We start from the raw sequence: 57,366 nt of genomic DNA, 5'->3' as shown, positions 1-57,366 counted from the left end.
ACCAGGAGATCATCCTCGACCACTACCGCCACCCCCGACACCGTGGGCTGCGGGAGCCATACGACGCCGAGGCGCACCACGTGAACCCCACCTGCGGCGATGAGGTGACGGTCCGGGTACGACTGGCCGACGGGGTGGTCGAGGACGTCTCCTACGAGGGCGAGGGCTGCTCGATCAGCCAGGCGAGCGAGTCGGTGATGAGTGAGCTGCTCCGGGGGCGCCAGCTCGAGGACGCCCTCGCCGTCCAGGAGGAGTTCCTCGGGCTCATGCACGGCACGGTCGCGGCGGACGAGGACCGGCTGGACGACGCCGTCGCCTTCTCCGGCGTTGCGAAGTTCCCCGCGCGCGTCAAGTGTGCGCTGCTCGGCTGGATGGCGTTCAGGGACGCGGCGCTGCGCGCCGCTGGACGGGAGGCACTGTCATGACCGCGGGCACCGGTGCGAGCACCGTCGAGGACGTCACGGAGGCGATGCGCGACGTCGTCGATCCCGAGCTCGGCATCAACGTCGTCGACCTGGGCCTCGTCTATGGGATCACCATCGACCAGAACAACGTCGCCGTGCTGGACATGACCCTGACGTCCGCGGCGTGCCCGCTCACCGACGTCATCGAGGACCAGACCAGCGCCGCGCTGGACGGGCTCGTGGACGGGGTGCGTATCAACTGGGTCTGGATGCCGCCGTGGGGACCCGACAAGATCACCGACGAGGGCCGCGAACAGCTGCGCGCCCTCGGCTTCAACGTCTGAGCGGCTGACCGCCCGGCCTACACTGGGCGTGCCGAACCGCGCCCACCCCCCTTCACCCCTCTCACCCGCGAAGGTCGCCCCGTGATCACCGCCGTCGGGGTCGAGCTGCGCGCCGGGGCCCGCATCCTGCTGGAGCAGGCGAGCTTTCGGGTCGCACCAGGCGACCGCGTCGGCCTGGTCGGGCGCAACGGAGCCGGCAAGACCACGCTCATGCGGGCCCTGGCGGGTGAGACTCAGCCGGCCGCCGGGACCGTGACCCGCTCCGGGGAGGTGGGCTATCTGCCGCAGGACCCCCGGACCGGGGACCTCGAGGTGCTCGCGAGGGACCGGATCCTCGGCGCTCGCGACCTCGACCTGGTGACCCGCCAGCTGCGCGACGCCGAGGGGCGGATGGCGAGTGCCGACGAGGCGACCCGCGACCAGGCCATGCGCCGCTACGCCCGCCTGCAGGAGGAGTTCACCACCCGCGGCGGGTACGCCGCCGAGGCGGAGGCGGCGTCCATCGCCGCGAGTGTCGGCCTCCCGGAACGGGTGCTGGAGCAGCGCCTGGGCACGCTGTCGGGCGGTCAGCGCCGGAGGGTCGAGCTCGCGCGGATCCTCTTCAGCGGCGCCGAGACCCTGCTGCTCGACGAGCCGACCAACCATCTCGACGCGGACTCCATCGCGTGGCTGCGCGAGTTCCTCCGCGGCCACAAGGGCGGGATCGTGGTGATCTCCCACGACGTCGCGATCGTCGAGGCGACGGTCAACCGAGTGTTCCACCTCGATGCCAACCGGGCCGAGCTGGACGTCTACAACGTGGGCTGGACCGCCTACCTCGAGCAGCGCGAGACCGACGAGCGACGCCGCCGCAGGGAGCGGAGCAACGCCGAGAAGCAGGCCGCCCAGCTCAAGGCGCAGGCCGACCGCATGCGGGCGAAGGCGACCAAGGCCAAGGCGGCGCAGAACATGGAGCGCCGGGCCGAGCGACTCCTCGGCGGCCTCGCGGAGGTCCGGCGAGCGGACCGGGTGGCGAAGCTGCGCTTCCCGTCGCCCGCCCCCTGCGGGCGTACGCCGCTGCGCGCCACCGGCCTGTCGAAGTCCTACGGTTCCCTCGAGATCTTCACGGACGTGGACCTGGCCGTCGACCGGGGGTCGCGCGTCGTCGTCCTCGGCCTCAACGGGGCCGGCAAGACGACGCTGCTTCGGCTGCTGTCCGGGCTGGAACCGGCGGACACGGGGGAGGTCGAGCCGGGCCACGGACTGCGGCTCGGCTACTACGCGCAGGAGCACGAGACCCTCGATACCGCCCGTAGCGTGCTGGAGAACATGCTCTCCGCGGCGCCTGAGCTGTCCGCGCTGGAGGCACGACGGGTCCTCGGGTCCTTCCTGTTCTCCGGCGACGACGTCGACAAGCCCGCTGGAGTGCTCTCGGGCGGGGAGAAGACCCGGCTCGCCCTGGCCATGCTCGTGGTCTCCAGCGCCAACGTGCTGCTCCTGGACGAACCGACCAACAACCTGGATCCCGCCAGCCGCGAGGAGGTCCTGCACGCGCTGCGCTCGTACTCCGGTGCCGTGGTCCTCGTCACCCACGACGAGGGGGCCGTCGAGGCGCTCCAGCCGGAGCGCGTGCTGCTCCTTCCGGACGGAGTGGAGGACCACTGGAGCGCCGACTACACCGACCTGGTCGCTCTCGCCTGAGCGGAGTGACTAGCGACGCCTGGCGAGTAGGGTGATCATGGACGGAGAGGGCCGCCGTCGGCGTCTCGAGAGGCTGTGAGGAGGAGGCATCGTGGCCGACCTGACCAAGGGCCGCAGGGTGACGGGCGGCGATCGCACCAAGCTTGCGGCCGACCTGCGCAAGCGCTATGAGTCCGGCGCCAGCATCCGTGAGCTCGCCGCGGAGACGGGACGCTCGTACGGCTTCGTGCACCGGATCCTGAGCGAGTCCGGGGCGACGCTTCGAGGACGCGGCGGCGCCACGCGCAGCCGGTCGAAGAAGTAGCCGGTAGCCGGTCGGCGGGGGAGCCGGTCCCTGACCGAGGCCGGTCCTGACTGAGCGGTCCCTGACGTCGCCGGGAACACCGGCTCGCGCCCCGGCGTTGTGGGCAACTGGCCCACCGGGGCCGCGAGGAGGAGATGAACTGGTGAGTTCCGGCCACCCGTGGGCGACGCTGCACTCCTTCCGCCGGGACCCCTCGGTCACGGACAAGCAGCTCCCGCCCGGCACGGTTCGCCGGGTCTCCGGCTACGCGCGGCCCTACTGGCGCTCGATCGCCACCTTCCTGGTCCTCGTCGTCGTCGACGCCATGCTGGTGGTGGCGGCCCCGTTGCTGTTCCGCTCGATCATCGACAACGGGGTGGCGAACGGCGACCGGTCCCTCGTCATCCGCTTGTCACTGCTCGTCGCCGTCATCGCCGTCGTCGACTCCCTCATCGGCCTGGTGATGCGCTGGTTCTCCGCGCGCATCGGCGAGGGCCTGATCTACGACATGCGGACCGAGGTCTTCGGTCACGTGCAGCGCATGCCGCTCGCGTTCTTCACGCGCACCCAGACGGGAGCGCTGATCTCACGGCTCAACAACGACGTCATCGGGGCGCAGCAGGCGTTCACCTCGACTCTGTCCGGCGTCGTCTCCAATGTCGTCAGCCTCGTCTTCGTGGCTGCCGCGATGTTCGCGTTGTCCTGGCAGATCACCCTCGCGTCGCTGCTGATGCTGCCGGTCTTCCTCATCCCGGCCCGCCGGGTCGGTCGCACCCTGCAGGGCCTCACCCGGCAGTCGATGCAGACCAACGCCGAGATGAGCACGATGATGACCGAGCGGTTCAACGTCTCGGGCGCCCTGCTGGCCAAGCTCTTCGGCCGCCCCGAGGACGAGGACCAGGCGTTCTCGGCCAAGGCGGGACGGGTGCGCGACATCGGCGTACGGATCGCGATGTCCAACCGGGTCTTCTTCACGGCGCTGACCCTCGTCGCGTCGCTCGCGACGGCGCTGGTCTACGGCGCGGGCGGCCTGCTGGTCATCGCCGGGACCCTCACGACCGGGACTCTGGTGGCGCTCGCCGGGCTGCTCGGCCGACTCTACGGGCCGCTCACGGCTCTCTCCAACGTGCGGGTCGACATCATGACCGCCCTGGTGTCCTTCGACCGGGTCTTCGAGGTCCTCGACCTGCCGCCGATGATCACGGAGAAGCCAGACGCGGCAGTGCTGCGGCCGGGGCCGACCGCCGTGGAGTTCGTGAACGTCGGCTTCCGCTACCCGCAGGCCGAGGAGGTCTCGCTCGCGTCGCTGGAGACGGTGACGGCCCTCGAGCACGCCCCCAACCAGCGGGTGCTCGACGACGTCAGCTTCCGCATCGAACCGGGGCAGATGGTCGCCCTCGTGGGTCCGTCCGGAGCCGGCAAGACCACGATCACCTCCCTCGTCGCGCGGCTGTACGACGCCACGGCCGGCTCGGTCCGCGTCGGCGGGCACGACGTCCGAGACGTCACCCTCGCCTCGCTGCGCGACGTCGTCGGCGTGGTCACCCAGGACGCGCACATGTTCCACGAGACCATCCGCGCCAACCTGCTGTACGCCCGCCCGGATGCCGACGACCACCAGCTCGAGGCCGCCTGCCGGGACGCCCAGATCTGGGACCTGGTCCGCTCCCTCCCGGACGGCCTGGACACCGTGGTGGGCGATCGCGGCTATCGGCTCTCGGGCGGGGAGAAGCAGCGCCTGGCGATCGCCCGGCTGCTGCTCAAGGCCCCCTCGGTGGTCGTCCTCGACGAGGCCACCGCCCACCTCGACAGCGAGTCCGAGGTCGCCGTCCAGGAGGCCCTGTCCCGAGCGCTCGAGGGCCGCACCTCACTGGTCATCGCGCACCGGCTGTCCACCGTCCGCGACGCCGACGTCATCCTGCTCGTCAGCGACGGCCGGGTCGCGGAGCGGGGTCGTCACGAGGAGCTGCTTCGCGCGAACGGCGCGTACGCCGACCTGTACCGGACCCAGTTCGCTCCGCAGGGAGACGCGGCATCGGCGACGAGCCCGCCCCGGTCGCTGACGGCGTAGCCGCGGCTCGCGCCATCGCCACCTCCCGGCGGCCGAGGATCACCCAGCCCCCGACGGCGAGCCCCACGAACATGAACCACTGGATCGCGTAGGCCAGGTGCGGGGGCTTCCACCAGCCCCCGGGGTCCTCCTGGTCCGGCGTCAGCAGGGGAGTCGGCGCGTTCGCGGCCGGCGGGGACTCGCTCACGAGGTTGACGAACCCGCCGTACGTCGGTCGCCCGGTCAGCTGGGCCATCTCCGCCGGCACGATGCGCTGGATCTGGCCGGCTGGGACCCCCGCCTCGTCGGCCGGGTGCTCCGGCGGCCTGATCCGGCCGACCACGCTCACCGTCCCCGCCGGGACGGAGGGGATCGAGGACGGCGCCCGCGCGGTCGGCCCGGAGGGGATCCAGCCCCGGTCGACGAGCAGATCCACTCCCGTCGTCGTCCGCAGCGGCACGATCACCTCGTAGCCGTTGTCGCCCTCCAGGACCCGGTTGCGCACGAGGAGCTGGTGGGCCGCGTCGTAGGTGCCCGTCGCGCTGACCCGGCGCCAGAGCACCTTGCCGGTGGGGCGCTCACCCGGCGCGAGCAGCTGGGCGGCCGGCACGGGAGGCAGCTCCTGGGAGGCGCGCAGCTGCGCGTCCACCCGGTTCTGGTGCGTCCGTCGGTGCAGCTGCCAGACGCCCAGCTCGTAGAAGGCGACGCTGGCCAGCACGACGCACAGGGTGAACACCACCCACGAAGGGCGCCGGAAGAGTCCGAGGAAGGCACGCATGTCGCCAACGACGGTACGCCGCCGTAGAAAGCGAGATGCCGGACGGCCACGGGGGAAGCCGTCCGGCATCTCAAGTGCGCCGCAACCGGGGGACCGCAGCGCGCGCTCATCATTACATGGATCGATGTCAACGTCCAGAGTCCTGGCCGGGTGTCGTCGGGGTCTCGATCTGGGGTCGGTCCGGGCGCAGGAAGACCTCCGGCAGGGGGGTGCCGGTGCGCTCGCGACCGGCGTTCGCGAACACCACCGACACATAGGGGAGCACCACCGCGGCCGCGACCAGGACCCAGCGGATCGGGCCCTCGACGAAGACGGCGAGGACGAAGCAGGCCGTCCGGATCCCCATCGAGATCAGGTAGCGGACCATCCGCTGGTGGGTCTCCTCGAAATGGGAGCGGCGGACTCCGGTGATCCGGTAGACCGGCTCGGTCCCCGGCCGGGGTGGGCGGTCGGGCCGTCCTCGGCTCCCGGGCGGGAGGGCTTCTGGCGGCACCGCACCACGGTACGACGATTCGCCGGGTTCGGCTCCCCGGAGCTCGGTGCGAAGTTCCGCCGCGCTCAGCTCGCCTGGCTGACGCTGGACATGTTGAACCCGCCCACCCGAACGGCCGGCATCTGCGTGCGGGTGAAGTAGTCGCTCCACTCCCGCGCCAGGCAGCGCGAGGAGGCGCTCGCCGCCTCGACGCGGCCCAGCAGGTCGATCGGGCTTTCGTTGAAGCGGAAGTTGGTCACCGTCCCCACCACCTCGCCGTGCTCGACGAGGTGGACCCCGTCGCGCGTCAGGCCGGTCAGCAGCAGGGTCTGCGGGTCCACCTCGCGGATGTACCACAGGCAGGTCAGCAGCAGGCCCCGATCCGTCGTCGCGACGAGGTCGTCCACCGAGCCGGTGCCGTCGGCGTCCTCGAGCACGAGGTTGTCCACGGCCGGAGTCACCGGGAGGCCGGTCTGCTGCGCGGAGTGTCGGGTCTGCAGCAGCGCGCGCAGCTCTCCGTCCCGGACCCACTCGGTAGGTCCCAGCGGCAGCCCGGCGTCGAACACCGAGGAAGCCGACGAGGACGCCATGTCGGCGACGAACGGCCGGCACTGGATGCCCGGGCGGGCCGGGTCGGAGAGCATGGTCAGCCGGCGCGAGGCGAGCCGCTCCCCGACCCGGGTTCCCCCGCCGGGCCGGCTGAAGACCGTACGCCCGTCGTCGGCGTCGCGTGCCGCGGCCGACCAGTAGGCATAGATCATCAGGTCCGCCATGGCGCCGGGAGGCAGGATCGTGTCGTAGCGACCCGCGTCGAGCTCGATGCGGCGTTCGAACCACCCCAGCCGGCGCCGGATCTCGGCGTCCAGGCCCGCGACGTCGACGTCGGTGAAGTCGCGCGTCCCGACGCCGACCCACGTCGAGCGGGTGCGCTCGTGGGACTTGCCGGTGATCTCCACCTTGCCCGTGGGCTGGACGTGCCGCAGCCGCAGGCCGGCCGAGCTCGCCAGGTAGGTCGTCGTGAGGTCGTGCTCGGCGAAGCCGAACAGCTCCCGACCCTCGGCCCGGGCCGAGCGCAGCGACTCGCCGAGCTGCTCGGCGAAGGCCGCGAAGACGTCGGTCGACGTCTCCGGTGCCGGCTCGGCGAAGTCCGGGCTCGCCGGGACGTCGCTGACCAACGGCTGGGCGTCCTCCATCGGGCCGGACTCGCGGGCGGCCCGCTCGGCCCGGCGCACGACCTCGACCACCTGATCGGCGTCGACGTGGCTGGTGGAGACCACGCCAGCGGCGGTGCCCTCGGCGGAGCCGACCGTCGCGACCACGGTGAGCGAGCGGCTGCGCATCAGCCCGTTGGTGGTCAGCGTGTTGCCGGCCCACCGCAGGTTGGCCTCGCTGGTCTCGTCGACGCGCACGACGCAGCCGTCGGCGGTGCACGCCTCGAGCGCGCGTTCGGCGACCTCCTGGGGGGTGGGTGCGCTCACCGGCCCGCCTCCTGAACGGTGTTGAGGATCTTCACGCCGGCGAAGACCGCTGACGGCGAGCCGTGGCTGACCGCTGCCACCTGTCCCGGTTGCGCCTTGCCGCAGTTGAAGGCACCGCACAGCAGGTACGTCTGCGGCCCGCCCAGGGCCACCAGCGACCCCCAGAAGTCGGTCGTGGTCGCCTGGTAGGCGACGTCCTTGACCTGGCCGGTCAGCCGCCCCGACTCGATGCGGAAGAAGCGCTGCCCGGTGAACTGGAAGTTGTAGCGCTGCATGTCGATCGACCAGGACTTGTTGCCGACGATGAACAGCCCGTGCTCGACCCCGGCGATCAGCGTCTCGGTCGACGGGCCGTCGGCCGCTGGCTGCAGGGACACGTTGGCCATCCGCTGGATGGGCACGTGACCCGCGGAGTCGGCGTAGGCGCAGCCGTTGGAGCGCTCGAAGCCCTTGAGGGCGGCCATCGACCGGTCCAGCTGGTAGCCCACCAGGACACCGTCGCGGACCAGGTCCCACTGCTGCCCGGCCACACCGTCGTCGTCCCATCCGACGCTCGCGAGGCCGTGCTCCACGACCCGATCGCCGGTGACGTGCATCAGCTCGGAGCCGTACTGCAGGGTCCCCAGCTTGTCCCAGGTCGCGAAGGAGGTCCCGGCGTAGTTGGCCTCGTAGCCGAGCGCGCGGTCCAGCTCGGTCGCGTGCCCGACCGACTCGTGGATCGTCAGCCACAGGTTGGTGGGGTCGATGACGAGGTCGTAGGTCCCCGGCTCGATGCTCGGCGCCGAGAGCTTCTCCCGCAGCAGCCCCGGGAGCTGCTCGAGCTCCTCGTCCCAGTCCCACCCGGTCCCGGTCATGTACTCCCACCCACGACCGACCGGCGGGGCCGTCGCCGACATCGTCTCGAAGGCGCCGGACTCCTTGTCCACGGTGACCGCGAGCAGGTCCGGGTTGAGCCGGACCCGCTGCTGGGTGGTCACCGTGCCGGCCGTGTCGGCGTAGTGCTTGATCTCCTTCACGCTGTACACGCTCGCGTCGACGTGGGCGACGCCGTCCTTGCCGAGGACCCGCTCGCTGAAGTCGGCCAGCAGCGCGACCTTGTCCGCGTCCGGGACGTCGAAGGGATCGACCTCGTAGGAGGAGACGTGCACGCCGTCCGCGTGCACCGGCTCGGCGGCCAGCCGCACGCGCTCCGTGGACAGGGGGCGGCTCACCTCCGCGAGCCGCACGGCTTGCTCGGCGGCTCGCGCGGCCGCCGCAGGGGTCAGCTCCCCGGTGGCCGCGAACCCCCAGGCGCCGTCGTGCACGACGCGCACGCCGAGGCCGACGTCGTCGGCGTCGTTGAGCCCCTCCAGCCGGCCGTCGTGCAGCCGCACCGACTGACCGCGGGACTGCTCGACGCGGATGTCGGCGTGCTCGACGCCGAGGTCACGGGCTCGTTGGAGGGCGGCGTCCGTGAGGGCGCCCAGCGGCAGGGCCAGGAATGCCTCGTCGACGCGGCGTGGTGAGGTGGGCACCCGAGGACCCTATCGAGGCGCTAGCGTCAGGGCCCGGACGAAGCGGAGGGCGGAGGCGTGGGACGGGTAGCGCTGGTCACCGGCGGGAACCGGGGGATCGGGCTGGCAGTCGCCCGGGCGCTCGCGGCAGACGGGCACCGGGTGGCCGTCACCTCGCGCTCGGGGGACGGCCCCGCGGACCTGCGGTGCTTCGCCTGCGACGTGACCGACGGCGCCTCCGTCGACGCGGCCTTCGACGCGATCGAGGCCGACCTCGGTCCGGTCGAGATCCTCGTCGCCAACGCCGGCATCACGCGGGACACCCTGCTGCTGCGCATGTCCGAGGAGGACTTCGACGCGGTCCTGGAGACCAACCTCGTCGGGTCGTTCCGCGTGGCGAAGCGGGCCGCCCGGTCCATGCTGCGCGCGCGCTACGGTCGACTCATCTTCATCTCCTCCGTCGTCGGCCTCACCGGCTCCGCCGGGCAGGCGAACTACGCGGCGTCCAAGGCCGGGCTGGTCGGCTTCGCCCGCACCCTCGCCCGCGAGCTCGGGTCGAGGGGCATCACGGCGAACGTCGTCGCGCCGGGCTTCGTCGACACCGCGATGACCGCCGAGCTCACCGAGGAGCGGCGCAAGGAGATCCTCGCCCAGGTCCCGCTGGGGCGTTACGCGGCGCCCGAGGAGGTCGGGGCCGTCGTGGCCTTCCTCGCCGGCGACGGCGCCGCGTACGTCACCGGCGCGGTGATCCCGGTCGACGGCGGGCTCGGCATGGGCCACTGACCGCCGGACGGCACAGGCGCGTACCGGCCAGCGAGGGAGAGGACAGGGATGGGACTGCTCGACGGAAAGCGGCTGCTCGTCACCGGCGTGCTCACCGACGCCTCGATCGCCTTCTCCGTGGCCCGGCTGGCCCAGGAGGAGGGGGCCACCGTCGTGCTCACCGGCTACGGTCGGCTCTCGCTGGTACAGCGGATCGCCCAACGGCTGCCCAGCCCGCCACCGGTCGTCGAGCTCGACGTCACCGACGACGAGCACCTCTCCTCGCTCTCCGACCGGGTCCGGGAGCACGTCGACTCCCTCGACGGGGTCCTGCACGCCATCGCCTTCGCGCCCACCTCCGCGCTCGGCGGCAACTTCCTGCACACCCCGTGGGACGACGTGGCCACGGCGGTCCACGTGTCGGCGTACTCGCTGAAGTCCCTCACCACCGCGGTGCTGCCCCTCGCCGGATCCGGCGGCCTGTCGGTCGTGGGGCTGGACTTCGACGCCACGGTCGCGTGGCCGACATATGACTGGATGGGCGTCGCGAAGGCTGCTCTCGAGTCCACCGCCCGCTACCTCGCCCGTGATCTCGGACCAGCCGGGGTCCGGGTGAACCTCGTCGCGGCCGGGCCGATCCGCACCATGGCGGCGAAGTCGATCCCCGGCTTCGAGTCCTTCGAGCAGGTGTGGTCTGAGCGGGCCCCCCTCGGCTGGGACCTCGCCGACCCGGAGCCGGCCGCGCGGGCCTGCGTGGCCCTGCTCTCCGACTGGTTCCCGCGCACCACCGGCGAGATCGTCCACGTCGACGGCGGCGTGCATGCCATCGGCGCCTGACGACGCCCGCGCACGCTCCTGGTTGGGCATGATGGTCTCGTGAGTGATCCGCTTCATAGTTCCGGCGGCCGCCACCGACTCGTCGTGCTGAGGCACGCGAAGTCAGGCTGGCCGCCCGGTGTGCCCGACGACGAGCGCCCGCTGTCCGGCCGCGGCCGACGCGACGCCCTCGCGGCGGGAGAGTGGCTCGCCGCGCAGGGCCTTCTCCCCGACGTCGTCCTCTGCTCCCCGGCGGCGCGGACCAGGGAGACGTGGTCGCGGGTGGCCAAGGGGCTGGCCGGCACAGGCTCGGTCCCCGAGGCCAGCTTCGACGAGGCGATCTACGACGCGAGCCTGCCCACCCTTCGCGGCGTCGTGCGCAGCATCGACGAGGGCTGTCGCACGGCCCTGCTCATCGGCCACAACCCCGGCATGCACGACCTGGTCGTCGACCTCGCCGATCACGAGCAGGAGACCGCGCGAGCCCTCGCGGGCGCCTCCTTCCCCACGTCGGGCATCGCCGTGCTGGAGATCGGCTGCGCCTGGGCGGATGTGTCCACCGGGCGCGCCGCGCTGCTCGAGTTCGCGGTCCCACGCGGCTGAGCCGCGTCAGTCCAGCGGCGGCGCGGGCGTCGGGGTCCCCTCGGCCGCGTCGGCCTCCTCGACCTCCTCGCGGCTGATGCCGAGCAGGTAGAGGACCGCGTCGAGGTAGGGCACCGTGACGCTGGCGTCGGCGGCGTCGCGGACGACCGGCTTGGCGTTGAAGGCGATCCCCATCCCGGAGCGCGCCAGCATGTCGAGGTCGTTCGCGCCGTCGCCGATCGCGACTGTCTGGGACAGGGGCACGCCCGCGGCCGCGGCGAAGCGCTCCAGGGCGTTGGCCTTGCCGCGGCGGTCGACGATGGCCCCGACCAACCCGCCGGTGAGCACCCCGTCCACCACCTCCAGGGTGTTCGCCGCACTGTGGTCGATGCCCAGCTCGCGGACCAGATGCTCGATCACCTGGGTGAACCCGCCGCTCACGACCGCCACCTCGTAGCCGAGGCGTTTGAGCGTTCGGACCAGCGTCCGCGCACCGGGCGAGAGCAGCACCTCCCGCCGTACGTCGTCGAGCGCCGACTCGGGCACCCCACGCAGCAGCGCCACGCGCGCGCGAAGCGACGCGGCGAAGTCGAGCTCGCCGCGCATGGCCGCCTCGGTGACCGCGGCGACCTGCTCCAGGCAGCCCGCCCGGGCGGCGAGCATCTCGATGACCTCACCCTGGATGAGGGTGGAGTCCACGTCCATCACGACGAGCCGCTTCGCGCGGCGGTACAGGCCGGACGGCTCGACGGCGACGTCCACGGCCTGGGTGGCCGCTTCGGCGGCGAGGGCGGAGCGCAGGTCCTCCGGGTCGGCCCCCGACACCTCGAACTCGATGCTCGTCACGGGATAGCGCGACAGTCGCTGGATCCGGTCGATGTTGGCGCCGAGGTCTGCGATGCGCCCGGCCAGGGCCGCGACGACCCCGGGGCGCAGCGGTCTGCCGAGGACGGTGACGTGGACGCGGCCGACCCGCCGGGGGTCGGCCTCCTCGGCGCCCGCGGCGACCGTGACGCTCATGCCGACCCGGTCAGCGACCTCGTGCGCCGCGCGACGTACGGCCAGCAGGTCATCCGCGCCGGACACCGGTCCCAGCAGGACGCCGAGAACGAGCTGGCCACGGATGACCACCTGCTCGACATCGAGCACGTCGGCCGGTACGGCGGCTCCCAGCGCGGCGAACAGCTGCGTGGTCACCCCCGGACGGTCGGGTCCGGACAGCGTGACGAGGGCGGTCCCGAGGTCTGCCATGGCGCGGCGAACGATACCCGTGGGCCTGTTCAGTGCTCCTGATGCGCGCCCGCGCCAGTGCTCCTGATGCGCGCCCGCGCTAGTGCTCCTGATGCGCGCCCGCGCTGAAGGCGGCGCAGATGGCGCGCCGGGCGGCCCGGTCGAGGGGCGCCAGCGCCTCGCGACGCCGGGTCGCCTCACCTGCGCTGAGCGCGCCGCCGTCGTCGGCTCGCGCGAGAGTCACGATCGCGGCGAGGCGACGGCCGCGGACGGCGACCTCGTCGGCTCGTGGGGGGAGGCCGGGCGGCAGCCGGGGCCCGTCGAAGGCCCCTCCGCGCAGAGCGGCGAGGAGGTCCGCGGACTCGGGGCCGAGACGTGCGATGTCGAGCGAGGTCAGCAGGTCGGTCGCCTCGCGCATCGCCCCCGCCAGCTCGCGCTCGGCCTCGGTCAGGGACGGCGGGCCGTCCGAACGATGCGCCACGGGCGAGGCTGTCCAGCTCACGCGGACCGCATCGGGGGTGCCTGTGAGCGTGGGCACCGCGCCCAGCGGGCGGGCCGAGGTCACCAGGACCGCCTCACCCGCCTCGAGGGCGGCGGCGTTGAACGCGGGCGGTCCGGGCAGCCCCGACACGTCCCCCGCCACGGGGAGGACCAGCCGGAAACCCCGCGCTCCCTCACGCGCGAGCACCTGCAGGGCCACGGGCAGCGTGACCCGGTCCTGGGACAGACCCATGACCTCGTGCGACTCGTCACGGCCACGGATGGCCGCGCTGGCGGTGTCGGGGTCGACGTCGCCAGCCAGGAAGGCGTTGCCCCAGGCCACGAACAGGGCTGCCCGGCGCGGCGGGAGGTCGACCACCTGCACAGCCTAGGCAGCGCGCTGCCGTAGGTTTCGGCACGTGACGGCGTCGGTGCTCGACCTGCGAGGGGTCACCGTCACGCGTGGCGGCAAGCCGATCCTCGCCGACGTCGACTGGGCGGTCGAGGACGGCGACCGCTGGGTCGTGCTCGGCCCGAACGGTGCCGGCAAGACCACGCTGCTGCAGGTCGCCTCGACGTACCTGTATCCAACACGGGGTGTCGTGCACGTGCTCGGTGAGCGGCTCGGCCAGGTCGACGTCTTCGAGGTACGTCCCCGGGTGGGGCTGGCCTCGGCCGCCCTGGCCGACCGGCTGCCGCCGGAGGAGAAGGTCCGCGACGTCGTGCTCACTGGGGCGTGGGCGATCACCGGCCGCTGGCGCGAGCAGTACGAGGGCTTCGACGTGGGTCGCGCGGACACCCTCCTCGCCCAGCTCGGCGTGGTGGACCTGGCCGGCCGCCGGTTCGCGACGCTGTCCGAGGGGGAGCGCAAACGGGTGCAGATCGCGCGCTCGCTCATGGCCGACCCGGAGCTGCTCCTCCTCGACGAGCCGGCCGCGGGCCTCGACCTGGGGGGCCGGGAGGACCTGGTACGCCGTCTCGGCGAGCTCGCGGTCGACCCGCTCGCCCCGGCGCTCGTGCTGGTGACCCACCATGTGGAGGAGGTCCCGCGCGGCTTCACGCACGGGCTGCTGCTGCGCGGCGGGCGGGTGGTCGCCGCCGGCCCCTTGGAGGAGGTGCTGGCCGCGGACCCGCTGTCCGCGACCTTCGGGATGGCGCTGCGCGTCGAGCACCGCGCGGGACGCTGGTCGGCCCGGGCGGCCTGAACGCCCCGCCGGACCCGCGCCCTCGGCCGACGATCGGGGGCGTGCGTCGCGACTAGGATCGTGACGTGTCGGTCCTCGGGTGGGTGATCGCGGCGGTCGTGCTGATCGGCCTCGAGTTGCTGTCGCTGGACCTCATCCTGCTCATGCTCGCCGGGGGTGCGGTCGCGGCGGCCTTCGCCGCGGCGTTCGGCGCGCCCTTCATGATCCAGGTCGTGGTGGCCGCCGTCGTGTCGGTCGTCCTGCTCGGCTTCGTACGGCCGGTCGCCTTGCGCCACCTGCAGGTCCCGCGCCACACGAGGACGGGCGTCGAGGCGCTGGTGGGCACGACCGGTTTCGTGCTCGAGCGGGTGGACCGGCGCGACGGGCGCGTCAAGCTCGGCGGCGAGGTGTGGTCCGCGCGCACCGCCGACGCGAGCGTGGTGTACGAGCCTGGGCTCACCGTCCACGTCGTGCGGATCGACGGCGCCACTGCAGTCGTGGCGGCCGAGCAGCGCGAGCCCCAGACACCTAGCCCAGGAGGCTGACCCCGTGAGCCAGACCGAGACCGTGTCGCTGGTCATCGGCGCGATCCTTTTCGTGTTCGTGCTGATCGTGCTGGCCCGTACGGTGCGGATCGTCCCGCAGGCACGGGCCGGCGTCGTGGAGCGGCTGGGCCGCTATCACCGGACGCTGAACGCGGGCCTGTCGATCCTGGTGCCCTTCGTCGACAAGTTGCGCCCGCTGGTCGACCTGCGCGAGCAGGTGGTCAGCTTCCCGCCCCAGCCGGTGATCACCGAGGACAACCTGGTCGTCAACATCGACTCGGTCATCTACTTCCAGGTCACCGATCCCAAGGCGGCCACCTACGAGATCGCCAACTACATCCAGGCGATCGAGCAGCTGACCGTCACCACGCTGCGCAACGTCGTCGGCGGGCTCGACCTCGAGCGGGTGCTCACCTCGCGCGATGCCATCAACGGTGCCCTACGGGGCGTCCTCGACGAGGCCACCGGCAAGTGGGGCGTGCGCGTCAACCGGGTGGAGATCAAGGCGATCGACCCGCCGGCCTCGGTGCAGGAGGCCATGGAGAAGCAGATGCGCGCCGAGCGGGAGAAGCGCGCCACCATCCTCACCGCCGAGGGGTTCAAGCAGAGCCAGATCCTCACCGCGGAAGGGGAGCGGCAGTCCGCGATCCTGCGGGCCGAGGGAGACAAGCAGTCCGCGATCCTGCGGGCCGAGGGCGAGGCGAAGGCCATCTCGACGGTGTTCGACGCGATCCACGTCGGCGACCCCGACCCCAAGCTGCTCGCCTACACCTATCTGCAGGCGCTGCCGCAGATCGCCAACGGGCAGGCCAGCAAGGTGTGGGTCATCCCCGCGGAGCTCTCCCGCTCGGTCGCCGCGCTCGGCGACGCCTTCGCCGGCCAGCTGTCTGCGTGGACGTCGCCGGAGCCGGCCGCGGCGGAGCCGCCGGAGGGTCAGCCCACCGGGGCGTAGGGCGGCGGAGCCGGGGCGCCGTACCGCTGGGCGATCTTCGCGGCGACCGTGAGGACCAGGTCGACGTACCAGTCGGCGTGGTTGTAGCGGAAGATCGCGCCGCGCAGGCCGTCGGCGCTTCGGCCCGCGTGGTTGGCGCACAGGTACGCCGCCGCGGTGTAGATGGCGTCCGCCGGGTCACGGATGTCCGTGACGCCGTCGTGGTCGCCGTCGACGGCGTAGGCCGCGAAGGTCGACGGCAGGAACTGCATCGGGCCCTCGGCGCCGGCCGAGGAGGTGTTGGTGTCCGCGCCGTGCCCACTCTCGACCTGGCCGATCGCGGCGAGGACCACCCAGGGCAGCCCGGGGCAGGTCAGGGCGGCCGCCTGGTACAGGGCGAGGTAGGTCGCGGGGATCCCGCTCGCGCGTGCTCGGCCGGCCGCCGCCATCCGCGCCGCGTCTGCGGCCGCCTTCTGGGCGTTGAGCGCCTTGATGAGCGCCTGCACGTCGGCGAGCTGGCGGGCGGTCGCGTCCAGCTCGGTGAGCCTCGACTCGGCCTCGTCGAGGAGCGCCTGCACGTCATCGTAGCGCTGCTGGACGGCGTCGACGGTCGCCACGACCGAGTCCGCCTGCCGGCTCAGGCCCACCGCCGTCGTGATCGCCCGCTGCTGCTCCCGGGTCGCCAGCACCACCGCACGACGGTCGGACTCGACCAGCCGCGAGACGTAGTCGGCGCCGTCGGCCGCCGCGACGGGGCCGGCCGAGAGGGTCAGGCCGAGCTGGCTCGTCCCGGCCGACAGGTAGACCTGCTCGAGGTGCAACCGCTGGGCCTGGATCGCCGCCCGGGCGCGCAGCGTCGCCTGGTCGGCGACCTGCTGGGCTTGGACCTGCGTGGTCACGGCGTCGGACAGGCCGGAGAGCGAGACCTGATACGCCGCTTCGGCCGCGTCGACCTTGACCTGCAGGGCACGGACCTCGCGCTCGGCGGCGCGGGCCTGGGCCCGGGCATGGGCGACCGGGTCGTCGCCCCGGGCGGGCGACGCGGTGACGGCGAGCGTCATCGTGAGGGACCCGACCAGGGCAGCGCGAAGCCACCGAGACGTCACCCGTGGAGCATCGGCGCCCCAGCACGCCGGCTTGACCGGCCCACCGACACGCTGACGAGTGACCGCACTGACCCCCCGCGGCTGCGCCTTCGCGACCTCGCCGCCCGGTCGCGGTCATCGACCTGGACCGGTTCAAGAAGGTCGACGACTCCCTGGGCCACCCAACGGGGACGAGCTGCTGGTCCGGCTCGGTCAGTGCCTGGCCGACGCGGTCCGACCGGGGGACGCCGTCGCCCTCGTCTACCGTGACGGGGTGGCGCAGCCGCGGGAGCCCATCGCGGTCACCTCGGCCGACGACTCGAGGCTGGCCGACTACCGCGACCTCACCGACGTGGCGCTGCGGCGGGTGCGGGAGCCGGCCGAGGGCCTGTTCCTCGCCGAGGGCGTCTCGGTCGTCGAACGCGCGCTGCGTGCCGGCTACCGGCCGCGCTCGCTGCTGCTGCTCGACGCCCGGCTGGCCCGCGAGGACGTACGCCGTGTCGTCGCCGACGGCCTCGCCGCCGGCGCCCCCGCTTACGTCGCCGATGCGACGACCCTCGCCGTCCTCACCGGCTACCACGTCCACCGCGGGGTGCTCGCGGCCTTCCACCGTGGGCCGCCGCGCGAGGTGGCCGCCGTGGTCCGGGGCGGTCGACGCGTCGCGGTCCTGGAGGACGTCGTCGACCACACCAACGTCGGCGCGGCGTTTCGCAGCGCGGCCGCGCTCGGCCTGGACGCGGTGCTGGTGACGCCGCGCTGCGCGGACCCGCTGTACCGGCGAGCGGTCCGCGTCTCGATGGGCACCGTGCTCGACCTGCCCTGGGCCCGGCTGGCGTCGTGGCCCGACACCGAGGTGCTGCGTGAGGCCGGGTACGTCGTCGCCGCCCTGACCCTCGACCCGGACGCGATGACCCTCGACGAGCTGGCGGCCCGGCGCGATGAGCGGCTCGCCCTGGTGCTCGGCACCGAGGGCGACGGCCTGCGGCCGGCGACGGTGGCGGCGGCGGACCTCTCGGTGCGCATCCCGATGGCGCGCGGTGTCGACTCGCTCAACGTGGCTGCAGCTGCGGCGGTCGCCTTCTATGCCACCCGGCCGGCCGCTATTCCACCGACCGGCTGACCACCTGCGGCTCGCTCAGGTCGACGTCGACCAGCCCGGGCTCGCCGCTCTCGTGCAGTGGCGAGGGCTCCACGAACATGATCCTGGCCAGCCATCCGGGCAGCCACCAGTTCCACCGCCCGAACAGCACGACCAACGACGGTACGAGCACCGCGCGCACGATCGTCGCGTCGAGCAAGATGCCGACACCCAGGCAGGTCGCGAAGACCTTGATGTCTGTGCTCGGTGCAGAGGCCAGGGCGGCGAAGGCGAAGAAGAGGATCAGTGCGGCCGAGGTGACCAACCGTCCGGTCCGTCCGATGCCGCGGACGACCGCTGCCTGGGTGGATCCGCTCCGGTCGTACTCCTCGCGCATGCGAGTGAGGATGAACACCTCGTAGTCCATCGATAGGCCGAACAGGAACGCGAAGATCAGCGGCGGGAGCCAGAAGGTCATCGCACCGGTGGCCTCGATCCCGAACACGGCCTTGGACCCGTTGCCCTCCTGCCAGAACCACGTCGCGAGGCCCAGGACGGCGGCCAGGCTGACCAGGTTGAGGACGACCGCCTTGAGCGGCAGCAGGATCGAGCGGAAGGTCCTCATCAACAGCAGGAAGGTGATGATCGCGATCAGCGCGATGACGTACGGGAAGTTGTCGTAGACCGCGTGCCGGTAGTCGACGATCGTCGCGCCGAGCCCGGCCGCCCCGATGTAGCCCGGCAGGTCCTTCGTCGCGGCCACCACCGCGTCGACGACCTTGACCGAGTTCGAGTTCACCGTCTCGTCGTGCGGGACGACGTCGATGGCCGTCCGCCCGTCCGAGCCGGGCGCGTAGGGCACCGACAACCGGATCCCGTCGACCTTCGCGGCGGCAGCGGCGATGGCGGCGGCGTCCTCCTTGTTGTCCGCGAGCAGCACGATGGGCGTCGTCACCCCGGTGCCCACCCCACCGTCGATGAGGGTCTGCAGGGTCTGGTACGCCGGGCTCGAGGTCCCCTGCGAGGCCGTGCTGGACTGCCCGAACTGGATGTGCCGGATCGGCGCGATGAAGATCGCCAGCACGATGAGGGCGGCGCCCCCGAACAGCCACGGCCGCTTCACGATCATCCTGGCCCACGCCGACCAGCCCCGCGAGGGTGCGGCCTCCTTGCGGATCTTGGGGATGTCGACCCGCGGCCCGACGGAGGCCAGCAGAGCCGGCAGCAGGGTGAGGACGACGGCCACGCTGCACAGCGGGATGAGCATGCCGCCGAAACCCATGCTCCTGAGCAGAGGTACCGGGATCACGACGAGCGCGATCAGGCTGATGGCGACGGTGACCCCTGACGCGAACACGGCGTGCCCGGCGGTTCGTACCGAGATTCGGACGGCTTCCTCGTTGTCGTTGCCGTGGGCGATCTCCTCCCGCCACCGGGACACGACGAGCAACGAGTAGTCGATCGCCACGCCCAGCCCGACCAGGGCGATGAGGAACTGCACCACGAAGCTGACGTCGGCGAAGGTCGTGAGCAGCAGCACGATGAGGAACGTGGTGAGGATGGAGACGGCAGCGATGAGCAGCGGCACGAGGGCGAGGAGCGAGGCGAACACGAAGGCGAGCACGGCAAGGGCACCGAGCGCGCCGAGCAGGGTCTCCTCGAGCACACTGGGGCCGTTGTTGTCCCCTCCGCCGGAAGACAGCTGCTCGTAGCCGGTGATGCCGCCGGTGAGGCCGTGCTGCTTGAGCGCAGCGTCGAAGGTCTCCTGGACCTTCTGCTGGTTCGGGTCGACGAAACCGTTCGGCTGGGGCTCGTAGATCAGGCCGAACGTGGTCCGGCCGTCGCTGGTGATGAACCCCTTGTCCTTGGTCTGCGAGTAGTCGACGACACGCAGCGTCGGGATCTGGCGCAGCGCGTCGTAGACGGCCTGGACGTCCGAGGCCGAGCCGGTGACCGTCTGTCCTGCCGGAACGGTGACGACCGGGATGTAGGCCACTTGGGCGTTGGCGCCACCGTAGGACTCGATGATCTTCTTCTCGGTCTCGTAGCCCTGCTGCCCAGGCAGCGAGAAGTCGTAGCTCAGCCGACTCGGGACCGCACCCGCCGCGGCGATGCCCGCCACGAACATGACCAGCCAGAACGCGAAGACCCACCGGCGGTGGGCGAGCACGAACGACGAGAGCCGGTCCATTGGACTCCTCGGGCGACAGGGGGTGAGCCGGGCTTGCGAGCCTAGCGAGCATCACCGACTGGCACATGTCGAGCGGCAACCGACCGTGCGACGGGTGCCCGGACGGTAGCGTCGCCTCTGTCGGCCGAAGGGCTCGATGAGGCGTACGCGGGCGCACGCAGTGGAGGCAGCCATGCAGCTGGGCATGATCGGGCTGGGTCGGATGGGCGCCAACATGGTGCGGCGGCTGATGCGGGCGGGCCACGAGTGCGTCGTGTTCGACGTGTCACCGGACGCCGTGTCCGGGCTGGCCGCTGAGGGCGCGGTCGGTGCCGAGAGTCTCGCCGACTTCGTCAAGCGGCTTGACACGCCGCGAGCCGTGTGGCTGATGGTCCCGGCTGCGTTCGTGGACGCGGAGATCGCCGCCATCACTCCGCTGCTCGATCCGGGCGACGTGCTCATCGACGGTGGCAACAGCCACTACCACGACGACATCCGGCGCGCCGGCGAGCTCGCACCGCGAGGGATCCACTACCTCGACGTCGGCACGAGCGGCGGCGTGTGGGGCTTGGACCGTGGCTACTGCCTGATGATCGGCGGGCCCGACGAGGCGGTGTCGGTCCTCACCCCCGTCTTCGAGTCCCTCGCGCCCGGCGAGCAGGCGGCACCGCCGACCCCCGGCCGGGGGGAGCGCCCCGGGGCGACCGCCCAGCGCGGTTGGCTGCATTGCGGCCCCAGCGGGTCGGGGCACTTCGTCAAGATGGTGCACAACGGCATCGAGTACGGCGTCATGGCCGCCTATGCCGAGGGGCTGAACATCCTCAAGAAGGCCGACGTCGGACTGGCCGGGCAGACCCACGACGCCGAGACCACGCCGCTGTCAAATCCCGAGTGGTACCAGTACTCCCTCGACCTGGGCGAGATCACCGAGGTCTGGCGACGGGGCAGCGTCGTCCAGTCCTGGCTACTGGACCTCACCGCGCAGGCCTTCGTCGAGGACCCTGAGCTCGCGCAGTTCTCGGGTCGCGTGTCGGACTCCGGTGAGGGCCGCTGGACCATCCTGGCCGCGATCGACGAGGCAGTCCCCGCCCACGTCCTGACCGCCGCGCTCTACGAGCGGTTCAGCAGCCGTGGGGAGGCGGTCTTCGCGGACAAGATCACCTCGGCGATGCGCAAGCAGTTCGGCGGCCACTCCGAGAAGAGGGGCTGACCGGGCATGGCCGGCGCCTTCCCCCGGGAGGAGCTGCCGCAATGGAGGGCGCTGGCGGAGCACGTACGCACGCTGTCGCAGACCTCGCTCCGTGAACTCTTCGCCGCCGACGAGGGCCGCGGTGGCCGGTTCTGCGGCGAGGGCGGCGGCTGGTTCGCCGACTGGAGCAAGCAGCGGGTCACCGACGAGACCGTGCGGCTGCTGGTGGACCTCGCCGAGGCGGTGGACCTGCGCGGACGCATCGACGCGATGTTCTCCGGCGAGCGGATAAACGTCACCGAGAACCGGGCCGTCCTGCACGTCGCGCTGCGTGCCCCGAGAGACGCTTCGATCCTCGTCGACGGCCACGACGTGGTCCCCGACGTCCACGAGGTCCTCGACCGGATGTCGGTGTTCGCCGACTCCGTACGGGACGGATCCTGGCGCGGCCACACCGGCAAGCCAGTGACCGCGGTCGTCAACGTCGGCATCGGCGGGTCCGACCTCGGCCCGGTCATGGCCTCGGAGGCACTCGCGCACTACGCGCGGCGCGACATCAGGCTGCGGTTCGTCTCCAACGTCGACGGCACGGACTTCGCCGAGAAGACGCGAGACCTCGACCCGGCGGAGACGCTGTTCGTCATCTCCTCCAAGACCTTCACCACCCAGGAGACGATGACCAACGCGAGGACGGCCCGCGACTGGCTGCTCGCCGGGCTCGGCGGCGAGAAGTCGGCGGTCGCCAAGCACTTCGTGGCCGTCTCCACCAACGCGGCGGAGGTGGAGCGGTTCGGTATCGACACGGCCAACATGTTCGGCTTCTGGGACTGGGTCGGCGGACGGTACTCCTTCGACTCCGCGATCGGGCTCTCCCTGATGATCGGCGTGGGGCCGGATGCCTTCCGCTCCCTGCTGTCGGGCTTCCACGCCATGGACGAGCACTTCCGGACGGCGCCCTTCGAGCAGAACCTGCCGGTCGTCCTCGGCCTCATCGGCGTGCTGAACCGCGGCTTCTACGGGTGGCAGGCCCATGCCGTGCTGCCGTACGACCAGTACCTGCACCGGTTCGCCGCCTACCTGCAGCAGCTCGACATGGAGAGCAACGGCAAGCGCGTCACCTGGACCGGGGAGGCGGTCTCCTACGACACCGGGCCAGTGGTCTGGGGCGAGCCCGGGACCAACGGGCAGCACGCCTTCTACCAGCTCCTGCACCAGGGAACGACCCCGGTGCCCGCCGACTTCATCGGGTTCCTGCACTCCCTGAACCCGCTGGGCAACCATCACGACCTGTTGACGGCGAACCTGTTCGCCCAGACCGAGGCCCTGGCGTTCGGCAAGACCGCGGCGGAGGTACGTGCCGAAGGCGTCGAGGAGCGGCTCGTCGCGCACAAGACGTTCCCGGGCAACCGTCCGACCACGACTTTGCTCGCCGACCGGCTCGCCCCGGCGACCCTCGGTGCGCTGGTCGCGCTCTACGAGCACCAGGTGTTCGTCGCGGGCACGGTGTGGGGGATCAACTCCTTCGACCAGTGGGGCGTCGAGCTCGGCAAGGTGCTCGCCGTGCGGATCATTCCCGAGCTCGTGGAGCCCGGGCACGAGCCGGCCCACGACTCCTCCACCAACGCGCTCATCCGCCGCTACCGCGCCGCCCACGGCCGCTGAGCCGCGCGGCGCGCGCCCCGTCCACGGGCGTTTCGCCACTCTTGGCATGGGGCCCGAGCGAGCTTCGGTGCGAAATCGCTGTCGCACGGGCCATCGATCGGCCAGGGTGAGCACCGAGGGCGGGAGGTGGTTCGCTTGCGGTCGAGATCTCGCAGCGTGCTCGTCCCCGCCATGCCTCAGGCCGTCTGGACCGTTCTCACCGACCCCGCGCTGACGCGGTCCTGCCTGCTCGGGCTCGCCGTGGACTCGACCTTCGACGTCGGCTCGCCGATCCGCTTCCACGGGCCGGCGGGAACGGTCGTCGGCGGCCGGGTGCTGGCCCACGAGCCGGGGCGCCTGCTGGCCCACTCCATCGGTGACCTCTCCTGCGACCTGGTCGCCTCGGGGCTCGACGAGCACGACCCGACGTGCTGGGTCAGCTGGCTGGTCGAGGTCGAGAACCACGAGCCGCCCCGATCGCGCGTCACCCTCACGGTCGATGAGTTCGACGAGGACGACGACGCCTTCGCCGCCTGGTGCGGCGCGCTGCGCGCCCTCGAGCGGGTCCTGGCGGCCCCTCCGTCCGAGTCGTCCGAGTAGGGTCGAGGCATGGACGACAAGGAGATCCGTCAGACCATCGCCGATCTCGTCGCCGAGGAGCATCGACTGCGCGGCCAGGGCCAGGGACTCGACGCCGCGGGGAGGACCCGGCTCGCCGAGCTGGAGATCGCGCTCGACCAGGCCTGGGACCTGCTGCGGCAGCGCGATGGCGCCCGTGACCGCGGTGTCGACCCCGACTCCGTGCACGCCCGCCCGCCGGGCGAGGTGGAGTCCTACCTGCAGTGACGGCCGCGACCGGCCGCGATCCCTCGTCGGTCCGCACCGTCCTCATCACCCTCGGGGCCGCCCAGTTCCTCATGGCCCTCGACAGCTCGGTCATGAACGTGTCGATCGCGACCGTTGCCAAGGATCTCGGCACCACGGTCACGGGCGTCCAGACCGCCATCACGCTCTACACCCTCGTCATGGCGATGGCCATGGTGACGGGCGGCAAGGTCGGCTCGATCATCGGGCGCCGTCGCGCGTTCACGATCGGCTCGGTCGTGTACGGCGCCGGCTCGTTGACGACCGCGATCGCCCCGAACCTCGGGGTGCTGATCCTCGGCTGGTCGGTGCTCGAGGGGCTCGGCGCCGCGCTGATCCTGCCGGCGATCGTCGCGCTGGTCGCGGGCAACGTCCCTCCGGCCGGGCGGCCCCGTGCCTACGGTCTGGTCATGGCGGCCGGGGCGGTCGCCATCGCGGTCGGTCCCCTGGTGGGCGGCTTCGCGACGACGTACTTCTCCTGGCGCTGGGTGTTCGCCGGCGAGGTGGTCCTGGTCGTGGGGATCCTGTTCCTGGCGCGCCGCATCGTCGACGCCGCGCCCGAGGCGCGGCCGAGCATCGACTGGCCGGGCGTCGTGCTCTCGGCCGTCGGGATCGGCGCGGTGGTCTTCGGGGTGCTCCGCTCCTCGGAGTGGGGGTGGGTGACTCCCAAGCCGGACGGTCCCGCGCTGCTGAACCTGTCCCCGGTGGTGTGGCTCGTCCTCGGGGGCGGGGTGCTGCTGTGGCTGCTCATGGCGTGGGAGTCGAGGCTCGAGCGGCGCGGTGACCAGCCGCTCATCCGACCGTCGACCCTGGCCGACCGCCAGCTGAGCGGCGGCCTGCTCATGTTCTTCTTCCAGTACCTCGTCCAGATGGGCCTGTTCTTCACCATCCCGCTGTTCCTGTCGGTGGCTCTGGGCCTGTCGGCGCTCGAGACGGGCGCACGCATCGTGCCCCTGTCCATCACGCTGCTGCTCGCGGCGGCCGGGGTGCCCAGGTTCTTCCCGACCGCCTCGCCGAGACGGGTCGTGCGGGTGGGAGTCCTCGCGATGTTCGCGGGGATCGTCGTGCTCATCGCCGCGCTCGACTCCGACGCGACCGCCTCAGTGGTGACCGTCCCGCTGCTGCTCGCCGGGCTCGGGATCGGCGCGCTCGCGTCCCAGCTCGGCGCGGTCACGGTCTCCGCCGTACCCGACGACCGCAGCCCCGAGGTCGGCGGCCTGCAGAACACCGCGACCAACCTGGGCGCCTCCGTCGGTACGGCGCTCGCCGGGTCCATCCTCATCGCCGCGCTGACCAGCAGCTTCTTGACCGGGGTCCAGGCGAACTCGAACATCCCCGACTCGGTCAAGCAGCAGGCCAACGTGCAGCTGGCTGCCGGCGTGCCCTTCCTGTCCGACGCGGACCTGCGCACTGCTCTCGACGATGCTGGTGTCAGTCCCACGGTCAGCGACGAGGTCGTGGCGATCAACGCCGACGCGCGGCTGAAGGGACTGCGGTCGGCTCTGTTCGTGCTGGCGATCGTCGCCCTCGCGTCGCTCTTCTGGACCGGACGCATCCCCGACGTCGCGCCGGGTGCGGCGAGCGTGGTCGCGACGGCCGCGGTCAATCCTCGGTCGGCCGAGGCTTGACCCACATCGCCCCGGTCAGCCTCTGAAACTCACTGACGGCGTCGTCCAACGTCGGGTAGAAGTGCGCCGGGTCGATGGTCCGCGTGAGCCCGTACCGCTCGACCTTCTCCCGGACCGGGTCCTTCATCTCCGCGAACACCAGGCTGATGCCCTCGGCGTTGAGGGCGTTGTCGAGGTCCTCGAGCATGTCGGCCGCCGTGGTGTCCACGTCCGTGATCGGTTCCGCGGCTACGACGATCCAGCGCGGGGTCGGTTCGGTCCTCGCGATCTCACGGACGTGCTCGCGGAACGCCCTCGTGTTCGCGAAGAACAGCGGTGCGTCGAAGCGCAGGATGACGCATCCGGGCAGCTGCTCGGCGTCGGGGAAGCTGCGCAGGTCGTGGTAGCCGTGCCGGTCCGTCGTCCGTCCCAGCACGGTCTGGTAGGGCCACCAGGCTCGACGGAACACGTTGCCGATCGACAGCGCCACCGCCACGGCGATCCCGGCCAGGACCCCGACGAGGGTCACACCGACGAACGCGGCCATGCACAGCCAGAACTCGGTCCTGCGCTGGCGGTACAGACGCGCGGTGGCCGGGAGGTCGGCCAGCGTGACCGACGCCGCGATGACCACGGCCGCGAGCGTGGGCTGGGGCAGGTTTCGCAGCAGACCCGGGGCGAGGAGGAGCAGCAGCGTGATCGCCCCCGCGCCCACGACGCCGGTGACCTGGGTCCGCGCCCCCGACTGCTCGGCCACGGCGGTGCGTGACCCGCTGGTGCTCACGGGGAAGCCCTGGAACAGACCCGCCCCGAGGTTGGCTGCTCCGATGCCGATCATCTCTCGGCTGCCGTCGATCTCCTGGCCGGTTCGCGCAGCGAAGGAGCCGGCGGTCGAGATCGTGTCGGCGAGGGACACGAGCGCGATCCCCAGTGCGCCGCCGACGAGCAGGGTGAGGTCGCTGACGCCGACGTGGGGGACGGTCAACGGGGGGAAGCCGCGAGGAAGCTCTCCCACCAGGGCGACGCCGTGCTCAGCGAGGTCGAGGACCCTGGCCAGGAGGATCGACACGACGACGGCCACCAGGACGGCCGGGATCCTCGGCCACAGACGCTGGAGGACCACGATGACGAGGAGTCCCAGCAGCCCGACAGCCAGGGCGGCCGGGACCGTGTCGCCGTCGGCGACCCCAGTGACGAACTGGCCGAGCTCCTGGAGGAACTTGTCGGCGTCGACGGAGAAGCCGAAGAGCTTGGGCAGCTGGCCGACCAGGATCGTCAGCGCCAGGCCGTTCATGTAGCCGATCATCGTGGGCTTGGACAGCAGGTCCGCGACGAAGCCGAGCTTGGCCACGCCGGCGAGGACCATGAACGTGCCCACGATGAGCGACAGCGCCGAGGCGAGGGCGACGGCACGGGCGGGATCACCCCCGGCGCCGGCGAGGGGGAGGACCGTCGCGGCGATCATCGGTCCGAGCGAGGAGTCGGGGCCCAGGACGAGGATCCTCGACGGCCCGAAGACGGCGTACCCGAGCAGGCACAGGATGGACGTGTAGAGCCCGGTGATCGCCGGCAGGCCCGCCAGCTCCGCGTAGGCCATCCCCTGCGGAACCAGGAGCGCGGTCAGGACGAGGCCGGCGACGACATCCTTGGCCAGCCACTGGCGGCGATAGGTCCGCAGGAGCGTCACGCCCGGGACGGCGTACGCCATGGACCCTCCTGCGCTGGTTCCGACGACCGCCCATGATGGCGGTTGTCAGGGCAGGAAGCGGTACCCCATGCCGGCCTCGGTGACCAGATGTCGAGGGCGGGCCGGGTCCTCCTCGAGCTTGGTTCGCAGCCGCGCCATGTACTGGCGCAGGTAGTGGGTCTCCGCCACGTTCCCGGGTCCCCACACGGTGCGCAGGAGCTCGCGTTGCGACACGAGCCGGCCCGGGGTCCGCGCAAGAGCACCGAGCAGCTCCCACTCGGTCGGTGTGAGTCTCACGTCCGGCATCGTCGCGTCCGTGCAGCTCACCGTGCGGGAGGCGAAGTCGACGCGATAGTGGCCGATCTCGACGGGGGCGAGCCCCTCCTCGGGGCGGGGTCGCCGCCGCGTCACTGCTCGGATGCGGGCCAGCAGCTCATCGACGCTGAACGGCTTCGTCACGTAGTCGTCGGCTCCGGCGTCGAGCGCGTCCACCTTGTCGTGGCTCGTGGCGCGGCCGGAGAGGACGACGATCGGCACGGCGCTGCGGGTCCGGAGTCTGCGGATCAGGTCGACACCGTCCAGGTCCGGGAGACCGAGGTCGAGGACGACCAGGTCGTGCTGCGAACGGGACGCAGCGCTCAGCGCGGAGGAGCCGTCGGTGGCGACCGACACGTCGTAGCGGCGCGCCTGCAGCGTGATGCGCAACGCGCGCAGGATCTGCGGCTCGTCCTCGACCAGCAGCACCCTGGTCATCGGGGGTTCCGGTGGTCGTGCCAGTGGTCCAGCCGTTCGAGGATCACCGGGCTGGCGTCCTGGGCCTCGACCGGGACCTCCTCGTCGAGCTCGTCCGGTACCTGCGCCGCCCGAAGGCGCAAGGTCATGGTCAGGCCGCCGCCCGGGGTCTGGTCCGGGGTGAGGCTGCCTCCCATCGCCTCGGCCAGGCCGCGGGAGAGCGCGAGTCCCAGGCCCACGCCCGTGTCGTTGTCGCGGTCCCCGAGGCGCTGGAAGGGCAGGAACACGCGGTCCCAGTCGGCCACCGGGATCCCCGGTCCGTGGTCGATGATCCGCGTCTCGACGTGCCCCGCGTGGCTGCTGACCATGATCAACGGAGGGTGGCCCGAGGGGCTGTACTGCAGGGCGTTCGCCAGCAGGTTGACCAGGATCCGCTCCACGAGCGCCGGGTCGCCACGGACCTCGGGGAGGCCGGCGGGGATGTCGACCTCCGCCCTGCGCGCGGCGGCCCCGAGGTCGTCCAGGGCCGCGGACACCGCTTCCGCCACGCTCATCGGCTGGGCTGACACCCCCAGGACGCCGGCTTGCAACCGGCTCATGTCGAGCAGGTTCTCGACGAGCCGGCTCAGCCGGTCGAGGGAGTCCTCGACCGTCTCCAGCAGGGCCGCCCGGTCCTCGTCGCTGAACTCGACATCGCTGCTGCGCAGCCCTCCCACGGCGATCTTCGCCGACGCGAGCGGCGTCCGGAGGTCGTGGCTGACCGCGCTGAGCAGCGCCGTGCGCAGCTGGTCGACCTGGGACAGCGTGTCCGCCGTGGCTGCCACCTCGGCGAGACGTTCCTGCCGGCGGGCGACCGCGGCCTGCGCCGCGGAGGCTTCGAGGACCCGCCGGTCGCGCGCGGCCGGCTGGTGCCCGGTCAGGACGAGGCAGAACTCGTCGTCGACCCGGATGTCGGCGTCCCCATCGGCCGGCGTCGCGCTGGGACGGTTGCCGACGGCGGCTGCCACGTTCCAGGCCTCCGTGCTGTGCATGAGGTCCGGTCCGGCCACCGACCCGGGGCGGCGCTCGAGGAGGGTCACCCCGGTGAACCCGAACGCCTCGCGCAGCTGGTCCAGCAGCGCCGGCAGCGGACGTGAGCCCCGCAGGACGCTGCCGGCCAAGGTGGACAGGGTCTCCGCCTCGGCGCTCGCGAGCGCCGCCTCCTTGGTGCGCCGAGCGGCCCGGTCGACGGCGAGGCTCACCACCGCCCCGACCGCCAGGAAGACGCCGAGGGCGAGCACGTTGTCATGCTCGGCGATGGTGAACTGGTACAGCGGCGGGGTGAAGTAGTAGTTGAGGAGCAGGGAGGCGATGACCGCGGCGGCAAGGGCCGGGTACAGCCCGCCGACCAGCGCCACGACGACGACCATCGCCAGATAGAGCAGGATGTCGCTGGCGAGGGAGAGCTGGTCGCGGGCGTTCGCGAGGACCACCGTCAGGAGCGGCAGTCCCACGGCGGCGACGAGGAAGCCGACCGCCTGTCGACGCCAGCCGCTGGCTCCCGCGCTGATCCCGTGCAAGCCGCCACGCCCGGCCTCCTCGTGGGTGACCAGATGCACGTCGATGGGTCCGGAGAGGCTGGTCGTGGTCAGCCCGACCCCGGGTGAGAAGAGGCGCCGCAACGCCGACCGTCGACTGGTCCCCAGGACGAGCTGGGTGGCGTTGACGCCCCGCGCGAAGTCCAGCAGGGCGGTGGGAACGTCGTCGCCAACCACCTGGTGATAGGTACCGCCGATGTCCTCCACGAGGGTGCGCTGCCTGGCGAGGTGCGCAGGGCTGGCTCCGGACAGCCCGTCGCCACGTGCGACGTGCACGGCCAGGAGGTCGGCGCCCTTGGTCCGCGCAGCGATGCGTGCCGCACGCCGGATCAGGGTGTCGCCCTCGGGGCCACCCGTCAGCCCGAGGACGACCCGTTCCCTCGTCTCCCACGGCCGGGAGATCTGGTGCTCGGCGCGATAGCGGTCGAGCTGGTCGTCGACCTTGTCGGCCAGCCACAGCAGGGCCAGCTCGCGCAGCGCGGTCAGGTTCCCGACGCGGAAGTAGTTGGAGAGCGCGGCGTCGACCTTCTCCGGTGGGTAGACGTTCCCGTGCGCCATCCGTCGGCGCAGCGCCTCCGGGGTCATGTCCACGAGCTCGATCTGCTCGGCAGCGCGGACGATCTCGTCTGGCACGGTCTCGCGCTGGGGGACACCGGTGATGTCCAGCACGACGTCGTTGATGGACTCCAGGTGCTGGATGTTCACCGTGGTGATGACCGTGAGGCCCGCCTCGACGAGCTGCTCGACGTCCTGCCAGCGCTTCGCGTTGCGCGACCCCGGTACGTTCGTGTGCGCGAGCTCGTCGACGAGGACGACCTCCGGGCGACGGGCGATGACGGCGTCGACGTCCATCTCGGTGAACGACGCGCCTCGGTAGTTGATCGTCCGCCTGGGGACCACCTCCAGCCCGTCGACGAGGGCCGAAGTCTGCTTGCGACCGTGCGACTCCACGAAACCGACGACGACGTCGGTCCCCCGGTCCCTGCGACGATGGCCCTCCTCGAGCATCTTGTACGTCTTGCCGACGCCGGGCGCCGCGCCGAGGTAGACCCTCAGCCGTCCCTTGGACATGCGCGGCTCCGTCGTCTGTCAGTGCTTGCTGGATCAGTGGTGGTAGGGGTAGGTCTGGTCGAGCGCGATGTTGAGCGCGAGCACGTCCACGACCGGCTCGCCCAGGAAGCCAAGCGCGCGTCCCTTCTCGTGTTGGCGCACGAGAGCGGCGACCTGCTCGACCGTGACCCCGCGCGCCTTCGCAACGCGGGGGATCTGCAGGTCCGCGTAGGCCAGGCTGATGTTCGGGTCGAGGCCGCTCCCGCTCGCGGTCACGGCGTCCGCCGGCACGGCGGGATGCGCCGGAGCGTCTCCGCGGATCGGCGTGATGACGGCCTTCGAGTAGTCCTGGCCGTAGCGGGCGCACTCGACGCGGACCCCCCGGTAGGTGGCGAGGAACGGCACCGCCGGGCACTCCTGGTTGAGGCTTACGACACGCGTGACCGGCCCGGTGTCGCCGTCACGGAAGAACACGCCGAGGACCGCGCCGACTCCGCTGTCCGTGCAGTACGGCCGTCGGCCGTCCACATCCTCCAGGGCACCGATGGCCTTGCTCCGGCTGCACACCTGCGTGAGCAGGCTCTGCTTCCCGGTGTCGCTCGCGTCCGCGGGGTTCGCGAGGGTGTCGACGATGTTCTCCGGCCCCAGGTTGGACGCGGAGGTGGCGTCGGGGTCGTAGCCGGCTCCCGCGGCAGAAGGACGGGACTGGAAGTACTGGACCAGCGGGTTGCCCTTGGCATCGGTGTACGCCTGCCCGATCAACGCGCTGCCCACCGTCTTGCCGTCCACCGTCACCAGCGATCCGGCCGCGTGGTGCCGCAGTCCCGGCAGCTGGGCGACCGCGAGGACCGCCAGCGGGTAGATGAAGCCGCACACGACGGTGAGCACGAGCAGTACCCGGAAGGCCGCCCATACCCTCGTGGCGACAGTGCGGGCGCTCATGATGAGATCCCTGGGATGTACTGGACGATCAGGTCGATGGCCTTGATCCCGATGAACGGAACGATGATCCCGCCGAGGCCGTACACGAGCAGGTTGCGTCGCAACATCGCCGCCGCGCTGCTCGGTGTGTAGCGGACCCCCCTCAGCGCCAGCGGGATGAGCGCGACGATGACCAGGGCGTTGAAGATGACCGCCGACAGGATCGCCGACGTCGGACTGTGCAAGTGCATGATGTTGAGCCTGTCGAGACCTGGGTAGATGGCGGCGAACATCGCCGGGATGATCGCGAAGTACTTCGCGATGTCGTTCGCGATCGAGAAGGTCGTCAGCGCGCCGCGCGTGATGAGCAGCTGCTTGCCGATCTCCACGACCTCGATCAGCTTGGTCGGGTCCGAGTCGAGGTCGACCATGTTGCCGGCCTCCTTGGCGGCCGACGTACCGGTGTTCATCGCGACCCCGACGTCGGCCTGTGCCAGCGCGGGTGCGTCGTTCGTCCCGTCGCCGGTCATCGCGACGAGCTTCCCGCCCTCCTGCTCCCGACGGATCAGGGCGAGCTTGTCCTCGGGCGTCGCCTCGGCGAGGAAGTCGTCGACGCCCGCTTCCTCCGCAATCGCGCGCGCGGTGAGCGGGTTGTCGCCGGTGATCATCACCGTGCGGATGCCCATGCGGCGCATCTCGTCGAAGCGCTGCCGCATGCCGGCCTTCACGACGTCCTTGAGGTGGATGACGCCCAGGACGCGGGCCCCGTCCGCGGTGCGCTCACCGACGACCAGGGGGGTGCCGCCGGAGGCCGAGATCCCATCGACGACCTGACCGGTCTCAGCGGGTACGTCGCCACCGCTCGAGCGCACCCACTCGGCGACCGCGGAAGCGGCTCCCTTGCGCAGCTCCCGGGCCGGCACTCCGTCGTCGGCCAGGTCGACCCCGGACATCCGGGTCTGCGCCGTGAAGGGCACCCAGGTGGCGTGAGCCAGCTCCCCGGGGTGGCGCTCCCTCAGTGCGTACTGCTGCTTGGCGTAGACCACGATCGAGCGGCCCTCCGGCGTCTCGTCCGCGAGGCTCGACAGCTGTGCGGCGTCGGCCAGGTCCGCCTCGTCGACCTCCCCGACGGGGATGAACTCCGACGCCTGCCGGTTCCCGAGCGTGATGGTGCCGGTCTTGTCGAGCAGGAGGGTGTTGACGTCTCCCGCGGCCTCGACGGCGCGGCCGCTCATCGCGAGCACGTTGCGCTGCACGAGGCGGTCCATGCCGGCGATGCCGATGGCCGAGAGGAGCGCTCCGATCGTCGTCGGGATGAGGCAGACGAGCAGCGACACCATGACGATCCCGGTGATGCCGTTCGAGTTCAGCGCCTGCGTGTTCGGAGCGAAGGCCTGCACGCCCTTGGAGTAGATCGCGAGCGGCTGGAGGGTCACGACGGCCAGCAGGAAGATGATGGTCAATGCGGCCAACAGGATGTTGAGTGCGATCTCGTTCGGGGTCTTCTGCCGGTTCGCTCCCTCGACCAGGGCGATCATCCGGTCCATGAAGCTCTGCCCAGGCTCCTGGGTGATCTTCACGACGATCCGGTCGGAGAGCACCTTGGTGCCACCCGTGACCGCGCTGCGGTCGCCACCGGACTCGCGGATGACCGGGGCCGACTCGCCCGTGATCGCCGACTCGTCCACGCTCGCGATGCCCTCGACGACGTCGCCGTCGCCGGGGATGACCTGTCCCGCCTCGACGACGACCACGTCGCCGAGCTGGAGCTGGCCGGCAGCCACCGAGGTCTCGACGAGCTCCTCCGGTCGAGCCCCCGGGCGCCAGCCGGTGACCCGGCGCGCCATCGTGTCCCGCTTGGCGCGCCGCAAGGTGTCCGCCTGTGCCTTGCCCCGCCCCTCGGCGACGGCTTCGGCGAGGTTGGCGAAGATGACCGTGAGCCAGAGCCAGATCGTGGTGAGCCAGGCGAAGACGGTCGGTTCCGAGATCGCCAGCACGGTGGTGAACACCGAGCCGATCTCCACGATGAGCATGACCGGGTTGCGCCACAGTGTGAACGGGTTGAGCTTCCTCGCGGCGGCCGGTGTCGAGCGCAGCAGCATCGTGGGGTCGAGCAGACCCCCGCCGACGCGGCGCGTCTCGGAGCCGGGCTGGAGGGTCGGGCTGGAGGTGCTCATCAGTGCACGCCTTCCGCGAGCGGGCCGAGGGCGAGTGCGGGCAGGTACGTCAAAGCGATGAGGATCAGCGTCACTCCGACGAGCATCCCGACGAAGAGGGGGCCGTGGGTCGGCAACGTCCCGTCGGACGCGGGGACCTTGCGCTGCCTGGCCAGCGAGCCGGCCAGACCCAGGGCGAAGAGGATGGGCAAGAAGCGGCCGATCCCCATCGCGAGACCGAGGGCGACGTTGTAGAAGTCCGTGTTCCCGGTGAGCCCGGCGAAGGCCGAACCGTTGTTGTTGCCGGCCGAGGTGAAGGCGTACAGCACCTCCGACAGGCCGTGCGCCCCGGGGTTGAGCATGGACGCCCGTGCCTTCGGGATGGCCATCGCCACCCCGGTGCCGATCAACACGACGGCAGGCGTGGTGAGGAAGTACAGGGAGGCGAACTTCATCTCCCGCGAGCCGATCTTCTTGCCGAGGTACTCGGGCGTCCGGCCGACCATGAGGCCGGCGACGAAGACCGTGACCACGGCCAGGACGAGCATGCCGTACAGACCCGATCCCGTCCCACCCGGTGCGACCTCGCCAAGCATCATGTTCGCGATCGGGACGCCGCCTCCGAGCGCGGTGTAGGAGTCGTGGAAGGAGTCCACCGCCCCGGTCGACGTCAGCGTCGTTGCGCTGGCGAAGGTCGCGGACTGCAGGACGCCGAACCGCGTCTCCACACCCTCGTAGGAGGCGCCGATCGACTGCGGCGCAGTTCCGGCGTGGGCGCCCTGGAGGACGTTGATCGTGATCACGCTGCCGAGCGCCATGATCGCCATCGCGCTGACGATGGCGTAGCCCTGCCGGTTGTCGTCGACCATCCGTCCGAAGGTGCGGGGGAGCGAGAAGGAGATGACCAGCAGGAAGAACACCTCCAGCCAGTTCGTCCAGGCGGTGGGGTTCTCGAACGGGTGCGCGCTGTTGACGTTGTAGAAGCCGCCACCGTTGGTCCCGAGCTCCTTGATCATCTCCTGGCTGGCGACCGGGCCGCCCGTGATGTGCTGCGTGGCACCGGCGAGGGTGTGCACGTCGGTACCTGAGGACAGGTTCTGCACCATGCCAGCGGCGACGAAGACGATGGCACCGACGAAGGCGATCGGCAGCAGGATGCGCAGGACGATCCGCACGAGGTCGACCCAGAAGCTGCCCAGTCGGTCGGTGTGCTTGCGGGCGAAGCCGCGCACGAGCGCCACCGCCACCGCGATCCCGACGGCGGCCGAGACGAAGTTCTGGACCGCCAGCCCGGCCATCTGGACCAGGTGGCCCATCGTCGACTCGCCGGAGTAGTTCTGCCAGTTCGTGTTGGTGATGAAGCTGATGGCGGTGTTCCACGCCAGCGGACCTGGCACCGCGGGGAATCCCAACGACAGCCACAGGTGGTTCTGGACGCGTTCGAAGCCGTACAGGAAGAGGACCGAGAGGGCCGAGAAGACCACGACACTTCGCGCGTACGTCCCCCAGGCCATCTCGCCGTCCGCGTCGACGCCCACGAGCCGATAGATGAGCCGCTCGACGCGCAGATGACGTTTCGAACTGATCACGCGGTACATGTAGTCGCCCAGCGGTCGATAGGCGAGGGCCAGCGCGAGCACGAGCGTGCCGATGAAGAGCACTCCCGCCCAGGTGTCGGACATCAGAACCTCTCGGGGAACAGCAGGGCGTAGACGAGGAAGGCGAGGACGAGGGCCGAGATGACCAGCCCGACGACGTTGGCGGCGCTCACAACCGCTCCAGTGCCTTGATCAGCAGCGCCATCGCGGCGAACAGCACGACGGTCAGGACCACGAACACGACGTCACTCACCGGACTCCTCCTCGAGAGGTTCTGTCTCATCGGCCCAACGCCCTCCGCTGGCCCACCAGCCGGTTGCGGCCGCGACGAAGAAGGCCACCACTCGCAGCGCGTCAGCGCAACCGTGCCATTGGAGGTTCCCATAGCGGTCGACGAGGAATCCATCGGCCACGAGGAATGCCAGGCACGCGCTGGCCGCAATGGGTCGCCAGTCGTTCGCCCACCAGGCGAAGACCCCTACCGCGAGGGCGAGCACCAGGGTCCGGGTGACCGCCTCGGCGTGGGGGACGGTCGACGCGACCAGGGCACCCGCGATCACGGCCAGGGCCCCGATGGACAGCTCGATCTCCGCGGGCATGGGTCCGCGTCGGCTCAGGCGCCGTGAGGCCTCGTTCGTGGTTGACACAACCGCTCCTCGTCGATGGCCGCCGGCTGGCGGCACGACCATTCGACTACCGGAGCCGGACCCCGCCCCTCGAATTCACGCCCCCTTCACGACCCGGGGGGTGATCCTGACGAGTTTCTAACGCCGAGCGTCCCGTCGGTGTGCTCGGAGGAGCGTCATGAGCCGGGCCTCATCCCAGGCGCTCGATCAGGTGGTCTCCGACGCGAAGCGCGTTGGCGATGGCGGTGAGGGCCGGGTTCACCGCGCCGATGCTCGGGAAGAAGCTGGTGTCGACCGCATACAGGTTGTCGAGCTCGTGCGCCTTGCAGTTGACGTCCAGGACCGAGGTGGCCGGATCCGTGCCGAACCGGGCCGTCCCCGCCTGATGCGCGCAGCCGGCCACCGGGATGTCGTTCTTCATATAGACGTCGCGCGGGACGAGATGGTCAGGATGCATGCCGAGGTGGTCGAGGCGGCTCTTCACGCGGCGGTAGAGCTGTTCCAGCGGCTCTCTGTTGTTGGGGGTGTACGCGAGGACGATGTCGCCGTCCTCGTTGAGCGTCACCCGGTTGTCCGGGAGGGGGAGGTCCTCCGCGGAGAGCCAGAAGTCCACGGCGTGCTCGGCGACGTCTTCCAGGGCGAACATCGGTGCCAGGTGCGCCTCAACCGGCTTCTCGCCCCGGTACATGGGAGCCGAGGACTTGCCCACCATCTGGATGTTCCCCATGGGCCAGTCGAACTCGTCGTCCCCGAAGTAGAAGTCGTTCACGCCCAGCGTCTTCTGGAAACGCGTGTCGTTCTTCTCCTTGGAGATGGCGAGGAACGCCCTGCTGTTGTGGAAGACGTAGTTGCGCCCGACCTGGTCGGAGCCGTTCGCCAGCCCGTGAGGGTGCTTGTCGTCGGCGCTGGCGAGAAGGATCTTCGCCGTGTTCGCAGCGCCGGCCGAGAGCACGACGATGGAAGCGCTGAACCGTTGCTCCTCCCCGTCGACGCTCGCGACGACCTCGGTGACCGTATGCCCCGAGGAGTCGGCGATCAGCCGATGGACATGGGCGTTGCGAAGCAGGGTCACATTCGGGTGGCGAAGCGCCGGGCGCACCGCGATGACGTCAGAGTCCGCCTTGGCGTGGACGAGGCACGGGAAGCCATCGCAGGTGGCACAGCGGATACAGGGGCTCATCGCCATGTCCGCCTCGTCGAGCATGATGCCCGAAGGCGAGTGGAACGGGTGCAGCCCGGCCTTGGTCATGTCGTCGAAGAGCTGCTGGATCCGCGGTTCGTGCGACACGGGCGGGAACGGGTACGGTCCGCTGGCGGGCGGCTCCGTGGGGTCGGCCCCGCGGTCCCCGTGGACCTGGTAGAGCGCCTCGGCCTGGGTGTAGTAGGGCTCGAACACGTCGTATCCGACGGGCCACGCGGGGGAGGTGCCCCCGTGGTGGACCAGCTCGCCGAAGTCCTTCTCCCGGAGCCGGTAGAGAGCCGCGCCGTAGAGCTTGGTCGACCCACCGACGTAGTAATGCACCTGCGGTTGGAAGGACCGCCCCTCCGCGTCGTACCACGTGTCCGCCGAGACGTAGCGGTTCTGGACGAAGACCGCATCCGCGTCCCAGTTCTGGATCTCACGCGGCAGCCAGTCGCCTCGTTCGAGCAGCAGGACCCTCGTGCCCGATGGGGCGAGGCGGTGCACCAGCGTCCCTCCGCCGGCCCCGGACCCGATGACGATGACGTCGTAGTGGTCGGCCATGCTCGTCCCTTTCGACAGATCAGCTCAGCTCGGCAGGATGTGCGGTCGGTCCACGTCGTCGTCGGCCCAGACGATGCGGCGTGGGTTGGACCAGGACTCGACGACAGCGGCGTGGTCCCGGTCGGCGTAGTTCCGGGCCCACGACAAGAACGCGTCCGTGCGGCTGTGCACGCCACTGAGCAGCATCGCGTGGACGCCGAGCCAGGCCCCGAAGGCGACCGGCCCGTCGATCTCGTGCCGTCGTCGGCCCATCTCGGCGACGGCGGCGTTGCGCCCGATCATCGCCATGATGCCCTTGTCCTTGTAATGGAACGGGTGTGCCTTGTGACCGACCACGACCGCCATGGCGTTGCGGGCGGCCCACGAACCGCTCTGCTGGGCCACCGAGCCCAGCTGGGGGAGGACACCGTCGGCTTCTCCGTGCCTGTCCATCGCCGGCACGTTGGCCACGTCGCCGACGGCGTACACCCCGTCGAGGCCGGGGACGGTCAGCTCGGGTGTGACATCGATCCGTCCGCCTCGGCCCAGAGGCACTCCGAGCAGCGAGGCGACCGGCGCGCCGCTCTCGCCGCCGCCCCACACCACCGTGGTCGCGGCGAGGCTGGTGCCGTCCTGCAGGACGACGTGGTCGGCATGGACCGCGGCGACCCCGTGCTCCAGTCGGATGTCGGCTCCGAGGGCCGCGAGGGAGTCGAAGGCGTAACGGTGCGCCCGGTCGGAGAAGGCCGGGAGCAGGGTGTGCCCGGCGTCGACGAGATGCACGCTGAGACGTCCCGCCGGAATCCGGCCCACGGCCTCGAGAGCGCGGACCAGCTCGCACACCGCGCCCGTGGTCTCGACCCCCGTCGGGCCGGCGCCGACGACGACCACGTCGGCGTCACCCGAGCCCTCCATGGCCCGGTCGAGGACCTCACGAAGGTGCAACCGCAGCCGCTCCGCGTCGGCGACGGAGTACAGCGGGAAGGTGTGCTCGTCCGCACCTGCGACGCCGTGGAAGGCCGGAACGCCGCCCGCGGCCAGGACGAGCACGTCCGCGGGCAGCACCCGGTCGCCGTCGACCGTCACCGACCTGGTCTCCGGGTCGATCGCGGTGACCTCACCCTGGAGGAAGGTGGCGCCGGGGAGACCGTCGACGATCTCCGACAACGGGCGCGCGATGTCCTCCGCCGGGAGCTGGGCGGTCGCCACCTGATAGAGCAACGGCTGGAACTGGTGGTAGTCGTTGCGGTCGACCAGCGTGACGTGGGCCCCAAGCTTGCTGAGCTCCTGGACGCTAGCCACCCCGGCGAGGCCACCGCCCACGACCACCGCGCTGGTCGTCACCATGATCCTCCTCGGTCCCCGGCTCAAAGTCCCGGGCTGCTGTGCATGATCCCGCCGTCGACGAAGACGGTCGTGGCGGTGAGGTAGGCGGCTTCATCACTGGCCAGGAAGGCCACCACGCCGCCGATCTCCTCCGGCTGGGCCATCCGTCCCAGCGGGATCGCCGCGTCGAGCGTGCGCATCTTCTCGGGGTCGTTCATCGTCGAGGTGTTGATGGGCGTGGCGACCGCGCCCGGCCCGAGGCCCACCACCGTGATGCCATGCGCGCCGAGCTCGACGCCGGCGGTGCGCGTGAGCATGCGCATCCCACCCTTGGACAGGCAGTACGCGGTGTTCCCCGGCATGGGCCAGTCCTCGTGCACGGAGGAGATGTTGATGATGCGGCCGCCGCCCCCCTGCTTGATCATCTGTTGAGCCGCGAGCTGGGTGCCGAAGAAGGCGCTCTTGAGATTGATCTCCATGACGCGCTCGTACTGCTCCTCGGTGGTGTCGAGGATCGACGTGCGGGTCTCGATCCCCGCGTTGTTCACCATGATGTCCACCCGGCCGAAGTTGGCCACGGTCGCAGCGATGAGCATCTGCAGGTCCGCCACCTTGCTGACATCCGCGTCGATGCCGATCGCGCGGTCGCCGAGGGCGAACACCTGCTTCTCCAGCTCCTCGGTCGCGAGCTCGTTCGCCACGTAGTCGATGGCGACGCTGGCTCCCTGCTCGGCGAGGGCGAGGACGATCGACTTGCCGATACCGCTGTTGCCGCCGGTGACGATGGCGACCTTGCCGTGCAGGCTCATACGGGCGCTCCTTGGTCGGTGGAATGGGGGACATCAACCGAGCCGGGCGGCAGCCCGATCCGGCGGCGGAACACGACGAAGGTCCATCCCTGGTAGAGCAGGACCAACGGGACGAAGACCAGCGCGACGATGGTCATGACCTGCAGCGCGTAGTGGCTGGACGCCGTGCCGGCGACGGTCAGGTCGTAGGCCGAGCTGGTGCTCGACACGAGCACGTCGGGGTAGAGGTTGGTGAACAGGGACAGGACCGTGACCCCGATCGTCACGGCTGTGGCGGCGAAGGCGGCGCCCTCGCGCCCACCTTGCGCGAACCACACGGCCAGAGCAGCGGACGCGACGGCGACGAGCAGCGGGAGCGTGCCCCACCAGAAGCCCGCCGAGGACAGGCTCAGCGTCCAGACCGCGTACCCGAGCACGAGCACCAGCGCCGGCCACGACATGACGCGGGCCACGCCGTGCGCCCGGTCACGCAGCCCGTCGAAGGTGCGCAGTGTCAGGAACGTCGCACCGTGCACGATGCAGAGAACGAGCAGGGTCACGCCCAGGAACAGTCCGTACGGGGTCAGCAGGTCCCAGAAGTTCCCCGTGAACTCCTGAGAGGAGTCGACCGGCAGGCCCGCGAGCAGGTCGCCGAGGGCCACCCCGAGCAGCAGGGGCAGCAGGGCGCTCCCCGCGACCAACGACCACGACCACCCCTCACGCCAGCGCGCGGTGTCCCGGCGTCCCCGGTACTCGAAGGACACACCGCGGGCCATGAGGGCCAGCAGGACCACCACCAGCGCGAGGTAGCCCGCCGAGAACCAGGTGGCGTACCAGCCTGGGAACGCGGCGAAGATGGCTGCTCCGCCGACGATCAACCAGACCTCGTTGCCGTCCCAGAACGGGCCGATGCTGTTGATGTAGACACGGCGCTCGAGGTCGGTCCGACCGAGGAAGCGGTGCAGCATCCCGACTCCGAAGTCGAAGCCCTCGAGGACGAAGAAGCCCGTCCACAAGACGGCGATGGCGGCGAACCAGAACAGCGGCAGGCTCATCTCGGGACTCCTAGTACGTCAGCGCCGGGACGCGCTCGGATGCCGCCGCCTCGACCGCCTCCGGCTCCTCCTCGAGGGCCAGGCCGCGGCGCGCGAAGCGCAGCATGAGGTAGACGTTGGCGATCCCGAGCACGATGTACGCGCCGTAGAAGGCCAGCAGGCTCAGCACCACCTCGGTCGTGCTCACCGACGGGGAGACGCCGTTGGCGGTCTTCATGAGGCCTTGCACGATCCAGGGCTGGCGTCCGCTCTCGGTGAGCATCCACCCGGCGGTGTTCATGATGATCGGCGTGATCGCCGCCCACGTGGCCAGCCACAGGAAGACCCTGGCGCGCGCGATCCTGCGCCGCCAGAGCAGCCACACCCCCCAGACGGCCAGCAGGAAGACGGCTGTGCCCGTGTAGGCCATGAGACGCATCGACCAGTACTGGATGAACACGTTCGGCTCGTAGTTCCCGGGGCCGTACGTCTTCTGGTACTGGGCGTTCAGCTCGTCCATCCCCTGGACCTGCCCGTCCCAGGTCCCGGTGGCCAGGAAGGACAGCAGGTGCGGGATCTGGATGATCTTGGTCGGGGTGTGGTCGTTGTTGCCGCCGCCGACCTGGAACACCGAGAAGGAGCATGGCTGGCACGTGGTCCACTGCGCCTCGGCGGCCGCGATCTTCATCGGCTGGTACTGGTCCTCGATGATCCCTAGGTGGCTGCCCACCGCGAGGGTCAGCGCGATCGCCGGGAGCAGCACCGCGAGCGAGAGCTTCGAGGTCCGGTGGAACAGCTCGACGTGCTCCTGGCGGCGCAGGTACCACGACGACGCGGCCAGCATCACCAGGGACCCGGTGACCAGAGATGCGAGGAGCACGTGGGTGTAGCCCCAGAGGAACACAGGGTTGGTGAACAACGCGCTGATCGACGACAGCTCGGGGCGGCCGTTCGCCGCGTTGGTCGTGTAGCCCACCGGGTGCTGCATCCAGGAGTTCGCGGCCATGATGAAGGCCGCCGAGAGCGCCGTGCCGAGGCTGACGAGCCAGGCTGACGCCAGGTGGACCCGGGGCGAGAGCACCCGCCACCCGAAGACCCACAGCCCCAGGAAGGTCGACTCGAGGAAGAACGCGGCGAGCCCCTCCATGGCGAGCGGCGCCCCGAAGACGTCCCCCACGAAGCGTGAGTAAGCCGACCAGTTCATGCCGAACTCGAACTCCTGGACGAGCCCGGTGACCACCCCGACCGCGACGTTGACGAGCAGCAGGGCCCCGAAGAAGCGCAGGAGCCGCCGGTACTCGGGGTTGCCGGTCCGGTACCACGCCGTGTGCAGCAGGGCGACCAAGAAGGCCATGCCGATGGTGAGTGGCACGAACAGGAAGTGGTAGATGCTCGTCGAGGCGAACTGCAGCCTCGCCAGGTCAAGTGCTGACATACCGGCTCCGTGTCTCGCCGCCGGGAGGGTTGGTCGCTCCGAGCCTAGGGGAGGGTGATCGAGCGCTGGCTCGGGTTCACCCGCTGTTCACGCGAGGCACGCTAGCGCCCGTCCGACCCACCCGTGGCCAGGGGGTCCTCAGGAACGGCTCAGGAACCCGACGCACCGTGAGCCTCGTCGCGTTCACCCGCTGGTCGCTCAACCCGGGCGCCCCCGGCGTCGACTCCTGTCCGGAGGGGACCGCGAAGCGATCGGGAGAGGACGGCAGTGAGCTCAGAGTCGGCCGTCGCCCTCCTCGAACCATCCGCCGTGCTCCCCACCGCGCACCTGCCGGCTGTTCCGCCGGTCAGGATCGGCCGGCGAGTCCGTCCGACCGTGCTCACCAGTGCCGTGGGCTTCCTGGTCGCGGCGGCAGTCCTGCTCCTGGCCCTCGTGGACCACGCCCATCTCGAGGCCGGCACGGACGCCCTGGGCGGCGGTGATCCCTTCTGGATGTCGCTCGCCGCCCTCGGCGTGGTCCTCCTGTGGTTCGCGAGCGCCGCCACGATGCTGGGCGCGATGACCCACCGCCCGCCCCTTCGGCCCCTCCTGGCCGTGCAGGTCGCGGGATCGTGCGCCAACCACCTCCTGCCCGCGGGCGCCGGCGGGCTGGCGGTGAACCTCCGCTTCCTTCGCCGCCAGGGCCTCACCCGTGAGTCCGCGGTGGGAGCCCAGGCGCTCACCCACGCGGCCAGGCTGCTCGCCCACCTCGCGCTGGTCGGGGTCGCCCTCGTCGCCGCTCCAGCGGTCGTACGACAGGCCCGCCCGGACGCTCACCGCCTCCTCGGCGGCGTTGCCGTCGCTCTCGTGCTCATCGCAGGGGTGGCCGCGATCGGCGCGCGGGCCTGGCGCAGGAGTGGTCGCGTGGCCTGGCCGGGGGATGGGCTGCTGGCCCGGGTGCGCCAGCAGCTGCCCGAGCTCATCGTCGTGCTTCGCAACCCGGCCCGGGCTCTGCAGCTGTGGGTCGGCGCCCTGCTCCTCCCGCTCGTGAGTGCGGGGATCTTCGTGGCCATGGCACGAGGTCTGTCGGTCCCGCTGCCGTCGGCCACCCTGCTCGTGGTCTTCCTCATGGCGACCACCGTCAGCGGGCTGCTGCCCTCACCCGGCGGGTTCGGCGCGCTCGACGTCACGCTCTCCGCGGCTCTCGTGGCGGCCGGAGCCCCGGCCGGGCCGGCGGTGGGCGCCGTCATGGCCTACCGGCTGGCCACGGTGTGGGTTCCTCTGATCCCCGGTGCAGTGGTGCTCGCCGTCCTCGTCCGCCGCCGCGTGATCTGACACGATCTCCGCCACGGACGCGCGCCCCCGCCGGGGGACTTTGGGCCCTGGGGCCGGTTCGCCGTCGGGTGGACAGTGGGGTGCGAGGAGTCCCGATGCCGCGAGTGCGTGACCTGCTCTACCGATTCCGCCCGGCCGGGGCTCCTGGTGCGGCCAGCGCGGCGGGTGTACCGGTCGACCGACGAGCCGACATGGCGAGCGAGCTGGCGCCGCTCTTCGGCCTGCTGACGGACACCGAGGGGGAGTGCGTCCGGATCCGAGAGCGGGCGGACGCCGATGCCGCGGAGACCCGGCGGGAGGCGGCGACCGAGGCCGGGGACATCCTGGCCACCGCGCGACGTGCGGCGGACGGCGAGCGGGCCGCGGCGGCGTCGCGTGTCGGGGTCCGGGCCGCGGCCGAGACACAGGCCGAGGCACGTGGGGCCGAGGCTCGGGCCGCGGCCGTCCGGGCCGCCGGGGAGGGCCGGCTCGACGCCGTGGTCGACGCGGTCATGGAACGGGTCCGCGACCTCCTGGGCGAGGGGGCCGCACCGACGACGGGCGCGCGGTGAGCGTCGGCTGGGTCGCCGGGAGCGTGCGCTCGCGCGCGATGACCCGTCGCCGCCTCGGCCGGGAGGGAGCTCGGGATCTGGCCGCTCTCCCATCGCTCGACGCCGCCCTGTTCACCCTTGCCGGATCGGCGTACGGCCGTGGGGTGAGTCCCGGTCAGACCCTGGCGGCCGCCCAGCGCGGGGTCGTGGACACGACGCTGTGGAACCTGCGGGTGCTCGCGGGATGGGTCCCGCGTGATGGAGTCGCCATCCTGCGGCTGCTCGTCGGCGGGCTCGAGATCGCCAACCTGGAGCGGCACCTCGCTCGCCTGGGCGAGGGCGCGACGGTTCGACCGCTCGGCGGTCCTCCGGCCCGTGAGGAGCCCTATCAGCTGGGCGGGCTCGCGACGGCGTGGCCGCGCCTGGCCACGACCAGCAGCCCCGGTGAGGTCAGGGCGGTGCTCGCGGCCTCGCCGTGGGGCGATCCGGGGGGTGAGTCGCCGCGGGAGATCGGCCTCGCCATGCGGCTCTCACTCGCCGACCGCGTGATGGCGGCCGTCCCGGCGGCGGCCGGCTGGGCCGCCGGTGCCGCCGCGCTGCTCGTGGCCCGGGAGGTGCTGCTCGCGGGGCTGGCGCTGCCGGCCGCCGCGGCCGTCTCCGCCGCCCGCGTGCTCGGGCACCGGGCCGTCGCCACCACCACGCTCGCGGACCTGACGGCTGCCCTTCCGTCTGCAACGCGGTGGGCGCTGGCCGGCGTCGGCGAGCCCACGGAGATCTGGCGCGCCGAGACCCGCTGGTGGGCGCACGTGGACCACGAGGCCGGGCTCCGAAGCCGTGCCGGCGACGCCGGACCGGAGGCGCTCGTGGCCGCGGTGGGCATGCTGGCGGCCGACGCCTGGCGGGTGCGTGCCGCGCTGGAGATCGCTGCCCGTGGCGGGGTCGAGGGGGCCGCGTACGACGTGATCGGGGCGGAGGCCTTCGATGCCGTGGCGTGAGTCGTTCCGACCGGTGGGGATGCAGCGCGTCGCGCTCCTCGCGTCACGGGAGGGTCTCCGTGACCTGCTGGTCGCCGTCGCGGACGAGGGCACGGTCGAGCTGGACGAGGTGCGCGGGGAGGGTGAGACCGGCCCGCCCACCCCGGCCGCGCTGGTACTCCAGCGGCTGCAGTCCGCCGAACGGGTCCAGCCCACCCTGACGAGGACCGCGCCGGACCTCGAGGGGTGGGAGCGCGGCGGCCGGGTCGACCTGATCGCCGGCGAGGCACAGGTCGAGCAGCGGGCGGCCGTCGCCGTGACCAGGGGGAGCGTCGCCGGGCTGACCGGATGGATGCCCTCGGACGCACTGCCCCGTCTTGCGCGGCGCGCTTCCGACCTGGGGGCCGCCGTCGTGGCGATGCCGCGGCCCCAGCGTGCCGAGCCACCGACGCTCCTGCCGAGCCGCGGGTCGGCGGGTGAGTTCGCGCCGCTCGTTGAGACGTACGCGACAGTGCCGTACGAGGACGTCAACGTCTCGGTGCTCGCCGGGCTCGCCTACGTCGTCATGTTCGGCATGATGTTCGCCGACGCCGGCCACGGCGCCCTTCTCCTCCTCGCCGCCGTCGCGGTCCGCGTCGGGTGGTGGCGCCGGCTCGCCGGGCTGCGCCGGGTGTGGCTGTTCCTGGCGGGGGCGGGGCTGGCAAGCATCGTCTTCGGCGTGCTCTATGGCGAGTTCTTCGGCCCGACGGGGGTGGTCCCGGTCGTGTGGTTGAAGCCCCTCGACCAGCCGCTGCTGCTCCTGGGGGCCGCCGTCGCCTTCGGTGCCCTGCTCCTCGCCGGCGCGTACGCCCTCGGCACGGTGAACCGCTTCCGGGAGGGCGGCTGGCGCGCCGCGGCGTACTCCTCCTCTGGCCTCGCCGGAGCCACCGTGTTCCTGGGGCTGGCGATGCTCGCCGGCGGGCTCTACCTCGGGGTCTCGTGGCTGGCCCTCACCGGTGGCCTGCTCGCGCTGGTCGGGCTCGTGCTGGCCTACGTGGGCCTGGTCGCCGAGGCTGGGGGAGGCGGTGCTGCCGCCACGTTCAGCGTCGTGGAGCTGGTCGACGTGGTGGTTCGGCTCGGCGCCAACGTGGTGAGCTTCGCACGCCTCGCCGCGTTCGGGCTGACCCATGCGGCGCTCGGTGCGGTGGTGTTCGCCGGCGCGGTGGCCGCGTGGCGGCACGGCTGGGTCGGGGCGATCGCCGCGATCGTGCTGTTCATCGGCGGCAACGCGCTGACCTTCGCCCTCGAGGGGGTCGTCGCCGGGATCCAGGCGCTGCGCCTGGAGTACTACGAGCTCTTCTCGCGCATCTTCATCCGCGAGGGCCGGCCGTTCCGGCCGTGGCACGTCCCCCTGGCAGTCTCGGAGGCGTCATGTTGACCTGGATGATCGCTCTGCCCGCGCTCGTGGCCGGCGCCGCGTTCGCGGTGTGGCTGGTCCGTCGCACCGGGCGCCGTGGGCTTCGCGCGCTGCTCGCCGCGAACGCGCTCCTGCTCCTCGCCGCGCTGGCCCTGCTCGTGTTCGCACTGACCGCCGCGCCGCCGGCGGCCGCGGTCGCCACGCATGCCGCGGCACTGACCGCGTCGAGCACGGCCGCGACCAACGGCCAGGCCCTGATCGGGGCCGCGATCGCCGTGGCGGGCTCCTCCATCGGGGCGGCGATCGCCGTCGCCTACACCGGCTCGGCGGCGCTGGCCGCGATGAGCGAGCGCCCGGAGCTGTTCGGTCGTGCGATGGTCATCGTGGGGCTGGCGGAGGGCATCGCCATCTACGGCCTGATCGTGTCGCTGATCCTGATCGGCAAGGCGTGACCAGCACCACCGCCGCGGGCGGCCATCAGCTCGTCGCCGCGATCGGCAGCCAGCCCGACGTCGTCGGCTTCGCCCTCGCCGGCGTGGTCGTGCTGCCGGCCGAGACGCCGGAGGCCGCCCAGGCCGCATGGGAGTCGCTGCCGGAGGGGGTCAGCGTGGTCGTGCTGACCGCCGACGCCGCGACGGCGATAGGTACGGCACGTACGGCCGAGGCGGCGCCGCTCTCGGTGGTGCTGCCGCCATGAAGCGCGACCAAGGCGCGGACGCGGCCCTGGACCCGCTGCGCCGATCGCTCATCGCCGCCGCGCAGGCGGCGGCGGCCGCAGTCCGCGCGGCGGCCGAGGAGGACGCCTCGACCGAGATCGCTGGGGCGCGGGTGGAGGCCGAGGCGCTCCTGGCCGAGGCGCGCGCACGGGGCGAGGCGGACGCGGCGGCGTTGCTGACGCTGGAGCGGGCTCGTGCCCGCCACGCGGCCCGCGCCGTCGTACTGCGAGCCCAGCGGGAGCTCTACGACGAGCTCGTCGACCGGGCGCGGGAGGCGGCGGGTCGGCTGCTCGCGGAGCCCGCGGCCCGCACCCGGCTCGAGGCCATCGTCCGGGACCGGCTGGGGGAGCCGGCCGTCCTGCGTCCGGGAGCAGACGGAGGCGTACTGGCGGAGGGAGCGGACGACCGCTTCCTCGACGCCTCCGTGCGGGCGCTTGTCGACACCGCGCTGGCCGGCGTCGATGTGGAGCCGTTGTGGGCGGGCTAGGCCCCGGACGGGTCGTACGCGTCAGCGGGCCGCTCGTGGAGGTCGAGGGGCTCGCCGACGTGGCCATGGCGGAGGTGGTCGCCCTGGGCGAGGCGGGTCTGCCCGGCGAGGTGGTCGCCGTGCGTGGCTCCACGGCGCAGGTGCAGGCCTACGAGTACACCGGCGGGCTCGCGGGGGAGGACCCGGTGAGCGCATCGGGCCGCCCCCTGTCCGCGCGGCTCGGCCCCGAGCTGCTCGGCGGTGTCTACGACGGGATGCTGCGCGCCCTGCCGCCCTCGCGGACCTGGCTGGTGCCAACGGCGTCCGCGGCGGACGAGCCGGCGGCGCACACGTGGTCGTGGCGGCCGGCCGTCTCCGTGGGCATGTCGGTCGCGGCGGGGGACGTCGTGGGTGTCGTCCCCGACGTACCGGGCCTGGAGTACCGCGTCCTCGTCGGGGTGTCCGGGCAGGTCGAGGAGGTCGCCGCCGAGGGGTCGTACGCCGCGGACGCCGCGGTGGCGGTCGTCGACGGGACCCCTGTCACCATCGGGACCGAGTGGCCGGTACGCCGGCCCCGCCCGGTACGGGAGCGCGTCGACGGGGCGGAGCCGCTGGTCACCGGCCAGCGCGTCATCGACGCGGTGTTCCCCCTCGCGAGGGGTGGGACCGCGGCGGTCCCCGGCGGATTCGGGACCGGCAAGACGATGCTGTTGCAGCAGATCGCGAAGTGGTGCGACGCGGACGTCATCGTCTACGTCGGCTGCGGCGAGCGCGGCAACGAGATGGCGGCGGTCCTCGAGGAGCTCGCCGGGCTCACCGACCCGAGGACCGGTCGGGCGCTCGCCGAGCGGACTGTGGTGATCGCCAACACCTCGAACATGCCACTGATGGCACGAGAGGCGAGCATCTACACCGGGGTCACCGTCGCCGAGTTCTTCCGTGACATGGGCTACCACGCTGTGGTCATCGCCGACTCCACCTCGCGATGGGCGGAGGCACTGCGCGAGTTCGCCTCCCGCTCCGGGGCGCTCCCCGCCGAGGAGGGCTACCCAGCCGGGCTGGCATCGGCGCTCGCCGCCTTCTACGAGCGCGCGGGGCGGGTGATCACCCTGGGGGGCAAGGACGCCTCCGTCACCATCATCGGCGCGGTCTCCCCTCCGGGCGGCGACACCAGCGAGCCGGTCACCGCGCACACCGAGAGCTTCGTGCGAGAGCTCTGGAGCCTCGACCGTGACCTGGCGTACGCCCGTCACTACCCCGCGGTGGGCTGGACCGGCTCGTTCGCCCGGGACGCGCAGGCGCTTGGCCTCTGGTACGCGCGCAGCGGCGATCCCGAGTGGTCGTCGCGGCGGGCGCGGGTCACGCGGCTGCTGGCGGACGCGGACCGGCTCACGGATCTCGCCGAGCTGGTGGGCGCGGCGTCGCTGCCCGGTCACGAACGCGTCGTCCTGCTGGCCGGACGACTCCTGCGCGAAGGAGTCCTGCAGCAGAGCGCGATCTCGGCCAACGACGCCTACTGCACGCCCGCGAAGACCGCCGCGCTGCTCGATGCCGTCCTCGCCACCGTCGACGCCTGCGACGCCCTCATCGACCGGGGTATCACCGCGGCGGAGATCGAGGAGCTGGACTTCACCCCGCTCCTGCGCGCCGCCCGGGACACGGCGCCGGACGGGGCGGCGGTCGTCGCCGAGCGCCGGGACGAGATGCTCGCGACCCTGGCGGGCGTGCGGTGAGCGCCCGGCTCGACGTCGAGTACGGTGGGGTTGCCGAGCTGCGCGGACCGTTGCTGGTCATCCGCGGCGTCGCCGGCGTCGGCTGGGACGAGTTCGCCACGATCCGCGCGGGCGGGTCCTCTGACAACGATCGGCACGGGCTGGTGCTCGAGGTGGACCGCGGCCTCGCCGTCGTCCAGGTGCTCGAGGGCACCGAGGGGCTGGCCGCCGGGAGCACCCGGGTCCGCTTCGCGGGCGAGCCGCTGCGGATCCCGGTCGGGTCGAGCTGGCTCGGCAGGGTGTGCAACGGGCGGGGCGAGCCCATCGACGGAGGCCCGCCGATCCTCTCGCGGGTCAGCGCCCCGGTGGCCGGGTACCCGATCAACCCCGTCCGCCGGGAGCCTCCCGCCGAGCCGGTCCTCACCGGGATCTCGGCCATCGACGCGCTCACCACCCTGGTCCGGGGGCAGAAGCTGCCGATCTTCTCCGCGGCCGGGCTGCCGCACCTGCAGCTCGCGGCCCAGGTGGCCGCGCATGCCAGCGCCGGCGACGAGCCGTTCAGCGTGGTCTTCGCCGCCATGGGGCTGACGCACGCCGACGCGAGCGCCGTACGGGCCGCTCTCGACGAACGCGCCGCGGCCGGTGAGCTGCTGCTGCTCCTCAACACCGCCGACGACCCGGTCATCGAACGAATCCTCACCCCACGGGTGGCGCTCACCGTCGCCGAGCACCTCGCGTTCGAGCTCGACCGGCACGTGCTGGTGGTGCTGGCCGACATGACCAGCTATGCCGAAGCGCTGCGCGAGGTCTCCTCGGCACGTGGCGAGATGCCCGGCCGGAGGGCGTACCCCGGCTATCTGTACAGCGACCTGGCCTCGCTGTACGAGCGCTGCGGACGCATCCGCGGCAAGCCCGGGTCGGTGACCGTGCTGCCTGTGGTCACGATGCCCTCCGGCGACATCACCCACCCGGTGCCGGACCTGACGGGTTACATCACGGAGGGCCAGGTCGTCCTCTCGCGCGAGGTCCACGCCCGCGGCATCTACCCGCCGGTCGACCCGCTGTCGTCGCTCTCCCGGCTCATGCGCAGCGGCGCCGGACCCGGACGTACCCGCGAGGACCATCTCGAGCTGGCCGACCAGCTGCTCGCCGCGCTGGCGCGCGCCCGAGGCGTCCGCGAGCTCGCGGAGATCGTCGGTGAGGCGGCGCTCAACGCGACCGATCAGCTCTACCTGCGCTTCGCCGAGGAGTTCGAGCGGCGCCTGGTCGACCAGCGACCGGGAGAGTCGCGGACCATGTCCGAAACCCTCGACCGGGGCTGGGCCGCCGCCGCGGTGCTCCCGGCTCGCGAGCTGACCATGGTCTCGGCCCGGTTCGTGCAGACCTACGTCACGGCGCGAGGGGACGGCTGAGGGATGCCCAAGCCCGCACGCATCCCTGCCGGCCGTTCCGGGCGGCTGTGGCTGCGGCGACGCCTGGCCACGGCCACGGCGGGCCGCGACCAGCTCGACCGCAAGCTGCGCATCCTGGTCCCGGAACGGCAGCGCCTGCTGACCCAGGCGCAGCGGCGGCACGAGGCGTGGCAGGCGGCCTGCCAGCAGGCCAGGACCTGGCTTCTGCGAGCCGTCGTGATCGGCGGGGAGGACGCCGTCGCCTCGGCGGTTCCGGTGGCCCTGGCGAGGGTGGAGCTGACCTGGACCACGGCGATGGGGCTGCGCTACCCCGTTGACGCGGCGCTCGTCGCGCCGGAGCCAGCCTCGCTGGTGCCTGGCAACTCCGCCGTGCTGGCGACGGCCGCGGCCTACCACGACGCGGTCGTGGCCGGCGCCCGCACCGCTGCCGCTGACGAGGCTCTGCGACGCATCGACGCCGAGATCGCGGTCACCCGACGTCGGCTGCGCGCCTTGGAGAAGCGGTGGGTGCCCTGGCTGGAGGAATCGCTGGCCGCGCTCGAGCTGGCGCTGGAACAGGCGGAACAAGACGACGGTACGCGGCTACGCCGAGCGGTCGCTGCCCGTCCGGAGCGGAGGTCGCCGTGATCGAACGTGTCCTGCTCGCCGTGGATGACTCCTCACCGTCCCTGGCGGCCGCGCGGCTTGCCGTGGGAATGGCTCGTTCCTGGCGGCTGCAGCTGCGCGCGGTCAGCGTCAGCTCGAACCATGCCCTCGACGCGGCTCTGGCCGGCGCCGGCGGCCAGGCCGACGCGGCCGGTGCTCGCCGGGCCATGTCGACCGGTGCCGTGCTGGCACGAGTCACCTCACTGGCCCACGAGTCGGGCGTCAACGTGGAGACCGAGATGCTCGCGGGCGACGTGGGCCCGGCGATCCTGGCCGCCGCCCGCGACTGGAACGCCGACCTCATCGTCATGGGCAAGTCCGCACGACCCGCGCGGGGCGAGCCGTACGTCGGCAGCCAGACCCGCCACGTGCTCGAGTTCGCCGATCAGCCGGTCCTCGTGGTCCCGCCCCAAGGACCCCGCTGACCTGTCATCCCGGTAGGTGTCGGAAGATCGGCTGCGGGAGCCGAGTGAGGACCGCCATGACCCCGCGCAGCACTGGAGGGGCGTAGACCACAGTGCGGTGGTTGTCCATGCCGTCGAGGACGACGGCGGCCACTGCCTCGGTGGTCGTGGCGAACGGGGCAGGCTCGCGTCCGCGCGTCATCCGGGTGTGGACGAAGCCCGGCCGGACGACGAGGACGCGTGCCCCGCTGCCGCGCAGGGCCTCGGTCAGCCCCCGAGAGAACGCATCCAGCCCCGCTTTGCTGGACCCGTACACGTAGTTCGAGCGCCGCGGCCGCATCCCTGCCACGGAGGACAGGACGACCAGGACTCCATGGCCCTGCTCACGAAGCCGGCGAGCCGCCGCAAGTCCGAGGGTCACGGGTGCCGCGTAGTTCGACACCGCCAGCGCGTACGTCGACGAGGGTTCCCGCTCGAGGAGGTCCTGGTCGCCGAGAGCCCCCACCGCGAGCAGCACGACGTCGACGTCCCCGGCGTCGAAGGCGCGGTCGACGACCGGGACCAGCGTGGTCGGGTCGGCGGCGTCCAACCTCGCGACTGCGACGTCCGAGGTGATGCCGATCGAGGACCGCAGCCGTTCCGCGGCGCAGGCGAGCGCCTGCTCGTCCCGCCCGGCGAGCACCGCACGGCGCAGCCGGCCACGGTCGACCAGTGCGCGGACCACCGCGTCGGCGATGTCGGACGTGCCTCCCAGCACGAGCACCGACTGGGGACGTCCCAGAGCGTCGATCACAGACCGAGCCTCCTCGCCTGATCGGAACGGAATCGACCTAGCGGGTCGACCCGGTCTCGGACCGCGCGCCACTCATCGAGCCGGGGATACATGGCGGACAGGTGCCGCGGGTCCAGCCGGGAGTCCTTCGCCAGGTAGACCGCCCCGCCCGCGCCGACCACCCATTCGTCGAAGCGGTCGAGCATGGGGCCGAGCCCGGGCACACCGGTCGGGATGTCCAGGGTGAGCGTCCACCCGGGTCGGGGGAACGACAGCGGGGCTGGATCGGCTGCGCCCAGCCGCTTGAGCACGGCGAGGAAGGACGGGACGTTCGCGTCACTGAGGCCGATGACGATGTCTCGCAGCACCGACTCGGGGACTACGCACTGGTACTGCAGCATCCCCTCGCGGCCGTAGATCCGGTTCCAGCCCCGCACCCCGTCGAGAGGGTGGAAGAAGGCGCCGGTCGTCTGGACCTCGTCGACCCCGTGCATGCCGGCTCGGCGGTACCACGCCTCGTTGAACGCTGCGACGGTCACCCGGTTGAGCAGATGAGAGGGTGCCCATGCGGGGGCCGGGAGGGTGCGGGGACTTCGGTGCGCCAAGGGGTCACGACGGTCCCGACGACCGAGCGCCTCCACTGGCGCGTGGTCTCCGCGGGTCACCACCCCCCGTCCGGTCGACCCTCCTCGGGCCAGACAGTCGATCCACGCGACGCAGTAGCGAGACGACCGGTCACCTGCGGCGAGCCTGGCCATCAGCTCGTCGAGATCCCTCGCGCGCTCGGTGGTGACCGACATCCTCGACGTCTCAACGCGCAGCAGCCGCAGCGTGACGTCGACGATGACACCCGTCAGACCCATCCCGCCCACGGTGGCCCAGAACAGGTCGGGATCTCGGTCCGGACCCACAGTGCGCAGGAAGCCGTCCGCGGTGAGCAGGTCGAGGCTCGCCACGTGGTGGCCGATGCCGCCGTCCCTGTGATGGTTCTTGCCGTGAACGTCGGCTGCGATCGCACCGCCGAGGGTCACCTGCCTCGTGCCCGGAGTGACCGGCACGAACCAGCCCTGGGGGAGCAGGAAGGAGATGAGGGAGTCGAACGAGACACCCGCCGCGCAGCGCACGGTGGCCGCACCGGGGTCAACCCCCTCGATGGTGTCGAGCCCGGTGAGGTCGAGAACCACGCCTCCGCCGTTCTGTGCGGAGTCGCCGTACGAGCGTCCGAGCCCTCGAGCGATGACACCTCGGGGGGAGTCGCAGAGGGCGGCGGCGACGCCGTGACGCGACGTGGGTCGGACGACCGTCGCCGCGGTGGGGGCGGTACGCCCCCATCCGGTGAGCACGGTCATAGGTGGTAGGCCCCCAGCGTGAAGACGACGAGCCACACGAGGGCCAGCACCTGCAAGGTCCGGTCCTGCAGCGCGAGGGTCTCCGGCTCGCCCGCGTCACCCCGTTCGACATGCTGTGCGTACCGAAGGAGTGCCAGCACGAACGGCGCGACCGAGATCGGTTCCCAGTCGATGCGACCGGCGTGCGGGGCCAACCCGAAGCCCCAGAGGCAGTACGCCGTGATCGTGATGGCGGCGGCGAGCTGCCAGACGAAGCGCAGATAGTCGGCCGAGTAGTCACCCAGTGCTCGCCGCGCGGACGTCGGGTCGTGATCGTCCCTGACCAGTTCGGAGGCCCTCTTGCCGGCGACGAGGAACAAGGACCCGAACGCCGCGACGATGAGGAACCATCGCGACGGCGCCACACCGGTGGCCATCCCCCCGGCGAGCGCTCGTAGCACGAACCCGCTCGCGACGATGGCGATGTCGAGGACGGCCTCGTGCTTCAGCCACAACGAGTACGCGACAGTGGTGGCGAGGTAGACCGCGATCACGAGCACGAGGCCAGGACGGTCGACCATGGCCGCGAGGGCCAGCGCGCCGAGCCCCAAGAGCCCGGCGACGACGACGGCGACGCCGGCACCGAGCTCTCTCGCTGCGATGGGGCGAAGCCTCTTGACCGGATGCAGTCGGTCCGCGGCGACATCCCGGACGTCGTTGACGAGGTACCCGGCACTGGACGCCAGGCACATCGCGACGATCGCGACGGCGGTCAGCCACAACGTCCTGGGCAGCAGCAGGGTTGCCGCCGCGAGCGGCGCAGCCACGACGATCGAGTTCTTCAGCCACTGACGGGGCCGCAGCGCGACGAGGAGCGCCACGACCGGCCCTCGTCTCTTCTCGGAGACCTCACCCGCGGCGGCCTCGCTGCCGGTGACGGCCACGGTCATTGGTCGCGCCTCATGTCCTCGTCGGGGTGCTGGTCGTGCGGGCCGGTTGGTGGCGCCGACTCCACCCACTATGGACCCGCCTCGACACAGCAACCGCTAAGGATCACGGCGCAAGGTCATCGATGTCGGACGGAAGCGCCGCCGAAGGATCGCGAGCCCTCCGTGGGTGGTGTTCGTCTCGAAGAGGAGAGCGATGCAGTCGGCCGAGCGAGAGACCCCGCTCCTCGACGAGGAAGTCCCCACGGAACAGCGTCGACCTCGGCGCCGGCTGCGTCGGAACCTGCGGCTGGTCCGGACGCTGTTGCTGATCGCAGTCATCGTGATCGGCTGGTCGGTCGCCCATGCCCTGCTCGCTCCGGGGACCGACAGCGCGTCGGTTCGTCTCGCCGAGTGGGCGCGCAACCACTCCTTGGGCTTCGCGGTCACCGGCCTCGAAGAGGCGCAGTACAAGATGCATCCGCCCAAGGTGGGCGGAACGCCTGACCTCTCCCTTCTCCAGGGATCGGAGATCACCTCTCCGCCCTCGGGCTCGCCGGTGAGCCGCTCGAGCGCCACCGGTCGCTCTCGAGCGACGAGCGTTGCATCAGTGTCGATCCAGGCGACCCTCGCCTCGATCGCGACGCCGGCGCTGAAGGGTGAGGGGGTCTACCGCGCGGCGGCGTACGCCCACGGGCAGCCGATCGTGCAGGTCGCCTACCTACGACCCGACTCGCAGCACACTTCCTACCTCGCCGGCGTGATGTGGATGGACGGGGCGCAGGTCCGTTTCGTCCAGCACCCCGGCTATGCCGACCCCGGGAACCTCAACCTCTGGAAGCAGCCGGACACCATTCCGCCCTCGGCGCGCAAGGGCCTTGTCGCCACGTTCAACAGCGGGTTCAAGCTCAAGGATGCCCGCGGGGGCTACTACGCCGATGGCCACACCATGGGGAAGCTCACGCCCGGCGCCGCGTCCTTGGTCATCTACCGCGACGGTCATGCAGCCATCGGTGCCTGGGGGAGCGAGGTGTCGATGAACAGCTCGGTCGTCTCGGTCCGCCAGAACCTGAGGCTGCTCATCGACAACGGCAAGGTCGCTGGCAACGTCGCCAAGGACGTTCAATCGAACTGGGGCGCGACGCTCAAGGGTTCGTACTACGTCTGGCGCTCCGGTTTGGGGGTGACGTCGGCCGGCGACTTCGTCTTCGTCGCCGGCAACGCCCTGTCGGTGCAGTCACTGGCGAACCTGCTCCAGCATGCCGGCGCCGTCCGCGCGATGCAGCTCGACATCAACCCCGCATGGATCTCGGGAATGTGGTACACCCCGGGACCCGGCGGGGCCACGCCGCACAAGCTGGTGGACTTCAAACGTCCGGTGAACCGGTACTTCACTGACACCAGCCGGGACTTCATCGCGGTCTACGGGCGCTGACGTCGCCGCACGATCGCCCTGCCCTGGCGCGTACCGGGCGCGCAGTGCAGGCTGGGGGCATGTCGGATGACGACGTGCGCTCGGTTGTCGTACGTCGTCTCGAGCACGCCCACCACGAGGCGATCAACGTGCGCGGCGGGCGCCTGAGGTTCGGCACGGGGGACACCCAGGACTTCAGCCCGACCGAGCTCCTGCTGGTCGCGATCGCCGGCTGCACCGGCCTCGACGTGGACTTCATCACCACCCGCCGGGCAGAGCCGGAGCACTTCGAGCTTGCCATGTCGGGGCGCAAGGTGCGTGACGAAGGCGGCAACCATCTCGTCGACCTCACGGTCACCTTCGACGTTCGCTTCCCCGCAGGGCCTGACGGGGATGCCGCGCGTGATGCGCTCCCGATCGCCATCGAGCGCTCGCACGAGCGACTCTGCACGGTCTCGCGGACCGTGGAGCTCGGCACACCCATCGAGACGAGGCAGGCAGCGACATGACCGAATCGGCTTTCGACGCCTTCACGACCGACGACGGCGTCGAGATCGCCTTTCAGCACTGGAAGGGCGACGACGACCTCCCGACGCTGGTGCTGCACCACGGCTTCACCGGCGACACCACGCGCGACTGGGTGGACACGGGTGTCGTGGGGATCCTGCACGGGGCGGGTCGCACGGTGGTCGCGCCAGACGCGAGGGGCCACGGGCACTCGGGCAAGCCTCATCGGGAGGACGCGTACGGCGAGCCGCGCATGGCCCGAGACCTGTCCGGGCTCATCGACGCCACGGGCGTGCCGGAGATCGACCTCGTCGGCTTCTCGATGGGCGCGGTCGTCTCGCTGATCGCGGCAACGCAGGAGAAGCGGATCCGCCGACTGGTCACCGTCGGCGTCGGGGCGGCCGTCGTGGAACGAGGCGGGGTCGACTCCGCGTCACTGAGGCGCGACGTCCTCGCCGACGCGCTCATCGCCGAGGACCCAGGTCCGCTCGACCCCCGTGCGCAGGCCTTCCTCGACGGCCTCGAGGGACGCGATGTCGACCGAGTCGCCCTCTCCCTCGTCGCGAGATCAGCGCACATGAGCCACATCCCGCTCGACCGGATCAGCGCGCCCACCCTGGTCATCGCAGGCGACACCGACCCGTTCGCGCAGCGACCGGAGGTGCTGTCGGCGGCGATCCCGGGAGCCCGGCTCCTCGTCGTCTCCGGAGACCACGGCGGGTCTGTCACGAACCGGCAATTCACCGCCAACGTCCTCGAGTTCCTCGGGTCCTAGCGTCTGGATCCGGTGGTCAGTCCATAGCTGGGCGGCTGGCGGGTAGTCATCGTTCTCCATCGCCTCGGCGAACTCTCGGACCAGCGCCACCCTCTTGCGCACGTGCGCGGCTTCCACCCGGGCTGTGGAGAACTGTTGTGGTGGAACGGGATTGTCGGTGGGTCGGTTTAGCGTGGAGGGGTGCCGGGTTCGGGGGATTCTTCAGTGCAGCCGTTGCCGTCGTCGCCGTTCGGGGGCGGGTCGGGGGAGCTGGTCGCGCACGCGGCGCGGGTGGCC

54 protein-coding genes and 1 pseudogene (1 of these 55 only partly in view) are annotated in these 57,366 nt (G+C 71.5%); 31 read left to right on the top strand and 24 right to left on the bottom strand.

Annotated features, from left to right (window positions below; translation table 11 throughout):
• The 5 genes from VMI11_14670 to VMI11_14650 all read left to right on the top strand — a co-directional run.
• On the top strand, positions 1-425 hold the 3' portion of the coding sequence (locus tag VMI11_14670; GenBank protein HTY73640.1) for an SUF system NifU family Fe-S cluster assembly protein. The gene continues 19 nt to the left of window position 1, outside the view; 425 of the gene's 444 nt are visible here — the last part of the coding sequence; its start codon lies beyond the left edge, outside the window; its stop codon occupies positions 423-425.
• On the top strand, positions 422-748 hold the full coding sequence (locus VMI11_14665; protein ID HTY73639.1) for a metal-sulfur cluster assembly factor: 327 nt from the start codon (positions 422-424) through the stop codon (positions 746-748). The genes VMI11_14670 and VMI11_14665 overlap by 4 nt, the downstream gene beginning before the upstream one ends.
• Before the next feature lie 81 nt (positions 749-829).
• Entirely contained in the window at positions 830-2,428 is a 1,599-nt protein-coding gene (locus VMI11_14660) for an ABC-F family ATP-binding cassette domain-containing protein (GenBank protein HTY73638.1), read from the top strand.
• Between the two features lie 91 nt (positions 2,429-2,519).
• Positions 2,520-2,732 (top strand): helix-turn-helix domain-containing protein, encoded by a 213-nt coding sequence (locus tag VMI11_14655; GenBank protein ID HTY73637.1) that lies wholly within the window; start codon positions 2,520-2,522, stop codon positions 2,730-2,732.
• A 142-nt stretch (positions 2,733-2,874) separates the two neighbouring features.
• Positions 2,875-4,782 carry an ABC transporter ATP-binding protein gene (locus VMI11_14650; GenBank protein ID HTY73636.1) on the top strand — a complete coding sequence of 636 codons (1,908 nt, stop codon included), beginning with the start codon at positions 2,875-2,877 and terminating at the stop codon, positions 4,780-4,782.
• Between the two features lie 79 nt (positions 4,783-4,861).
• Here the strand turns inward: VMI11_14650 and VMI11_14645 are convergent.
• From VMI11_14645 to VMI11_14630, 4 genes and pseudogenes are all read right to left on the bottom strand, one after another.
• A pseudogene (locus VMI11_14645) lies at positions 4,862-5,539 on the bottom strand (SURF1 family protein).
• A gap of 127 nt (positions 5,540-5,666) precedes the next feature.
• Positions 5,667-6,032, bottom strand: coding sequence for a DUF3099 domain-containing protein (locus VMI11_14640; protein ID HTY73635.1), 366 nt, complete (start codon positions 6,030-6,032; stop codon positions 5,667-5,669).
• A 65-nt stretch (positions 6,033-6,097) separates the two neighbouring features.
• Positions 6,098-7,489, bottom strand: coding sequence for a metallopeptidase TldD-related protein (locus tag VMI11_14635; GenBank protein ID HTY73634.1), 1,392 nt, complete (start codon positions 7,487-7,489; stop codon positions 6,098-6,100).
• On the bottom strand, positions 7,486-9,003 hold the full coding sequence (locus VMI11_14630; protein ID HTY73633.1) for a TldD/PmbA family protein: 1,518 nt from the start codon (positions 9,001-9,003) through the stop codon (positions 7,486-7,488). Before VMI11_14630 ends, VMI11_14635 begins: the two co-directional genes overlap by 4 nt.
• A 57-nt stretch (positions 9,004-9,060) precedes the next feature.
• Between VMI11_14630 and VMI11_14625 the strand changes: the two genes are divergently transcribed.
• From VMI11_14625 to VMI11_14615, 3 genes are read left to right on the top strand one after another with little or no spacing between them, the layout of a single operon-like run.
• A complete protein-coding gene (locus VMI11_14625; GenBank protein ID HTY73632.1) occupies positions 9,061-9,765 on the top strand; it encodes a beta-ketoacyl-ACP reductase in 705 nt (234 codons plus the stop codon).
• A 48-nt stretch (positions 9,766-9,813) separates the two neighbouring features.
• The gene (fabI, locus tag VMI11_14620; GenBank protein ID HTY73631.1) at positions 9,814-10,581 is read left to right on the top strand and encodes an enoyl-ACP reductase FabI; all 768 of its coding nucleotides are present in this window, start codon (positions 9,814-9,816) and stop codon (positions 10,579-10,581) included.
• Positions 10,582-10,620: 39 nt separating this feature from the next.
• Positions 10,621-11,163 (top strand): histidine phosphatase family protein, encoded by a 543-nt coding sequence (locus VMI11_14615; protein HTY73630.1) that lies wholly within the window; start codon positions 10,621-10,623, stop codon positions 11,161-11,163.
• Between the two features lie 6 nt (positions 11,164-11,169).
• Here the strand turns inward: VMI11_14615 and serB are convergent, their stop codons facing one another.
• Both serB and VMI11_14605 read right to left on the bottom strand, forming a co-directional pair.
• Positions 11,170-12,393 (bottom strand): phosphoserine phosphatase SerB, encoded by a 1,224-nt coding sequence (gene serB / locus VMI11_14610; GenBank protein ID HTY73629.1) that lies wholly within the window; start codon positions 12,391-12,393, stop codon positions 11,170-11,172.
• A gap of 79 nt (positions 12,394-12,472) precedes the next feature.
• Complete coding sequence (locus VMI11_14605) at positions 12,473-13,231, bottom strand: hypothetical protein (GenBank protein ID HTY73628.1); 759 nt, start codon at positions 13,229-13,231, stop codon at positions 12,473-12,475.
• A 40-nt stretch (positions 13,232-13,271) separates the two neighbouring features.
• On the opposite strand from VMI11_14605, the gene VMI11_14600 reads away from it, so the two are divergent.
• The 3 genes from VMI11_14600 (at position 13,272) to VMI11_14590 (ending at position 15,533) form a co-directional block, all read left to right on the top strand.
• Positions 13,272-14,057, top strand: coding sequence for an ABC transporter ATP-binding protein (locus VMI11_14600; GenBank protein ID HTY73627.1), 786 nt, complete (start codon positions 13,272-13,274; stop codon positions 14,055-14,057).
• A 65-nt stretch (positions 14,058-14,122) separates the two neighbouring features.
• Positions 14,123-14,581, top strand: coding sequence for an NfeD family protein (locus VMI11_14595; GenBank protein HTY73626.1), 459 nt, complete (start codon positions 14,123-14,125; stop codon positions 14,579-14,581).
• A 4-nt stretch (positions 14,582-14,585) separates the two neighbouring features.
• Positions 14,586-15,533, top strand: a complete 948-nt coding sequence (locus VMI11_14590; GenBank protein ID HTY73625.1) for an SPFH domain-containing protein — start codon at positions 14,586-14,588, stop codon at positions 15,531-15,533.
• Here the strand turns inward: VMI11_14590 and VMI11_14585 are convergent.
• Positions 15,515-16,618 carry a lytic transglycosylase domain-containing protein gene (locus tag VMI11_14585; GenBank protein ID HTY73624.1) on the bottom strand — a complete coding sequence of 368 codons (1,104 nt, stop codon included), beginning with the start codon at positions 16,616-16,618 and terminating at the stop codon, positions 15,515-15,517. The genes VMI11_14590 and VMI11_14585 overlap by 19 nt on opposite strands.
• Positions 16,619-16,871: 253 nt before the next feature.
• On the opposite strand from VMI11_14585, the gene VMI11_14580 reads away from it, so the two are divergent.
• Positions 16,872-17,717 (top strand): RNA methyltransferase, encoded by an 846-nt coding sequence (locus VMI11_14580; GenBank protein HTY73623.1) that lies wholly within the window; start codon positions 16,872-16,874, stop codon positions 17,715-17,717.
• Here VMI11_14580 and VMI11_14575 read toward each other — a convergent pair.
• Entirely contained in the window at positions 17,698-19,866 is a 2,169-nt protein-coding gene (locus VMI11_14575; GenBank protein HTY73622.1) for an MMPL family transporter, read from the bottom strand. The two genes, VMI11_14580 and VMI11_14575, sit on opposite strands and share 20 nt — an antisense overlap.
• Positions 19,867-20,038: 172 nt before the next feature.
• On the opposite strand from VMI11_14575, the gene gnd reads away from it, so the two are divergent.
• From gnd to VMI11_14550, 5 genes are all read left to right on the top strand, one after another.
• Entirely contained in the window at positions 20,039-21,055 is a 1,017-nt protein-coding gene (gnd, locus tag VMI11_14570) for a decarboxylating 6-phosphogluconate dehydrogenase (GenBank protein HTY73621.1), read from the top strand.
• 6 nt (positions 21,056-21,061) lie between these two features.
• Positions 21,062-22,696, top strand: coding sequence for a glucose-6-phosphate isomerase (pgi, locus tag VMI11_14565; protein ID HTY73620.1), 1,635 nt, complete (start codon positions 21,062-21,064; stop codon positions 22,694-22,696).
• A gap of 171 nt (positions 22,697-22,867) precedes the next feature.
• Positions 22,868-23,275: a hypothetical protein gene (locus VMI11_14560; protein HTY73619.1), complete on the top strand. Its 408-nt coding sequence runs from the start codon at positions 22,868-22,870 to the stop codon at positions 23,273-23,275.
• Between the two features lie 9 nt (positions 23,276-23,284).
• A complete protein-coding gene (locus VMI11_14555; GenBank protein ID HTY73618.1) occupies positions 23,285-23,521 on the top strand; it encodes a DUF2630 family protein in 237 nt (78 codons plus the stop codon).
• Positions 23,522-23,592: 71 nt separating this feature from the next.
• Positions 23,593-25,167 (top strand): MFS transporter, encoded by a 1,575-nt coding sequence (locus VMI11_14550; GenBank protein ID HTY73617.1) that lies wholly within the window; start codon positions 23,593-23,595, stop codon positions 25,165-25,167.
• Here VMI11_14550 and sulP read toward each other — a convergent pair.
• From sulP to VMI11_14485, 13 genes are all read right to left on the bottom strand, one after another.
• Positions 25,142-26,854: a sulfate permease gene (gene sulP / locus VMI11_14545; GenBank protein ID HTY73616.1), complete on the bottom strand. Its 1,713-nt coding sequence runs from the start codon at positions 26,852-26,854 to the stop codon at positions 25,142-25,144. The two genes, VMI11_14550 and sulP, sit on opposite strands and share 26 nt — an antisense overlap.
• 45 nt (positions 26,855-26,899) lie before the next feature.
• On the bottom strand, positions 26,900-27,586 hold the full coding sequence (locus VMI11_14540) for a response regulator (GenBank protein HTY73615.1): 687 nt from the start codon (positions 27,584-27,586) through the stop codon (positions 26,900-26,902).
• Positions 27,583-30,213 carry a DUF4118 domain-containing protein gene (locus VMI11_14535; GenBank protein HTY73614.1) on the bottom strand — a complete coding sequence of 877 codons (2,631 nt, stop codon included), beginning with the start codon at positions 30,211-30,213 and terminating at the stop codon, positions 27,583-27,585. Before VMI11_14535 ends, VMI11_14540 begins: the two co-directional genes overlap by 4 nt.
• A gap of 33 nt (positions 30,214-30,246) precedes the next feature.
• On the bottom strand, positions 30,247-31,134 hold the full coding sequence (locus tag VMI11_14530; GenBank protein ID HTY73613.1) for a potassium-transporting ATPase subunit C: 888 nt from the start codon (positions 31,132-31,134) through the stop codon (positions 30,247-30,249).
• Positions 31,131-33,290 (bottom strand): potassium-transporting ATPase subunit KdpB, encoded by a 2,160-nt coding sequence (gene kdpB / locus VMI11_14525; protein ID HTY73612.1) that lies wholly within the window; start codon positions 33,288-33,290, stop codon positions 31,131-31,133. Before kdpB ends, VMI11_14530 begins: the two co-directional genes overlap by 4 nt.
• On the bottom strand, positions 33,290-34,951 hold the full coding sequence (gene kdpA, locus VMI11_14520) for a potassium-transporting ATPase subunit KdpA (GenBank protein ID HTY73611.1): 1,662 nt from the start codon (positions 34,949-34,951) through the stop codon (positions 33,290-33,292). The genes kdpB and kdpA overlap by 1 nt, the downstream gene beginning before the upstream one ends.
• A complete protein-coding gene (gene kdpF, locus VMI11_14515; protein ID HTY73610.1) occupies positions 34,951-35,040 on the bottom strand; it encodes a K(+)-transporting ATPase subunit F in 90 nt (29 codons plus the stop codon). The genes kdpA and kdpF overlap by 1 nt, the downstream gene beginning before the upstream one ends.
• A gap of 72 nt (positions 35,041-35,112) precedes the next feature.
• Positions 35,113-35,466, bottom strand: a complete 354-nt coding sequence (locus tag VMI11_14510; protein ID HTY73609.1) for a hypothetical protein — start codon at positions 35,464-35,466, stop codon at positions 35,113-35,115.
• Between the two features lie 217 nt (positions 35,467-35,683).
• Positions 35,684-37,237, bottom strand: a complete 1,554-nt coding sequence (locus VMI11_14505; protein HTY73608.1) for a GMC family oxidoreductase — start codon at positions 37,235-37,237, stop codon at positions 35,684-35,686.
• A gap of 24 nt (positions 37,238-37,261) precedes the next feature.
• A complete protein-coding gene (locus VMI11_14500) occupies positions 37,262-38,563 on the bottom strand; it encodes an NAD(P)/FAD-dependent oxidoreductase (protein HTY73607.1) in 1,302 nt (433 codons plus the stop codon).
• Between the two features lie 20 nt (positions 38,564-38,583).
• On the bottom strand, positions 38,584-39,351 hold the full coding sequence (locus VMI11_14495) for a glucose 1-dehydrogenase (GenBank protein ID HTY73606.1): 768 nt from the start codon (positions 39,349-39,351) through the stop codon (positions 38,584-38,586).
• Positions 39,348-40,385, bottom strand: a complete 1,038-nt coding sequence (cydB, locus tag VMI11_14490; protein HTY73605.1) for a cytochrome d ubiquinol oxidase subunit II — start codon at positions 40,383-40,385, stop codon at positions 39,348-39,350. Before cydB ends, VMI11_14495 begins: the two co-directional genes overlap by 4 nt.
• 10 nt (positions 40,386-40,395) lie before the next feature.
• On the bottom strand, positions 40,396-41,799 hold the full coding sequence (locus tag VMI11_14485; GenBank protein HTY73604.1) for a cytochrome ubiquinol oxidase subunit I: 1,404 nt from the start codon (positions 41,797-41,799) through the stop codon (positions 40,396-40,398).
• Positions 41,800-42,066: 267 nt separating this feature from the next.
• Between VMI11_14485 and VMI11_14480 the strand changes: the two genes are divergently transcribed.
• The 11 genes from VMI11_14480 (at position 42,067) to VMI11_14430 (ending at position 51,389) form a co-directional block, all read left to right on the top strand.
• On the top strand, positions 42,067-43,113 hold the full coding sequence (locus VMI11_14480; GenBank protein ID HTY73603.1) for a lysylphosphatidylglycerol synthase transmembrane domain-containing protein: 1,047 nt from the start codon (positions 42,067-42,069) through the stop codon (positions 43,111-43,113).
• Positions 43,114-43,208: 95 nt separating this feature from the next.
• A complete protein-coding gene (locus VMI11_14475) occupies positions 43,209-43,664 on the top strand; it encodes a hypothetical protein (protein ID HTY73602.1) in 456 nt (151 codons plus the stop codon).
• Positions 43,661-44,638, top strand: a complete 978-nt coding sequence (locus VMI11_14470) for a hypothetical protein (GenBank protein HTY73601.1) — start codon at positions 43,661-43,663, stop codon at positions 44,636-44,638. Before VMI11_14475 ends, VMI11_14470 begins: the two co-directional genes overlap by 4 nt.
• On the top strand, positions 44,625-46,034 hold the full coding sequence (locus VMI11_14465; GenBank protein HTY73600.1) for a V-type ATPase 116kDa subunit family protein: 1,410 nt from the start codon (positions 44,625-44,627) through the stop codon (positions 46,032-46,034). Before VMI11_14470 ends, VMI11_14465 begins: the two co-directional genes overlap by 14 nt.
• A gap of 5 nt (positions 46,035-46,039) precedes the next feature.
• Complete coding sequence (locus VMI11_14460; GenBank protein HTY73599.1) at positions 46,040-46,465, top strand: ATP synthase subunit C; 426 nt, start codon at positions 46,040-46,042, stop codon at positions 46,463-46,465.
• Entirely contained in the window at positions 46,462-46,710 is a 249-nt protein-coding gene (locus VMI11_14455) for a V-type ATP synthase subunit F (protein ID HTY73598.1), read from the top strand. Before VMI11_14460 ends, VMI11_14455 begins: the two co-directional genes overlap by 4 nt.
• Complete coding sequence (locus VMI11_14450; GenBank protein HTY73597.1) at positions 46,707-47,216, top strand: hypothetical protein; 510 nt, start codon at positions 46,707-46,709, stop codon at positions 47,214-47,216. The genes VMI11_14455 and VMI11_14450 overlap by 4 nt, the downstream gene beginning before the upstream one ends.
• Positions 47,204-48,928, top strand: a complete 1,725-nt coding sequence (locus tag VMI11_14445; protein ID HTY73596.1) for a V-type ATP synthase subunit A — start codon at positions 47,204-47,206, stop codon at positions 48,926-48,928. The genes VMI11_14450 and VMI11_14445 overlap by 13 nt, the downstream gene beginning before the upstream one ends.
• Positions 48,925-50,319 (top strand): V-type ATP synthase subunit B, encoded by a 1,395-nt coding sequence (locus tag VMI11_14440; GenBank protein ID HTY73595.1) that lies wholly within the window; start codon positions 48,925-48,927, stop codon positions 50,317-50,319. Before VMI11_14445 ends, VMI11_14440 begins: the two co-directional genes overlap by 4 nt.
• 3 nt (positions 50,320-50,322) lie before the next feature.
• Entirely contained in the window at positions 50,323-50,946 is a 624-nt protein-coding gene (locus tag VMI11_14435) for a V-type ATP synthase subunit D (GenBank protein ID HTY73594.1), read from the top strand.
• Positions 50,943-51,389, top strand: a complete 447-nt coding sequence (locus VMI11_14430) for a universal stress protein (protein HTY73593.1) — start codon at positions 50,943-50,945, stop codon at positions 51,387-51,389. The genes VMI11_14435 and VMI11_14430 overlap by 4 nt, the downstream gene beginning before the upstream one ends.
• A gap of 4 nt (positions 51,390-51,393) precedes the next feature.
• On the opposite strand, the gene VMI11_14425 is transcribed toward VMI11_14430, so the two are convergent.
• The 3 genes from VMI11_14425 to VMI11_14415 are packed head-to-tail and all read right to left on the bottom strand — an operon-like array spanning position 51,394 to position 54,418.
• Positions 51,394-52,161 carry an SDR family NAD(P)-dependent oxidoreductase gene (locus VMI11_14425; protein HTY73592.1) on the bottom strand — a complete coding sequence of 256 codons (768 nt, stop codon included), beginning with the start codon at positions 52,159-52,161 and terminating at the stop codon, positions 51,394-51,396.
• Positions 52,158-53,489, bottom strand: a complete 1,332-nt coding sequence (locus VMI11_14420) for an FAD-binding oxidoreductase (GenBank protein HTY73591.1) — start codon at positions 53,487-53,489, stop codon at positions 52,158-52,160. The genes VMI11_14425 and VMI11_14420 overlap by 4 nt, the downstream gene beginning before the upstream one ends.
• On the bottom strand, positions 53,486-54,418 hold the full coding sequence (locus VMI11_14415) for a decaprenyl-phosphate phosphoribosyltransferase (GenBank protein ID HTY73590.1): 933 nt from the start codon (positions 54,416-54,418) through the stop codon (positions 53,486-53,488). Before VMI11_14415 ends, VMI11_14420 begins: the two co-directional genes overlap by 4 nt.
• Positions 54,419-54,611: 193 nt before the next feature.
• Here VMI11_14415 and VMI11_14410 point away from each other — a divergent pair, with 193 nt between their 5' ends.
• Genes VMI11_14410 through VMI11_14400 form a run of 3 tightly spaced genes read left to right on the top strand, consistent with a single transcriptional unit; the run spans position 54,612 to position 57,090 of the window.
• Positions 54,612-55,829 (top strand): phosphodiester glycosidase family protein, encoded by a 1,218-nt coding sequence (locus VMI11_14410; GenBank protein HTY73589.1) that lies wholly within the window; start codon positions 54,612-54,614, stop codon positions 55,827-55,829.
• Between the two features lie 59 nt (positions 55,830-55,888).
• Positions 55,889-56,317, top strand: coding sequence for an OsmC family protein (locus VMI11_14405; GenBank protein ID HTY73588.1), 429 nt, complete (start codon positions 55,889-55,891; stop codon positions 56,315-56,317).
• A complete protein-coding gene (locus VMI11_14400; protein HTY73587.1) occupies positions 56,314-57,090 on the top strand; it encodes an alpha/beta fold hydrolase in 777 nt (258 codons plus the stop codon). The genes VMI11_14405 and VMI11_14400 overlap by 4 nt, the downstream gene beginning before the upstream one ends.
• Positions 57,091-57,366: the final 276 nt, after the last annotated feature.

Source organism: Actinomycetes bacterium (assembly GCA_035506535.1).
Classification (GTDB): Bacteria; Actinomycetota; Actinomycetes; order DATJPE01; family DATJPE01; genus DATJPE01.
The sequence above is the reverse complement of the archived record's forward strand: the minus strand, read 5'-3'. Positions and strand labels throughout refer to the sequence as shown.

What these genes read in the sequence shown, in the direction of transcription:
- VMI11_14530 (HTY73613.1), bottom strand. Translation starts at nt 31,134, where the DNA reads ATGAGCGCCCGCACTGTCGCCACGAGGGTATGGGCGGCCTTCCGGGTA.
- VMI11_14435 (HTY73594.1), top strand. Translation starts at nt 50,323, where the DNA reads ATGCCCAAGCCCGCACGCATCCCTGCCGGCCGTTCCGGGCGGCTGTGG.
- VMI11_14500 (HTY73607.1), bottom strand. Translation starts at nt 38,563, where the DNA reads ATGGTGACGACCAGCGCGGTGGTCGTGGGCGGTGGCCTCGCCGGGGTG.
- kdpB (HTY73612.1), bottom strand. Translation starts at nt 33,290, where the DNA reads ATGAGCACCTCCAGCCCGACCCTCCAGCCCGGCTCCGAGACGCGCCGC.
- pgi (HTY73620.1), top strand. Translation starts at nt 21,062, where the DNA reads ATGGCCGGCGCCTTCCCCCGGGAGGAGCTGCCGCAATGGAGGGCGCTG.
- kdpA (HTY73611.1), bottom strand. Translation starts at nt 34,951, where the DNA reads ATGTCCGACACCTGGGCGGGAGTGCTCTTCATCGGCACGCTCGTGCTC.
- VMI11_14665 (HTY73639.1), top strand. Translation starts at nt 422, where the DNA reads ATGACCGCGGGCACCGGTGCGAGCACCGTCGAGGACGTCACGGAGGCG.
- VMI11_14510 (HTY73609.1), bottom strand. Translation starts at nt 35,466, where the DNA reads ATGCCCGCGGAGATCGAGCTGTCCATCGGGGCCCTGGCCGTGATCGCG.
- serB (HTY73629.1), bottom strand. Translation starts at nt 12,393, where the DNA reads ATGGCAGACCTCGGGACCGCCCTCGTCACGCTGTCCGGACCCGACCGT.
- VMI11_14495 (HTY73606.1), bottom strand. Translation starts at nt 39,351, where the DNA reads ATGAGCCTGCACGGCAAGGTCGCCATCGTCACCGGCGGCAACAGCGGT.
- VMI11_14505 (HTY73608.1), bottom strand. Translation starts at nt 37,237, where the DNA reads ATGGCCGACCACTACGACGTCATCGTCATCGGGTCCGGGGCCGGCGGA.
- cydB (HTY73605.1), bottom strand. Translation starts at nt 40,385, where the DNA reads ATGAGCCTGCCGCTGTTCTGGTTCGCCGCCATCGCCGTCTTGTGGACG.
- VMI11_14550 (HTY73617.1), top strand. Translation starts at nt 23,593, where the DNA reads ATGGCCCTCGACAGCTCGGTCATGAACGTGTCGATCGCGACCGTTGCC.
- VMI11_14415 (HTY73590.1), bottom strand. Translation starts at nt 54,418, where the DNA reads ATGACCGTGGCCGTCACCGGCAGCGAGGCCGCCGCGGGTGAGGTCTCC.
- VMI11_14485 (HTY73604.1), bottom strand. Translation starts at nt 41,799, where the DNA reads ATGTCAGCACTTGACCTGGCGAGGCTGCAGTTCGCCTCGACGAGCATC.
- VMI11_14575 (HTY73622.1), bottom strand. Translation starts at nt 19,866, where the DNA reads ATGGACCGGCTCTCGTCGTTCGTGCTCGCCCACCGCCGGTGGGTCTTC.
- VMI11_14450 (HTY73597.1), top strand. Translation starts at nt 46,707, where the DNA reads ATGAAGCGCGACCAAGGCGCGGACGCGGCCCTGGACCCGCTGCGCCGA.
- VMI11_14560 (HTY73619.1), top strand. Translation starts at nt 22,868, where the DNA reads ATGCCTCAGGCCGTCTGGACCGTTCTCACCGACCCCGCGCTGACGCGG.
- fabI (HTY73631.1), top strand. Translation starts at nt 9,814, where the DNA reads ATGGGACTGCTCGACGGAAAGCGGCTGCTCGTCACCGGCGTGCTCACC.
- VMI11_14460 (HTY73599.1), top strand. Translation starts at nt 46,040, where the DNA reads ATGATCGCTCTGCCCGCGCTCGTGGCCGGCGCCGCGTTCGCGGTGTGG.
- VMI11_14535 (HTY73614.1), bottom strand. Translation starts at nt 30,213, where the DNA reads ATGTCCAAGGGACGGCTGAGGGTCTACCTCGGCGCGGCGCCCGGCGTC.
- VMI11_14555 (HTY73618.1), top strand. Translation starts at nt 23,285, where the DNA reads ATGGACGACAAGGAGATCCGTCAGACCATCGCCGATCTCGTCGCCGAG.
- VMI11_14465 (HTY73600.1), top strand. Translation starts at nt 44,625, where the DNA reads ATGCCGTGGCGTGAGTCGTTCCGACCGGTGGGGATGCAGCGCGTCGCG.
- VMI11_14400 (HTY73587.1), top strand. Translation starts at nt 56,314, where the DNA reads ATGACCGAATCGGCTTTCGACGCCTTCACGACCGACGACGGCGTCGAG.
- VMI11_14540 (HTY73615.1), bottom strand. Translation starts at nt 27,586, where the DNA reads ATGACCAGGGTGCTGCTGGTCGAGGACGAGCCGCAGATCCTGCGCGCG.
- VMI11_14410 (HTY73589.1), top strand. Translation starts at nt 54,612, where the DNA reads ATGCAGTCGGCCGAGCGAGAGACCCCGCTCCTCGACGAGGAAGTCCCC.
- VMI11_14475 (HTY73602.1), top strand. Translation starts at nt 43,209, where the DNA reads ATGCCGCGAGTGCGTGACCTGCTCTACCGATTCCGCCCGGCCGGGGCT.
- VMI11_14420 (HTY73591.1), bottom strand. Translation starts at nt 53,489, where the DNA reads ATGACCGTGCTCACCGGATGGGGGCGTACCGCCCCCACCGCGGCGACG.
- gnd (HTY73621.1), top strand. Translation starts at nt 20,039, where the DNA reads ATGCAGCTGGGCATGATCGGGCTGGGTCGGATGGGCGCCAACATGGTG.
- sulP (HTY73616.1), bottom strand. Translation starts at nt 26,854, where the DNA reads ATGGCGTACGCCGTCCCGGGCGTGACGCTCCTGCGGACCTATCGCCGC.
- VMI11_14405 (HTY73588.1), top strand. Translation starts at nt 55,889, where the DNA reads ATGTCGGATGACGACGTGCGCTCGGTTGTCGTACGTCGTCTCGAGCAC.